General features: G+C 69.0%; 52 protein-coding genes (1 of these 52 cut by a window edge). 29 read left to right on the plus strand and 23 right to left on the minus strand.

What is annotated here, in order from left to right:
- Nucleotides 1–409: 409 nt before the first annotated feature.
- Nucleotides 410–955 carry a hypothetical protein gene (locus ACIHAO_RS08565; protein ID WP_396555838.1) on the minus strand — a complete coding sequence of 182 codons (546 nt, stop codon included), beginning with the start codon at nt 953–955 and terminating at the stop codon, nt 410–412.
- Nucleotides 956–1,006: 51 nt separating this feature from the next.
- Between ACIHAO_RS08565 and ACIHAO_RS08570 the strand changes: the two genes are divergently transcribed.
- Both ACIHAO_RS08570 and ACIHAO_RS08575 read left to right on the plus strand, forming a co-directional pair.
- A complete protein-coding gene (locus tag ACIHAO_RS08570) occupies nt 1,007–1,561 on the plus strand; it encodes a TetR/AcrR family transcriptional regulator (protein ID WP_396555840.1) in 555 nt (184 codons plus the stop codon).
- Between the two features lie 77 nt (nt 1,562–1,638).
- The gene (locus tag ACIHAO_RS08575) at nt 1,639–2,841 is read left to right on the plus strand and encodes a cytochrome P450 (protein WP_396555842.1); all 1,203 of its coding nucleotides are present in this window, start codon (nt 1,639–1,641) and stop codon (nt 2,839–2,841) included.
- Here the strand turns inward: ACIHAO_RS08575 and ACIHAO_RS08580 are convergent.
- Nucleotides 2,822–3,736 carry a phosphotransferase family protein gene (locus tag ACIHAO_RS08580; RefSeq protein WP_396555844.1) on the minus strand — a complete coding sequence of 305 codons (915 nt, stop codon included), beginning with the start codon at nt 3,734–3,736 and terminating at the stop codon, nt 2,822–2,824. The two genes, ACIHAO_RS08575 and ACIHAO_RS08580, sit on opposite strands and share 20 nt — an antisense overlap.
- A 41-nt stretch (nt 3,737–3,777) precedes the next feature.
- Nucleotides 3,778–4,344, minus strand: a complete 567-nt coding sequence (locus tag ACIHAO_RS08585; RefSeq protein ID WP_396555846.1) for a TetR family transcriptional regulator — start codon at nt 4,342–4,344, stop codon at nt 3,778–3,780.
- A gap of 114 nt (nt 4,345–4,458) precedes the next feature.
- On the opposite strand from ACIHAO_RS08585, the gene ACIHAO_RS08590 reads away from it, so the two are divergent.
- From ACIHAO_RS08590 to ACIHAO_RS08605, 4 genes are all read left to right on the plus strand, one after another.
- The gene (locus tag ACIHAO_RS08590) at nt 4,459–5,649 is read left to right on the plus strand and encodes a cytochrome P450 (protein ID WP_396555848.1); all 1,191 of its coding nucleotides are present in this window, start codon (nt 4,459–4,461) and stop codon (nt 5,647–5,649) included.
- 2 nt (nt 5,650–5,651) lie between these two features.
- Nucleotides 5,652–5,867, plus strand: a complete 216-nt coding sequence (locus tag ACIHAO_RS08595; protein ID WP_125785759.1) for a ferredoxin — start codon at nt 5,652–5,654, stop codon at nt 5,865–5,867.
- A gap of 53 nt (nt 5,868–5,920) precedes the next feature.
- Nucleotides 5,921–7,141: a GNAT family N-acetyltransferase gene (locus ACIHAO_RS08600; protein WP_396555850.1), complete on the plus strand. Its 1,221-nt coding sequence runs from the start codon at nt 5,921–5,923 to the stop codon at nt 7,139–7,141.
- Between the two features lie 84 nt (nt 7,142–7,225).
- The gene (locus ACIHAO_RS08605; protein WP_396555852.1) at nt 7,226–8,113 is read left to right on the plus strand and encodes a nuclear transport factor 2 family protein; all 888 of its coding nucleotides are present in this window, start codon (nt 7,226–7,228) and stop codon (nt 8,111–8,113) included.
- On the opposite strand, the gene mtnA is transcribed toward ACIHAO_RS08605, so the two are convergent.
- Complete coding sequence (mtnA, locus tag ACIHAO_RS08610; protein ID WP_396555854.1) at nt 8,085–9,050, minus strand: S-methyl-5-thioribose-1-phosphate isomerase; 966 nt, start codon at nt 9,048–9,050, stop codon at nt 8,085–8,087. The two genes, ACIHAO_RS08605 and mtnA, sit on opposite strands and share 29 nt — an antisense overlap.
- 48 nt (nt 9,051–9,098) lie before the next feature.
- On the opposite strand from mtnA, the gene ACIHAO_RS08615 reads away from it, so the two are divergent.
- Nucleotides 9,099–9,506: a RidA family protein gene (locus ACIHAO_RS08615; protein WP_396555856.1), complete on the plus strand. Its 408-nt coding sequence runs from the start codon at nt 9,099–9,101 to the stop codon at nt 9,504–9,506.
- 348 nt (nt 9,507–9,854) lie between these two features.
- On the opposite strand, the gene ACIHAO_RS08620 is transcribed toward ACIHAO_RS08615, so the two are convergent.
- The 4 genes from ACIHAO_RS08620 to ACIHAO_RS08635 form a co-directional block, all read right to left on the minus strand.
- The gene (locus ACIHAO_RS08620; RefSeq protein ID WP_396555858.1) at nt 9,855–10,319 is read right to left on the minus strand and encodes a YfbM family protein; all 465 of its coding nucleotides are present in this window, start codon (nt 10,317–10,319) and stop codon (nt 9,855–9,857) included.
- A gap of 3 nt (nt 10,320–10,322) precedes the next feature.
- Nucleotides 10,323–11,117, minus strand: coding sequence for a PIG-L family deacetylase (locus tag ACIHAO_RS08625; protein ID WP_396555860.1), 795 nt, complete (start codon nt 11,115–11,117; stop codon nt 10,323–10,325).
- A gap of 716 nt (nt 11,118–11,833) precedes the next feature.
- Nucleotides 11,834–12,523, minus strand: coding sequence for a dienelactone hydrolase family protein (locus ACIHAO_RS08630; protein ID WP_396555862.1), 690 nt, complete (start codon nt 12,521–12,523; stop codon nt 11,834–11,836).
- Nucleotides 12,520–13,404, minus strand: a complete 885-nt coding sequence (locus ACIHAO_RS08635) for an arginase family protein (RefSeq protein ID WP_396555864.1) — start codon at nt 13,402–13,404, stop codon at nt 12,520–12,522. Before ACIHAO_RS08635 ends, ACIHAO_RS08630 begins: the two co-directional genes overlap by 4 nt.
- 76 nt (nt 13,405–13,480) lie before the next feature.
- Between ACIHAO_RS08635 and ACIHAO_RS08640 the strand changes: the two genes are divergently transcribed.
- Nucleotides 13,481–14,833 (plus strand): TrpB-like pyridoxal phosphate-dependent enzyme, encoded by a 1,353-nt coding sequence (locus ACIHAO_RS08640; protein WP_396555866.1) that lies wholly within the window; start codon nt 13,481–13,483, stop codon nt 14,831–14,833.
- Between the two features lie 249 nt (nt 14,834–15,082).
- On the opposite strand, the gene ACIHAO_RS08645 is transcribed toward ACIHAO_RS08640, so the two are convergent.
- The 4 genes from ACIHAO_RS08645 to araD all read right to left on the minus strand — a co-directional run bounded on the left by ACIHAO_RS08645 (nt 15,083) and on the right by araD (nt 21,456).
- Nucleotides 15,083–16,297, minus strand: a complete 1,215-nt coding sequence (locus ACIHAO_RS08645; protein WP_396555868.1) for a GGDEF domain-containing protein — start codon at nt 16,295–16,297, stop codon at nt 15,083–15,085.
- A gap of 140 nt (nt 16,298–16,437) precedes the next feature.
- A complete protein-coding gene (locus ACIHAO_RS08650) occupies nt 16,438–17,649 on the minus strand; it encodes an MFS transporter (RefSeq protein ID WP_396555870.1) in 1,212 nt (403 codons plus the stop codon).
- Nucleotides 17,650–17,783: 134 nt separating this feature from the next.
- Entirely contained in the window at nt 17,784–19,637 is a 1,854-nt protein-coding gene (locus ACIHAO_RS08655) for a VanW family protein (protein WP_396555872.1), read from the minus strand.
- 100 nt (nt 19,638–19,737) lie between these two features.
- Complete coding sequence (gene araD, locus ACIHAO_RS08660; protein WP_396555874.1) at nt 19,738–21,456, minus strand: L-arabinonate dehydratase; 1,719 nt, start codon at nt 21,454–21,456, stop codon at nt 19,738–19,740.
- A 34-nt stretch (nt 21,457–21,490) separates the two neighbouring features.
- Here araD and ACIHAO_RS08665 point away from each other — a divergent pair, with 34 nt between their 5' ends.
- From ACIHAO_RS08665 to ACIHAO_RS08675, 3 genes are read left to right on the plus strand one after another with little or no spacing between them, the layout of a single operon-like run.
- On the plus strand, nt 21,491–22,150 hold the full coding sequence (locus tag ACIHAO_RS08665; protein ID WP_396555876.1) for a GntR family transcriptional regulator: 660 nt from the start codon (nt 21,491–21,493) through the stop codon (nt 22,148–22,150).
- Nucleotides 22,150–22,653 carry a metallophosphoesterase family protein gene (locus tag ACIHAO_RS08670; RefSeq protein WP_396555878.1) on the plus strand — a complete coding sequence of 168 codons (504 nt, stop codon included), beginning with the start codon at nt 22,150–22,152 and terminating at the stop codon, nt 22,651–22,653. The genes ACIHAO_RS08665 and ACIHAO_RS08670 overlap by 1 nt, the downstream gene beginning before the upstream one ends.
- Nucleotides 22,654–22,671: 18 nt before the next feature.
- On the plus strand, nt 22,672–23,664 hold the full coding sequence (locus ACIHAO_RS08675; RefSeq protein ID WP_396555883.1) for a PHP domain-containing protein: 993 nt from the start codon (nt 22,672–22,674) through the stop codon (nt 23,662–23,664).
- Between the two features lie 92 nt (nt 23,665–23,756).
- Here ACIHAO_RS08675 and ACIHAO_RS08680 read toward each other — a convergent pair whose 3' ends face one another.
- Both ACIHAO_RS08680 and ACIHAO_RS08685 read right to left on the minus strand, forming a co-directional pair.
- Nucleotides 23,757–24,608 (minus strand): chitosanase, encoded by an 852-nt coding sequence (locus tag ACIHAO_RS08680; RefSeq protein WP_396555885.1) that lies wholly within the window; start codon nt 24,606–24,608, stop codon nt 23,757–23,759.
- A gap of 106 nt (nt 24,609–24,714) precedes the next feature.
- Nucleotides 24,715–25,662 carry an ArsR/SmtB family transcription factor gene (locus ACIHAO_RS08685; RefSeq protein ID WP_396555887.1) on the minus strand — a complete coding sequence of 316 codons (948 nt, stop codon included), beginning with the start codon at nt 25,660–25,662 and terminating at the stop codon, nt 24,715–24,717.
- Nucleotides 25,663–25,816: 154 nt separating this feature from the next.
- Between ACIHAO_RS08685 and ACIHAO_RS08690 the strand changes: the two genes are divergently transcribed.
- A complete protein-coding gene (locus tag ACIHAO_RS08690; protein WP_396555889.1) occupies nt 25,817–26,221 on the plus strand; it encodes a hypothetical protein in 405 nt (134 codons plus the stop codon).
- On the opposite strand, the gene ACIHAO_RS08695 is transcribed toward ACIHAO_RS08690, so the two are convergent.
- Both ACIHAO_RS08695 and ACIHAO_RS08700 read right to left on the minus strand, forming a co-directional pair.
- Complete coding sequence (locus ACIHAO_RS08695) at nt 26,218–27,405, minus strand: saccharopine dehydrogenase family protein (RefSeq protein ID WP_396555891.1); 1,188 nt, start codon at nt 27,403–27,405, stop codon at nt 26,218–26,220. The two genes, ACIHAO_RS08690 and ACIHAO_RS08695, sit on opposite strands and share 4 nt — an antisense overlap.
- Before the next feature lie 19 nt (nt 27,406–27,424).
- Nucleotides 27,425–28,066, minus strand: a complete 642-nt coding sequence (locus ACIHAO_RS08700) for a GPP34 family phosphoprotein (protein WP_396555893.1) — start codon at nt 28,064–28,066, stop codon at nt 27,425–27,427.
- Between the two features lie 189 nt (nt 28,067–28,255).
- Here ACIHAO_RS08700 and ACIHAO_RS08705 point away from each other — a divergent pair, with 189 nt between their 5' ends.
- From ACIHAO_RS08705 to hrpA, 6 genes are all read left to right on the plus strand, one after another.
- Entirely contained in the window at nt 28,256–29,731 is a 1,476-nt protein-coding gene (locus ACIHAO_RS08705; protein ID WP_396555895.1) for an APC family permease, read from the plus strand.
- The gene (locus ACIHAO_RS08710; protein WP_396555897.1) at nt 29,728–30,288 is read left to right on the plus strand and encodes a GNAT family N-acetyltransferase; all 561 of its coding nucleotides are present in this window, start codon (nt 29,728–29,730) and stop codon (nt 30,286–30,288) included. Before ACIHAO_RS08705 ends, ACIHAO_RS08710 begins: the two co-directional genes overlap by 4 nt.
- A 49-nt stretch (nt 30,289–30,337) precedes the next feature.
- Nucleotides 30,338–30,649: a hypothetical protein gene (locus tag ACIHAO_RS08715; protein WP_396555899.1), complete on the plus strand. Its 312-nt coding sequence runs from the start codon at nt 30,338–30,340 to the stop codon at nt 30,647–30,649.
- Between the two features lie 43 nt (nt 30,650–30,692).
- Nucleotides 30,693–31,901, plus strand: coding sequence for a cation:proton antiporter (locus ACIHAO_RS08720; protein ID WP_396555901.1), 1,209 nt, complete (start codon nt 30,693–30,695; stop codon nt 31,899–31,901).
- A gap of 13 nt (nt 31,902–31,914) precedes the next feature.
- Nucleotides 31,915–33,078: a lactate 2-monooxygenase gene (locus ACIHAO_RS08725; RefSeq protein WP_396555903.1), complete on the plus strand. Its 1,164-nt coding sequence runs from the start codon at nt 31,915–31,917 to the stop codon at nt 33,076–33,078.
- 193 nt (nt 33,079–33,271) lie between these two features.
- Nucleotides 33,272–37,099 carry an ATP-dependent RNA helicase HrpA gene (gene hrpA / locus ACIHAO_RS08730; protein ID WP_396556062.1) on the plus strand — a complete coding sequence of 1,276 codons (3,828 nt, stop codon included), beginning with the start codon at nt 33,272–33,274 and terminating at the stop codon, nt 37,097–37,099.
- A 254-nt stretch (nt 37,100–37,353) separates the two neighbouring features.
- Here hrpA and ACIHAO_RS08735 read toward each other — a convergent pair whose 3' ends face one another.
- Nucleotides 37,354–39,060: a bifunctional 3'-5' exonuclease/DNA polymerase gene (locus tag ACIHAO_RS08735; RefSeq protein ID WP_396555905.1), complete on the minus strand. Its 1,707-nt coding sequence runs from the start codon at nt 39,058–39,060 to the stop codon at nt 37,354–37,356.
- Between the two features lie 150 nt (nt 39,061–39,210).
- On the opposite strand from ACIHAO_RS08735, the gene ACIHAO_RS08740 reads away from it, so the two are divergent.
- Nucleotides 39,211–40,848, plus strand: a complete 1,638-nt coding sequence (locus tag ACIHAO_RS08740) for an acyl-CoA synthetase (RefSeq protein ID WP_396555907.1) — start codon at nt 39,211–39,213, stop codon at nt 40,846–40,848.
- A 120-nt stretch (nt 40,849–40,968) separates the two neighbouring features.
- Here ACIHAO_RS08740 and ACIHAO_RS08745 read toward each other — a convergent pair whose 3' ends face one another.
- The gene (locus ACIHAO_RS08745; protein WP_396555909.1) at nt 40,969–41,919 is read right to left on the minus strand and encodes a hypothetical protein; all 951 of its coding nucleotides are present in this window, start codon (nt 41,917–41,919) and stop codon (nt 40,969–40,971) included.
- Between the two features lie 261 nt (nt 41,920–42,180).
- On the opposite strand from ACIHAO_RS08745, the gene ACIHAO_RS08750 reads away from it, so the two are divergent.
- From ACIHAO_RS08750 to ACIHAO_RS08770, 5 genes are all read left to right on the plus strand, one after another.
- Nucleotides 42,181–43,431, plus strand: a complete 1,251-nt coding sequence (locus ACIHAO_RS08750; RefSeq protein WP_396555911.1) for a S8 family peptidase — start codon at nt 42,181–42,183, stop codon at nt 43,429–43,431.
- A 100-nt stretch (nt 43,432–43,531) separates the two neighbouring features.
- Nucleotides 43,532–44,284 carry an SDR family oxidoreductase gene (locus tag ACIHAO_RS08755; protein WP_396555913.1) on the plus strand — a complete coding sequence of 251 codons (753 nt, stop codon included), beginning with the start codon at nt 43,532–43,534 and terminating at the stop codon, nt 44,282–44,284.
- Nucleotides 44,281–45,345, plus strand: coding sequence for a phosphotransferase family protein (locus tag ACIHAO_RS08760; protein WP_396555915.1), 1,065 nt, complete (start codon nt 44,281–44,283; stop codon nt 45,343–45,345). Before ACIHAO_RS08755 ends, ACIHAO_RS08760 begins: the two co-directional genes overlap by 4 nt.
- Nucleotides 45,346–46,002 (plus strand): histidine phosphatase family protein, encoded by a 657-nt coding sequence (locus ACIHAO_RS08765; RefSeq protein ID WP_396555917.1) that lies wholly within the window; start codon nt 45,346–45,348, stop codon nt 46,000–46,002.
- 173 nt (nt 46,003–46,175) lie between these two features.
- Nucleotides 46,176–47,093, plus strand: coding sequence for an SMP-30/gluconolactonase/LRE family protein (locus ACIHAO_RS08770; RefSeq protein ID WP_396555919.1), 918 nt, complete (start codon nt 46,176–46,178; stop codon nt 47,091–47,093).
- Here ACIHAO_RS08770 and ACIHAO_RS08775 read toward each other — a convergent pair.
- Nucleotides 47,085–47,555 (minus strand): VOC family protein, encoded by a 471-nt coding sequence (locus ACIHAO_RS08775; protein WP_396555921.1) that lies wholly within the window; start codon nt 47,553–47,555, stop codon nt 47,085–47,087. The genes ACIHAO_RS08770 and ACIHAO_RS08775 overlap by 9 nt on opposite strands.
- A gap of 62 nt (nt 47,556–47,617) precedes the next feature.
- On the opposite strand from ACIHAO_RS08775, the gene ACIHAO_RS08780 reads away from it, so the two are divergent.
- Nucleotides 47,618–48,574 carry a helix-turn-helix transcriptional regulator gene (locus tag ACIHAO_RS08780; protein WP_396555923.1) on the plus strand — a complete coding sequence of 319 codons (957 nt, stop codon included), beginning with the start codon at nt 47,618–47,620 and terminating at the stop codon, nt 48,572–48,574.
- 131 nt (nt 48,575–48,705) lie between these two features.
- On the opposite strand, the gene ACIHAO_RS08785 is transcribed toward ACIHAO_RS08780, so the two are convergent.
- From ACIHAO_RS08785 to ACIHAO_RS08800, 4 genes are read right to left on the minus strand one after another with little or no spacing between them, the layout of a single operon-like run.
- The gene (locus ACIHAO_RS08785) at nt 48,706–49,533 is read right to left on the minus strand and encodes an enoyl-CoA hydratase family protein (protein ID WP_396555925.1); all 828 of its coding nucleotides are present in this window, start codon (nt 49,531–49,533) and stop codon (nt 48,706–48,708) included.
- Nucleotides 49,530–50,222: an SDR family NAD(P)-dependent oxidoreductase gene (locus ACIHAO_RS08790; protein WP_396555927.1), complete on the minus strand. Its 693-nt coding sequence runs from the start codon at nt 50,220–50,222 to the stop codon at nt 49,530–49,532. The genes ACIHAO_RS08785 and ACIHAO_RS08790 overlap by 4 nt, the downstream gene beginning before the upstream one ends.
- Nucleotides 50,219–51,721 carry a benzoate-CoA ligase family protein gene (locus ACIHAO_RS08795; protein WP_396555929.1) on the minus strand — a complete coding sequence of 501 codons (1,503 nt, stop codon included), beginning with the start codon at nt 51,719–51,721 and terminating at the stop codon, nt 50,219–50,221. Before ACIHAO_RS08795 ends, ACIHAO_RS08790 begins: the two co-directional genes overlap by 4 nt.
- Complete coding sequence (locus ACIHAO_RS08800) at nt 51,718–52,443, minus strand: creatininase family protein (RefSeq protein ID WP_396555931.1); 726 nt, start codon at nt 52,441–52,443, stop codon at nt 51,718–51,720. Before ACIHAO_RS08800 ends, ACIHAO_RS08795 begins: the two co-directional genes overlap by 4 nt.
- A 48-nt stretch (nt 52,444–52,491) precedes the next feature.
- Between ACIHAO_RS08800 and ACIHAO_RS08805 the strand changes: the two genes are divergently transcribed.
- The 4 genes from ACIHAO_RS08805 to ACIHAO_RS08820 all read left to right on the plus strand — a co-directional run.
- Nucleotides 52,492–53,313 (plus strand): PaaX family transcriptional regulator C-terminal domain-containing protein, encoded by an 822-nt coding sequence (locus ACIHAO_RS08805; protein WP_396555933.1) that lies wholly within the window; start codon nt 52,492–52,494, stop codon nt 53,311–53,313.
- A 169-nt stretch (nt 53,314–53,482) separates the two neighbouring features.
- On the plus strand, nt 53,483–54,268 hold the full coding sequence (locus ACIHAO_RS08810) for a tryptophan 2,3-dioxygenase (protein ID WP_396555935.1): 786 nt from the start codon (nt 53,483–53,485) through the stop codon (nt 54,266–54,268).
- On the plus strand, nt 54,265–55,458 hold the full coding sequence (locus ACIHAO_RS08815) for a kynureninase (RefSeq protein ID WP_396555937.1): 1,194 nt from the start codon (nt 54,265–54,267) through the stop codon (nt 55,456–55,458). The genes ACIHAO_RS08810 and ACIHAO_RS08815 overlap by 4 nt, the downstream gene beginning before the upstream one ends.
- A gap of 159 nt (nt 55,459–55,617) precedes the next feature.
- Nucleotides 55,618–56,106, plus strand: partial view of a Glu/Leu/Phe/Val dehydrogenase gene (locus ACIHAO_RS08820; protein WP_396555939.1) — the start only. Its footprint extends 582 nt past the window's final position; the window shows 489 of its 1,071 coding nt (coding positions 1–489); it begins with the start codon at nt 55,618–55,620; the stop codon falls past the right edge of the window.

A 56,106-nucleotide genomic window follows, 5' to 3' on the forward strand; every position in this document is an offset into this window, starting at 1 on the left:
GGCGCCCCCGCCCCGCAAACCCTTGAGCCGCCACCCGGCCCGGCCCTACCGTGAGTCCCCCGACGCACCTCATGCCCCCCCGGGTCAGGCGCGAGACGGCTGGCTATCGATACGGATTTACGGCGCGAACTTCCGGTGCAGGACACTAGGTACAGGAAGGGGGCCTTCATGTACTTCGGGAAGGGGGCCTTCACGCGCTGTCGCTGTAGTGCCGAGCCTCAAGGTGGCGTTACTGCCCGCCAGCAGCAGCGGTTCTACCTCACGCCGGGCCGAGCTCAGCCCAGCATGCCGTGAAGGGCTCCTTCCCTACCCTCAGAGTAGGGAAGGAGCCCTTCACGGACCTGCGATCCCGGCCCGCCGCCCGCCGTAGGTACCTAAAACACGGGTTCGCTCCAACCCGAATCGCCACTCACGATCCCTGACCGAGGCGTGCGTCCCGTTCGGCGTGCTTCTTCAACGTCAGCAGCTGTTTCCGCATCATGATCAGGTCGCCCCAGCCGAGCAGGAACTCCTTGAGGCGTCCGCGGAACCCCTGCGAGGTCACGACGATGCGGCACAGCATCCGGCACGACCGCTCGTCGATCGGTTCGACCGAGTACGTCGCGGCCACCGGGCCGAACAGGTTCTCCGACTTGGCGAAGGTGCGGCCGGTGAGATGGCGTCCTCGTTCGACTTCGGTCAGCTCGAACACGATCAGCGTGTCGCCGGGCGCGAGTTCGTCGGCGCCGGGGGTGAGTGTGCCGGGGCTGCGGCGTCCCAGGTTGTCGAGCAGGTCGTAACTGTAGGGCGCGACCGAGATCTGGCAGAGCCAGCGGTAGGCGAGCGCGGCGGGCGCGTGCACGGTGACCGCGCGGTCGAAGCGGGCGACGGGGCCGTCGAGCAGGGTGTCCGCCGGCTGTGCGCGGCGGCGTTCTTCCGGGGTCGCGCCCCAGTTCGCGGGTGAACCGAAAGACATGGCCGCCTCCGTACGGTGCCGTATGGTTTTCCGTACGGTAGCGTACGTGGCGTGAAACGGAAGCTCGCACGTGAGGATTGGGCGGACGCGGCGCTCGAAGCGCTGTGCGAAGGCGGGGTCGCCGCGATCGCCGTCGAGCCCCTCGCGGCGAAGCTCGGGACGACGAAAGGCAGCTTCTACTGGCATTTCGCGAATCGGGACGCGCTGGTCGAGACCGCCGTGCGCCGGTGGGCCGAGCAGGACACCGAGGCGCTGATCACGTTGCTGGACGGCATCGCGGATCCGGAACGGAGGCTGCGTGAGCTGTTCGAACTCGTCTTCGGGGGCAAGGACGACGAGCGGGCCGAGCTGGCGCTGCTCGCGCACGCCGGCGATCCGGTGATCGGTCCGCTGCTCGCCGACGTCACCGCGCGGCGCGTCGACTTCATCGTCCGCTGCTTTCTGGAGATGGGCTGCCCGGAAACCGAGGCCCGGCATCGGGGTTTGCTGGCGTACACGGCTTTCATCGGCTTGATCCAGGCACAGCGGGCGAGCGGCGGGACACTGCTGTCCGCGGCCGAGCGGCCAGGCTATCTGGAGTTCCTGCGCGGGATTATCACCGGATGAGAGGGATCTTCCGCTCTTCGGGCGGGTGAGCCGCCGGAGCCTTCCAGCGGCGCTTCACGCCACTCATCATCGGCTCCATGACAGCCACGTATCCCGCGGCGAAGGACGATGCCGCGACCCCGATGGGCGCGGTCTACGCCGAGTATCCGCCGATGTCCCGGGTCGTCTTCCCCAGTGGTTGCGAAGGCTGGCTCGTGACCCGGTACGAAGACGTCCGCCTGATCTTCTCGGACACCCGGTTCTCCCGGAACCTGCTCGCGCCGGACGCGCCGTGCCTCATCGAACCGGGTGACTTCTCCACGGGCGAGCACAGCATCCTGAACATGGACCCGCCGGATCACACGCGGTTGCGGAAGCTGACGGCGCAGGCCTTCACCGTCCGCCGGATCGCCGCGCTGCGGCCGCGGATCCAGGAGATCGCCGACACGCTGCTGCGGGAGCTGGTCGAGCACGGTCCGCCGGTGGATCTGGTGGAGATGTTCGCCTGTCCGCTGCCCACGGCGGTCATGTGCGAGATCCTCGGCGTCCCTTTCGAAGGCAGGGAACGGTTCCGCCAGTGGTCGCGGGTGATCGTCACGCCGATGGCGTACACCCCGGCGGAAGTGGCGCGGGCCCGGCGTGACGGGGCGGAAGACATGGCGGCACTCGTGGCCGTCAAGCGGGCGAAGCCGGGAGATGACCTGCTCAGTGTCCTCGTGCATGCCCACGACGAGGACGGTGACCGGCTCACCGAGGCCGAGCTGATCGATCTGGCCACGCAGCTCCTGCTCGCCGGGCACGAGACCACGGTCAGCCTGATCGCGACCGGGATCGTCCTGTTGGCGGGGAATCCGGATCAGCTCGCGGCGGTGCGCTCGGATCCCGGGCTGACTGCGGGAGCCATCGAGGAGATCATGCGCTACGACGGACCGGCCGACGCGTCACTGCTCCGGGTCGCGCTGGAAGACGTCGAACTGAGCGGCGGCCTGGTCCGGCGCGGTGAGGCCGTGCTGGCCCACACCGGCGCGGCGAACCGTGACGAAGCCGCTTTCCCCGGCGCGTCGCGGTTCGACATCCGGCGCCGCAACGCGCCGCAGCTCGGCTTCGGGCACGGCATCCACTTCTGCCTCGGCGCGGCGCTCGCCCGGCTCGAAGGGGAGATCGCGTTCCGGGCCCTGCTCGACGGCCTGCCGGGACTGGATCTCGCCGTCCCGGCGTCGGACATCGTCTGGCGTCCGCCGCTTTCGATCCGCGGCCCCGAAGCGGTGCCGGTGACGTGGGCTACCACCAAGCGCGGCTGAGGCTTTCCAGCGTCGGTTCTTCCGGTGCGGGAAGAACCTTGAAGTACCAGGTGAAATTGCTGTAGACGTGCAACAGCGCGTACGCCAGGCAACGCCGGGAGAACTCCTCGTCCGGCTCGGCCCCGTATCCGGCCAGCAACCGCCGCAGGAAGTCCTTGTCCCCGCCCGAAACGAACAGGCCGACGGCGACGAAGTCGTACTCGGCCGCGCCTCGCATCGCCGGTTCGAAGTCGAAGAGCCCGGTCAGCCGCGGCCGTCCGCCGTCGTGGACGACCATGAGGTGGTCGCGCATGAACTCGGTGTGCAGCGGGACGACGGGCGGCGTGCCGAGGTCGACGGAGTCGAGGAACGCCGGGATTCGCGCGATCCAGCTCTCGTCGAGGCCGGTCCGGCGGTGATGCTCGACGACCTTCTCACGCTGCCCGGCGACGAACGTGGCCCAGTCCGCCGGATCCAGGACGCCGAGACGCGGGTCGTGCAGCGAATGCAGGGCGGCGAGCGCCTCGCCGAGTTCGGGAGCGAGCCGATGTTTGTCCTCTGTGGACAGTTTCGGCCAGGTGTCCTTCAGTGTTTCGCCGCGCAGGCGTTCCATGAGCACGTAACCCCAGCCGTCCCGCTCGCCGACGCCGTGCACGGCGGGGGTCGGGATCGGGAGTTTCCCGTGCAGGACCTCGAGCATCGTCCGCTCGGTGGGGAGTTCGCCGAGATGGACCGGCGGGAACAGCTTGAGCACCAGATCGTCGCCGACGGCGTAGACCGGCAGCGAGCCCTCGGTGAACGGGACGACTTCGCCGAGACCGAGCGAACCGGTCAGCGAAGTTACCGCCGGAAGCAGGTCTTGCCTGGTCAACGCGTCGAACTCGGCTTCGGTGCCGGCGGGCGGGAACGAGATCACGGAGCCGACCGTAGAGCAGTGGAGCGCGGGCGGCGACGCATTTACCCGCTGCGTTCCAGGAGCGTCCGTGCCGCGCCGAGCACCAGGCGGCAGACGTCGTCGGGATCCGCGCTGGCCAGCGGTTCCTTGCCGGTGATGTCGCGGACCAGGCCGATCCCGAGCAGCCAGGCGAGGATGAGGTCGGCCCGCAGGTCCGCGTCGTCGGCGTCGGTCAGCGTGGCGAGCACCTGCGCGTACTCCTCGCCGAGCTGCCGCCGGACCGCGGCCGCGGCGCTGTCGTGGCCGGTCGAGCGCAGGTAGGCGTCGAGTGTGCGGTCGCGGCCGGTGTCGGCCTTCAGCATGCTGCGCAACGCCGTCCCGAGCAGTTCGTCCGGTGGCGTGGTGGCGAGCTGCTCGCGCCCGCCGCGTGCCAGGACTTCCTCGAAGAGGGCGTCTTTCGAGCCGAAGTAGCGGAACAGCAGCGCCTGGTTGACCCCGGCGCGTTTCGCGATGTCCCGCACGGTCGTCCGGTCGAAGCCGCGCTCGGCGAAGAGCGCCGCCGCCGCGTCGAGCAGGGAGGCCCGGGTCGCGGCCGCGTCACGCTTGCGGACCTGCGGTTCTTCCGTCATCGGGCAAAGGCTAGCCGGACGTCGCACGGTAGGCGCATTGACGCTCACCGTGGTCGTGATTAGCGTTGTAAGCAGTTGCTTACAAACCGCCGAGCCGGGGGGTTTCCGGACAAAATGACCACCAACGACACCGAATTCATCGCCTATCCCTTCAACGAAGACGCCGGTCTCGAGCTCAACGAGGCGTACGCGGCGGCCCGCGCCACCCAGGGCATGCTCCGCGTCCGGCTCCCGCACGGTGAGCCGGCCTGGCTCGCGACCCGATACGCCGACGCGCGCTTCGTACTGGGCGACAGGCGGTTCTCGCGGGCGATGGCCGCGGAGAAGGACGAGCCGCGGATGGCGCCGGGCAGGCGGCCGGGCGGGATCCTGAGCATGGATCCGCCCGATCACACCCGGCTGCGCACGCTGGTCGCGAAGGCGTTCACCATGCGCCGCGTCGAACTGCTGCGACCGCGCGTCGCCGAGCTGGCGGCAGGGCTGATCGAGGACATGAAGGCCAAGGGACAGCCCGCAGACCTGGTCGAGGACTACGCGCTGCCGATCCCGGTCGCGGTGATCTGCGAACTGCTCGGCGTCCCCGTCGAGGACCGGCCGAAGTTCCGTGTGTGGAGCGACGCCGCGCTGTCGACCAGCCCGCTGACCACCGAAGAGATGATGGCCAACCAGGACGAGCTGCGGGCGTACATGCACGTGCTCGTCGAGCAGCACCGCGCCCAGCCGCAGGACGACCTGATGACCGCGCTGATCGAAGCGCGCGACGTCCGCGACAGGCTGAGCGAGCTGGAACTGGTCGACATGTGCATCGGTATCCTGATCGCCGGGCACGAGACCACCGCCAGCCAGATCCCCAACTTCGTCTACGCCCTGCTCGAACAGCCGGACCAGCTCGCCCGCCTCCGCGCGGACCTCGACCTGATCCCGGCCGCGGTCGAGGAACTGCTGCGGTTCATCCCGCTGGGTGCCGGAGCCGGATTCGCCCGCTACGCCACCGAAGACATCCACGTGGGTGACGTGCTGGTGAAGGAGGGGGAGCCGGTGATGGTCGCCATCGGTGCCGCCAACCGGGACGCGCTCCAGTTCAGGTCGGCGGAAACCCTCGAATTCGGCAGGGAGAGCAATCCCCACCTCGGTTTCGGGCACGGCGTGCACCACTGTCTCGGTGCCCCGCTGGCCAGGCTGGAACTGCAGGAGGCCATGCGGGCGTTGCTGCGAGATCTCCCCGGACTGCACCTCGACGGCGATATCGTGTGGAAGACACAGATGCTGGTTCGGGGGCCCCGTTCCATGCCGATCGGATGGTGAGCATGAGCTGGAAAGTCGACGTCGATGGCGACACGTGCATCGGCTCGGGGATGTGTGCCGCGCTGAAGCCGGAGGTCTTCGAACTCGAAGGCGCCACGGCGACGGTGGTCAAGGGGGAGGTGGATCCGGACGAGACGGTGCTGGACGCGGCGGATTCATGCCCCGCGATGGCCATCGAAGTGACGGAAAAGGGCGAGGTGATCGGGCCGCGGCCCTGATGACCGCTCGTTAATGCGTGGCGGTCGTCGGTGAAGAGGCGTAGGACCACAGGGTGAGCGACGACGGCTTGACCCTCCGCACCTTGACCACCGACGACCTGCCCGCACTTTCGGACATGCTCGCGCGAGCGTTCCTCTCCGACCCCTCGGAGGGGTTCCAGCACCGCGAGGGGCTGGTGTTCGAACCCGACCGTTCGCACGGCGTCTTCGACGGCGACGAGCTGATCGGGATGGGGGAGATCCTCAGCCGGAAGATCACCGTCCCCGGGGCAGGCCCGACGCCGTTCGCGGGGATCACGTCGGTCGGCGTCGCTCCGGGACATCGGCGGCGGGGCGCGCTCACCCGCGTCATGCGGGCGCAACTGCACGGCCTGCACGACGACGGCGCCGAGCCGTTCGCCGCGCTGTGGGCGTCCGAATCGGTCATCTACCCCCGCTTCGGGTACGGCCTCGCGGCGCAGTTCTTCCGCGCGAAGATCCAGGCGAAGGCGGCGTACCGGCCCGGTGTCGAACTGGAGGCCGAACGTGTGCGCGAAGTCGGCCGCGAGCAGGCGATTCCGCTGATCAAAGCGCTCTATGACAAGGAAGCACCACAGCGGGTCGGCGCGCTGGACCGGCCGGGCGCGACGTGGGAGTTCAACCTCGACGATCCGGAGCGGCGGCGCGAGGGCGCGACCGCGCTGAAGTTCGCCGTCCTGCCGGACGGTTACGCGATCTACCGGGTGAAGAGCGACTGGCACGAAGAAGGCCCGCGAGGGACGTTGATCGTGCAGGAACTGGTCGCGACCACCCCGGAGGCGTACGCGACGTTGTTCCGCTTCCTGCTCGACTACGACCTGGTCGGCACGGTGGAGACCTTCGCCGCCCTCGACGAACCGCTCATCCACCTCCTCGCCGATCCCCGCAAGATCAGCCGGTCCGCCGGTGACTCCCTGTGGGTCCGGCTCGTCGACGTCGATCGCGCGCTGAAGACGCGCCGCTACGGCATTCCGGCGGATCTGGTGTTCGGCGTGCGCGACGACTTCTGCCCGTGGAACACCGGGAACTGGCGGCTCGTCACCGACGAAGGCGGGAACGCCGAGGTGACCAGGGTGGAGGCCGCGCCGGACCTCGAACTGGACGTGATCGACCTCGGCGCGATCTTCCTCGGCGGCACCCGGCCGAGCACACTGGCCGCGGCCGGGCGGATCAAGGAACGGACGGCAGGCGCGGTTTCGCGGGCGACGGCGGCCTTCGCCTCCGACCGTGAGCCGTCCTGTCTCGAATCGTTCTAGGCCGCATTACCTGGCGGGTAATCGACTTCGCACGGTCTCCCTTGCCAAGGTGAACAGGTGCGAAAAATCAAGAGATTCCTTGGTGTGGCGGCGGTTCTGGTCAGTGCGACGGTGCTGGGAGGCGGACCGGCGGTGGCGGAGACGAACGAGGGTTGCCCGATTGTGGAGCAGTTGGGTGACTTGGTCGAAGGTGCGGTGTCCCCGAGTGCCTGCGCCTTCATCACGAAACAGACCGAGTTCGGGGCGATGCGTTCGGACACGCCCGAAGCACGGGAAGCCCGCGTTCGGTTGTACGGCACCGTTTTCGCCGCTGACGGGACGCTCGCCGAATCGGGCAGCGCCGCGCCCGTGCGCGGCAGGGCCGACATCGAGAACAACCTTCGGACCCTGCTGGGAGCCTTCCCCACCTTCCGGTTCACCCCGGTGAAGATCGTCGTGAACGGCGACGCCGTCTTCTACGAGGCGGCCAACGAAGCCGTGATCAACGGGCAGATGGTGCGCTACCCGGCCGTCTACCGGGTGGTGCTCAAGGACGGTGAGGTCACCGAGGGGCGTCGCTACCACGATCGGACGGAATGGTTCCGCCCCATCGAGAAGGACGCGCTTCGGCAACTGTTCGCCGGTGTCGCCGACAACTGTCCTCGGCGAGGGCCTGCCTTCACCGGACCGGGGCTGACGGCACCGGTGACCGACCCGCAGTGTCATCTCGCCTACCTCGGCAGGCTTTCGGGCGCGATGACCGACGTCCGGCTGGCGCCGGATCAGGCGGCCGCGGGTCCGCGTACGAAGTTCCAGGAGTACCGCGGGACCGTCCGCGCGAAAGGGCGGACGATCGACTTCGGGGTGATCGTGGGCACCGAGCACGGCATGGTCCGCTACTACTTCGACACGCTCCCGTTGAATTACGGCGACGCGGAGATGGGTGCCCTGTTCACCAAGCTGCTCACGGGTTCAGCACCCCCTGCTCGGTGACCACCGCGGTGACCAGGTCGAACGGTGTGACGTCGAAGGCAGGGTTGAACACCTCCGCGCCTTCGGGCGCGACCTTCGCACCGCCGAAGCTCAGGACCTCGCCGGGATCGCGTTCCTCGATCACGATCCCGGCGCCATCCGGCATCGCGGTGTCCACAGTGGACGACGGGGCGACGACCACGAACGGGACTCCGTGGTGCTTCGCCGCGATCGCCAGGCCGTAGGTGCCGATCTTGTTGGCGACGTCGCCGTTGGCGGCGATCCGGTCGGCGCCGACGAGCACGCAGTCCACCAGGCCGCGGCCCATCGCCGCGGCGGCCGCGCCGTCGGGCTGGATCCGGTACGGGACACCGGCCTGTGCCAGTTCCCAGGCGGTCAGGCGGGCACCCTGCAACAGCGGGCGGGTCTCGTCGACCAGCACGGATTCGACCAGGCCACGGGCTTGCAGATGCCAAACGACACCGAGCGCGCTGCCCCAGCCGACCGTCGCGAGATGGCCCGCGTTGCAGTGGCTGAGCAGCCGCAACGGCCGCCGCTCGCAGTGTTCGAGCACCACTTCGGTCGCCAGCCGGGAGGCTTCGTGGTTGATCCGCTCGTCCTCGTCGAGGATCGCCAGCGCTTCGGCGAGGACCGCTTCCGGCCCCTCCGGGAGCTTCGCGAGCGCGCGGGAGACACCCCAGCTCAGGTTGACCGCAGTCGGCCGGGCCTGCGCGACCCGGCGCGCCTCGGCCTCGACGTCACCTTTCGCGCGGGTCGCGAGCACCACGCCGAGCGCTCCCGCCGCGCCGAGCGCCGGTGCCCCGCGGACCGCGAGCCGCTGGACGGCGCCGACGAGTTCGCCGACCGTGCGCAGTTCGAGCACGCGATACTCGGCGGGCAGGACGGTCTGGTCGATGATCGTGACCGCGTCGCCGGTCCAGTCGATCGTCCTGCGCATGGCTCTCCCGTGAAATCCGGTTGTCCCGTCGCGGCCGCCTCGGTCAGGATGCGACTCGTGACCATTCAACGCCACCATCCGCCCGGTCTGCACTCCACGCCCGTCTACCACCACGTGACCATCGTCGAAGGACGACGGGACGTCCACCTCGCCGGCCAATGCCCGCTCGCCGAAGACGGCAAGGTCGTCGACGGTGACGTCCTCGCCCAGGTCGACCAGGTCGTCGCGAACACCGCCGCCGCGCTCGCCTTCGCCAAGGCGACCCCGGCCGACGTCGTCCGCACGGTGATCTACGTGGTGACGCCGGACGCCGAGGTGCTTTCAGCCGTCTGGGACCGGTTCGTGGAATCGGAGATCGGGGAGGCCTTCACGACCGCGAGCACGCTGCTCGGCGTCGCGCAGCTCGGCTACCCCGGGCAGCTCGTCGAGCTCGACGTCACCGCCGCCACGGCCTGATTTCTCGCTCGCCGAGTCTGGCGAAGTTCCGTGAAGGCCTCCTTGAGGGACCCAGAGTCCCTCAAGGAGGCCTTCACGGACATCCGGCGAGCGGGCCCGCCGGTACCGAGTGGCTCGGGTTCGCACGCGAAGCATGCTGCGCTCCTGCGGGGCACCTTGTCTCGTGAGCGGTGACTTCGGGTGAGGGGTGTATGGAAACAGGGACGTTGAATGTCCCTCTTTCCACACACCCCTCCGGTGCTCACAGGGACTGTCACGCGGGACTGTGTGGATTTCTGGTCATCCAACGCACCAAAATCCACACAGTGCGGAACGCGGCCCGGCACCGCGCCCGAACACGATCCCCCGTCAGGTGATGATCGTGACGACCGGCTCCTCGGCCTTCGCGGCCCCCGCGAAGAAGGTCACCAGCTCGTCGTAATACCCGCGCACGTAGTCCAGCGCGTCGGGCTCGTCCCAGATCGACGGGTAGATCCCCTCGGCGTCGAGCTCCGAGAGCTCGAGGCCTTGCGAGAGCTGATCGAACCCGGTCCGCGTCATCTCCGCCGAGATCGTCCGCACCTCGTCCGCGGTGAACCACCGCGGCGGCCCGTCACTGTCGGCTTCCCCCAGCAGTGCCCCGCCCAGCACGAAGTCGACCTCGAACCCGGCACGCCCCACCAGGAACCACAGCGCGTGCCACGCCTTGTCGATGTCCACCGCCCGTTCGGTGCCGGCGGCCTTCTCGGCGTACTCCCAGTACCGCTCGGGTTTCTCGCTCAGTTCACGCAGTTCCCCGGACGTGACCCGCAGATACGCGCCGCACATGCCCATCGGTCAGAGCCCGGCCATGAGGTCGGTCTCCGTGATGCCAGGACCCTGCCCGGCACGGATGAACCACTCGACGCCGAACGCCCCCGCGAAAGCCTCGTCCGGCATCGCGAGGAAGAAGGAGTCCTCACTGATCTGACTGGCGTGCGCACGCATCGCCGCCCGCTTGTAGGGCAGGTACGCGGTGACGTCGACCCGCGCGGTCAGGATCGCTTCCGGCTTGCCGAACTCGGAACCGTCTTCGAAATCGGGCAGGTCCTCGGCCTTCATCTGCCCCGTCCGCACCGCCTCCTCCATGCCGCGGCGCATCTCGTCACTGTTGCTCGTCGCCTCGTAGACCCGCGGCGTGCCGGCCAGTTCGGCCGCGCGCATGCCGACGCGATGCACCTGGATGTGGTCCGGATGCCCGTAGCCGCCGTTGTCGTCGTAGACGGTCAGGACGTCGGCCTGCTCTTCGCGCAGGATCTCGGCCAGCCGCTGCGCGGCCTCCTCGACGTCGGCCTGCCAGAACGTGCCGGGCACGTCGTTGCGCGGCTCGCCCATCATGCCGGAATCGGTGTACCCCAGGAACTCCACCCGCTTGGCCCCCAGGACCTCGGCGGAAGCGTGCGTCTCCTGCACGCGGCGCTGCCACAACTCCTCTCCGTCGTCGAGGAACCCGTCCGGCACCTCGCCGACCTCCCCCCTGGTCGCGACGACGAGCACGACACGGTGGCCTTCCTCGAAGGCCTTGCGCATGACGCCCCCCGCGACGATGCACTCGTCGTCGGGGTGGGCGTGAAAACTCACCAATGTGGCCATGGTGGGGAAACTACCGGGAGGCACCGACATATTCCGGTGGCGCGGGATGACTGACGGCGATCTGTGTTGCGAATTCGGCCGTCGGCGCGACTCAAGACACACGAACGACCGCAGGTAGAAGGGTGGCCGGCTGTGGTGGGGATCGACGATTGGTACCTGGATCGTGCGGGCCGGTGTGAGGTGGGGCCGGAGTACAGCCCGGATGACGATATCCCGGATCCGTATGTCTTCGGGGAATCGTCAGCTCAGGGGTGGACGATCCAGGAATCCGGACAACGGCCTGGTCCCAGGAAGCGAGGTCCGGCGCCCGAATCGCCACGCACTCTGCCCCCTGCTACCTCCGGAGGCACCTGGCAGTCGGCTGCTCGGAAGTGGCTGTCCGGCTTTCCGCAGGGAACGAATCGTGAATGCTTGCGCGCCTTGCGCCTGGCCGGGCACAAGAACGCGACCACGCAGTTGATCGAGCGGTTGAGGGCCGATTCGCCTGCGGCGGTCGGGTCACCGGGAGCCAAGGCCACGGTCAGCGGCGGCCCGCCGGCGCGAGTCAAGGAGCAATCCCGCCGAAACAAGGCAAAGCCGGGTCGCCGAACGGGCAATCGTCCAACGCCGCGCCCGGCCAAGGTCGACTACTGCGACGGCTGCGGTATCGCGGTCCGAGACGATGGTCTTTGTCGCTGCTGATCGAGAGCCGACGGTTCGCCCCGGCACCGGGCCACTCACGCCGGAAAGACCCGCCCGAGAAACTCCAGCGTCAGCGCCCAAGCCGCCGCGGCGGGCTCGGGCTGGTGGAACATCGGCGCCACGTGGTTGTGGAACGCGTGCCCCGCGCCTTCGTGGATGTGGATCTCCGCGCCGTCGTGGGAAGCCACCGCGTCGGCCAGCTTCCCCACGCCTTCGATGGGGATGTACGGGTCCGCGCCGCCGAACTGGAACTGGATCGGGCAGGTGATCTTGTCCAGCAACGGAAGTTGCTCGGGCACCCGGGAGCCGTAGTACGAGACCGCGACGTCCGGGTCGCCTTCGGCGGCGGCCGCGTAAGCCATCGAGCCGCCGAGGCAGAAGCCGAAGACGCCGGCGCGGCCGTCGGTTTCGGGGAGCGCGCGCAGGGTCGCCAGGGTCGCGAGGACGTCGGTGACGGCGCGTGCCGGGTCGAGTTTGCCGGAGACCTCCATCGACGCCGAGACGCCGGCTTCGTCGTGCGTGGCCGACCAGCCGGGGGCGATCCGCCAGAACAGTTCGGGCACGGCGACGACGTAGCCGAGGGCGGCCAGGTCGGCGGCGACCGATTTGAGGTAGTCGTCGAGGCCGAAGATCTCCTGGATCAGCACCAAACCCGGGCCGGAGCCGGATTCGGGCAGCCAGAGCGGGGCGTCGAACGAGCCGTCGGCGACGGTCACCTTGGTCATCGGGTTCCTTCCAGCGCGTGCACGAGACAGTCCGCCACGAGGGCGGCCTGCGTGCCGTCGGGGTCGAGGTCGGGATCGAAGATGGTCAGCTCCAGTCCGGCTGCGCCGGGGATCGCGAGCAGCCCTCGGAGCAGTTCGACGAGCTTGTCCGGGCTGAGCCCACCGGGATCGGGACTGTCCACAGCGGACACGAACTCCGGGTCGAGGGTGTCGATGTCGATGTGGATCCAGAAACCGTCCAGCGGCGCGAAGATCTCCCGGGCGGCGGCGAGCGCCCCGTCGGTGCCGGACGCCATGATCTCCTGGCTGGTCACGACACGAAGCCCGGCTTCCCGCGCCTCGGCGGACTCCTCCGCGCGAACACCGAGCACGAGGACGTCTTCGTCGCGGACGTACGGGCGCAGACCGTCCACATCGGCCAGTTCCGGCTGACCGCGGCCGGTCACGACGGCTAGCGCTTCGCCGCCGACAGCGGCGACGTGGTCGGAGTTACCCAGGTGCCGGAAGTCGTCGTGCCCGTCGAAGTAGACGACGCCGAAGCGTCCTTCGCGACGCAGGGTCAGCATCGCGGCGAGCGCGATCGAGCAGTCGCCGCCGAGCACGACCGGAAAGCCGCCGTCGGCGCGGATCTTCGCGAGCCGTCCGGCGAGTGTCTCCGTGTAGGCCGCGATCCCGGCCGCGTTGCGCACGCCACCGCCGGGCGACCAGGCGGGCAGATACCGCGGCGGGGTGACGACACCGCCGTCCCTCGCGCCTAGACGGGTGAGCAGGCCGTGGTCACGCAGCGCGCCCGGTGCCTTGTAACAACCCGGGACCACACCTTCGGCGGGCGGGCGCAGTCCGAGATTGGACGGTGCGTCGAGCAGTACGAAATTCCCCATGCCCCCACCGTAGTAGTGACGCCTGGTGTCGCGCCGTCCGTCCCTTTAGGTTGATGGGACGGACAGAGGAGGCTCAATGGCGGAGCGGACGAAATACATCCTCGACGAACAGGACATGCCGACGAGGTGGTACAACGTCGTCCCGGATCTGCCGGAGCCGCCACCGCCGCCACTGCATCCGGGCACCCGCGAGCCGATCGGCCCGGACGATCTCGCGCCGCTGTTCCCGCAGGCGCTCATCGCCCAAGAGGTCACCACGGAACGGTACGTCGACATCCCGGAAGAGGTTCTCGACGTCTACCGGCTCTGGCGACCGTCGCCGCTGTACCGCGCGAGGCGGCTGGAGAAGGCGCTCGGCACTCCCGCCCGCATCTACTACAAGTACGAGGGCGTCAGCCCGGTCGGCTCGCACAAACCCAACACCGCCGTGCCGCAGGCTTTCTACAACGCCGCGGAGGGTGTCACCAGGCTGACCACGGAGACCGGCGCCGGACAGTGGGGGAGCGCGCTCGCGTTCGCCTGCGCCACCTTCGGGCTCGAATGCGAGGTGTGGCAGGTCCGCGCCTCCTACGACCAGAAGCCGTATCGCAAGCTGATGATGGAGACGTTCGGCGCCACGGTGCACCCGAGCCCGTCCGAGCTGACCGAATCCGGCCGCGCGATCCTGGCCGCCGACCCGGACTCGACCGGGAGCCTCGGCATCGCGATCAGCGAGGCGGTCGAGCAGGCGGCGCAGGCGGAGAACACCCGTTACGCGCTCGGCAGCGTGCTCAACCATGTGCTGCTGCACCAGACGATCATCGGTGAAGAGGCGCTCAAGCAGTTCGAACTGGCCGGGGACACCCCGGACGTGCTCGTCGGCTGCACCGGCGGCGGCTCCAACTTCGGTGGGCTCGCCTTCCCGTTCCTGCGCGAGAAACTCGCCGGGCGGATGGACCCGGTGATCCGCGCGGTCGAACCGGCCGCCTGCCCGACCCTCACCCGCGGGAAGTACGCGTACGACTTCGGGGACACCGCCGGGCTGACGCCGTTGCTGAAGATGCACACGCTCGGTCACGACTTCATCCCCGACCCGATCCACGCCGGCGGCCTGCGCTACCACGGGATGTCGCCGTTGATCTCGCACATCTACGAACTCGGGCTGATCGACGCGATCGCTGTCGGGCAGGAGGACTGCTTCGCCGCGGGTGTGCGATTCGCCCGCGCGGAGGGCATCATCCCCGCGCCGGAGCCGACCCACGCGCTCGCCGCGTGCATCGAGGAAGCGTTGCGGTGCAAGGAAACAGGTGAGGAGAAGGTAATTCTGACCGCGCTGTGCGGGCACGCGCACCTCGACCTTCCCGCATACGGCGCGTACCTGGCGGGCGACATCTCCGACCACGCGCTGTCCGACGAGGTCCTCGCGAAGTCCCTCGCCGGCCTCCCCTGATCGCATTTCGTCACCTACTTGCGGTGGTTCGCATCGCCAACTACCGCAAGCAGGTGACGAATTGCGGGCCTGAGGCGGTGCGTGGCGCGCCGCGGCCGTGACTGTGTGGATTTCTGGTCATCCAACGTCCCAAAATCCACACGGTGCCCGCACCACCGGTCCGGTCACGCTCGAGGCGCAATTCGTCACCTACTTGCGGTGGTTCGTATCCCGAACTACCGCAAGTAGGTGACGAATTGCGGGGTCGGGTCAGCCGGTCACCTGGTAGCCCGACGTCCGGTTCCGCCCGGTGTTCTTGGCCTCGTACAGCGCCCGGTCCGCGGCGGCGAGAACGGCGTCCAGGTCGGCGACGCCCGGCCGGTCGGCGAGCCCGATCGACACGGTGACGTGTTCGGGCAGGTCGCCGGCGCGGGAAGCCACGCTCGACCGGATCCGTTCCGCGATCGCGTGGGCGTGCACGGCGGACGTGCCGGGCAGCAGGACGACGAACTCCTCCCCGCCGAACCGCCCGACCAGATCCGTGCCGCGCACCTCGGTGCGCAGGGTTTCCGCGATCGCCGCCAGGTACCGGTCGCCGACCAGGTGCCCGTGGCGGTCGTTGATCAGCTTGAACCGGTCGACGTCGACCATCAGCAGGCTGGTGTGCCGCCCCGCGCGCCGCGCGCGGTCGAGTTCGTCGGCCGCGGCTTCGCGCCACGCCTTGGCGTTGAGCAGCCCGGTCTTGGCGTCACTGCGTGCCTGCCGTTTCAGTTGCCGCAGCAGCACGCCGCGGTGCAGCACCAGCGTGATCCCGACGACGAGCAGCAGTACCACCGGCCAGTCCCGCAGGGCCCACGCCACGATGATCCCGAGCGCGATCGTCGCCGCTTCGAGCGCGTACTCGAACGGCTGCGCCAGCGCGTCGCGCAGCCGCTCGTGCGGGGTGCCGTAGTGCACCGCGACCGTCATCAACGCGGTGTTGACCAGCAGGAACACGCCGCCCGCCGCGACCACCGAGCCAAGGGAGGACGCGTCGCGGGGTAGGACGTCGAACGGGGCCGCGTACCGGGAGAGGAAGGCGGCGGCCGCGAAGCCCGCGAGCACGGTCGCCGAGGCGGAGAACGCGCGCCGGAACAACGGGTTCGGCTGCCCGCGGAACCAGCGGTAGAAGAACGACACGGCGATGACCAGCGCGGCGAGTGCCGGGTGCACCAGCAGTACGGCGGCGAAGGTCCAGACGCTGTCGAGCGAGATGTGCGGGGTGCCCGCGAACCGTTCCCGCACCCGCTCCACGGGGCGTGACAACTCCGTGTACAGCACGGCGCTGGTGATCAGGATCGCGAAGGGGATCGCGTCGCCGTGGGTGAACGGGACGCGGGCAAGTGACCAGGCGGATCCGGTGATCGCCGCGACGTCCACCAGGAGGACGAAGCCGATCAAACCGCGGTGGGGTAGCCGCCACAGCGCCCAATTCGTTAGCGCCACGGTGACGAACGTAATCGGTTGGATACTAGGTGTCACTACGCTGTATGGGTAGGCGTGGGTGCACCACGCGTGACCGGCATCGGGGAAGTGGAGGGGGTGAGCTCCATGCGCGGGCAGAACTGGTGAATACCCGGTTCCGGTCAAAGGGGGTGAAGCGGGGCCACGTGGCGCCAAGCCCGGGTGGCCGGAACAGCCACTACGACACCGGCGAGTGCGATGACCGAGACCGTCGTCGCGGGTGAACCGAGTACGCCGACGAGCAGGCCGCCGGCGATCAGCCCGATTCCCTGCACGGCGATGAGCCCCGACCCGGCGAGGCCGAAAGCCTGGCCTCGTTCGGTGTCGGGCACCAACCGCATGAACGTGGTGCTCGCGGTGACCTGGTAGGCCGCGCACATCCCGGACAGCACGAGCAGTCCGGCGGCGTAGGGGAGCGAGGGCCGGAACCAGAACGCCGCGAGCGGCACGATCGCGCCGAGCGCCAGCCGTCCGACCATGCGCAACCGGACTTCGGGCCGCACCAGGCGGCCCAGCACGAACACCCCGAGCACGATCCCCGCGGGATGCGCCGCGAGCAGCAGTCCCGCCGTCACCGCCCCGCCGCCGATCTCCGCGGCGTACGGCACGGCGAGCCCTTCCGGCACGATCACGAAACCGGCCAGCCACGCGAGACCGACCAGCGCGCGCAGCCGTCGGTCGTGCCAAATCGTGCGGGCGCCCGCACGAAGCCGCCGCAGGGTCGACGTCGCGGGGCCGTGCGCATCCGTCGCGGGGCGGGCACGGACACCGAGGCGCAGGACGAGCGCCGAAACCCCGAACGTGACCGCGTCGAGAGCGAGGCCCCTGCCGGTCCCGATCGCGGCGATCACCACGCCGCCGAGGGCGAACCCGGCGAGCTGGCCGATCTGGTTGGTGATCTTCAGCAGTGACTGGCCGAGGACGTACTGGTCCCCGCTGAGCACCGACGGCAGCACCGCGGCCTGCGCGGCGGTGAACGGCGCGTTGGCCAGTTGCACCACCACCAGCACGACGGCGAGCACGGGTAACGGGATCCCGGGGATCGCGAGCACCGCGACCAGGACGGCCCGGACGACGTCTGAGCAGACCATCACCGCGCGGCGCGGGAACCGGTCGGCCAGTCCGCCGAGCAACGGCCCGCCGACCAGGTCCGGCAGGTACGTGAGCGCGTAGGTCAGCGCGGGCCACGTCGCCGAACCGGTCCGCTCGAACACCAGCACCGACAGGGCGACCCTGGCCACCTGGTCCCCGAGGATCGACTGGAGTTCCGCGAACCAGATCGCCCGCAGTTCACCGACCGCGAGGATCTGCCGGAAGGTCGCCTGGGAACGCACGAGGTGACCACCCCCGTCGGTCGGGTGAGTCACTCAGCGTACCGCCCCGGACGCGCGTGGTGAAGCCTCGGAAAGCGCGTGAAGGCCCCTTCCCATGGCTCAGCCGAGGGAAGGGGCCTTCACGCGCTAGGGGACTACTGCTCCGTGCCGCAGGTGATCTTCGGCTGCGGGTTGTAGTGCACGTTCCGGGTGTGGCGCCGGACCTCGCGGCCGCTCGCGGCGTCCTTGATGACCCGCGTGTCCGACGTGGTGAAGCCGGGGGCGCCGTTGCTGGGCTTGCAGTTCTCGGCGGGGCCGGGCTTCGTCGGCGGCTCGGACGGGTTGCTGCGGCCGCCGGGGATCGACTCGACGGTGTACTTCTTGGTGCCCCACAGCCGGATCGTGATGTCCGACGGCGACCAGATGGTCTGGATCGCGACCCCGGTGTCACCGTCGTTGGTGAACTTGAGGTCGATCACGCTGCCGCCGTTGTGGTTCTGGAACACGGTCGCCTCACGCGCGGCGGGGTAGCGGCTGATGTAGTAGCTGTGTTCCTTGTGCTCGGTGTCCTTCATGCCGGCGAAGTACGAGGCGTTGTACAGCGTGGTCGCGAACTGCGAGATACCGCCGCCGACCTCACGGCCGGGCGCGCCGTCCTTGATGACGCCGGCCTCGACGTAGCCCTGCGCCGCGCCGCGCGGTCCGGTGAACCCGTTGAGGCTGAACGTCTCGCCCGGCTTCACGATGGCGCCGTTGACCTTCTGTGCCACGACCCGGATGTTCGTCCCCGAGTCCGGCGCGAACCCGCCGGTCTTGAACTCGCTGACGACCTCCTTGATGCCGAGCTGGTTCGCCTGCTCGGTGGTCACCTTGGCCGGGGTCTTCTTGTAGGTCACCGGCAGCTCACGGGGCGCCGCGCGCTTGAGCACGTCGAGCACCGGCTTGAGGCTGGGCTCCCAGTCGACGACGTTGGCGTCCTCGGAGGGCTGGACGGTCGGCTTGCCGCCTTCGAAGACGATCTGCGCGTCCTTGCCCTCCTTTTCGGTGGACTTCAGCTGCGGTCCCGCGGCCTCGATGATCTTGTTGTTGTCCACCTTCGGGTTCAGCACGCCGCCGTCGGCGGGTTCGAAGGTCAGCGCGCCCGCGATGTCCGCGGGTTTGACGACCGCGTCCTTGCCCTCGCCCTTGATGACCATCGGTGCCGCCACGGCGGGCTTGGCGACCTGTTCGAGGGCGGCGTGGACGGCTTCCGGCGACACTTTGACGGGGGTCTGGGTGACCGCGAGCGTCAGCGGCTCACCGCCTGCCCAGCGGTCGAGGATCGTGCGCTTGGCGGCCTCGACGTCGAGTTTCTGCCCGGTCTTGGGTTCGACGGCGACCGGCTTGGCCTCTTCGAAGCGAACGGTGCCCTCGATGGGGTCGCGGTCGACGTTGCCGCGCAGGTTCTCCAGCGCGGCGGTGAGCTTGGCGTCGTCGGTCTGCGTGACGACGCCGACCTCGGTGGTCGAGAAGAACGACGCGATCCGCGTGAACGGGTTCAGCGGCTGATCGCCCGCCTGGTCCAGGGTGGCGGGCCAGTCGAGGCGGAGTCCCGCGTTGTTCGGCGCCAGTGACTCCTCGGCGTCACCCGCGACGATCTTCACCGGCCGGGTCAGCCGCGGCTCGATGCCACCGCGGAGCTCCTTCTCGGCCGCCGCGCGGTCCATCCCGCCGACGTCGACCCCGGCGACGGTGACGCCGCGGGGGACGCTGCCCTGGGAGACCAGCACATCGAGGGCGTACGCGACGACCAGCAGGCCGAACACGCCGCCGCCGATGAAGGCGGCCTTGCGGTAGCTGCGACGGCGCTTCGGTGGCGCGGGCTCCTCGGGCGTGGCAGACTCCGCGAACCCGGGCGTGACGACCGGGAGAATGTCCGTCTGCTCGGCATGGGACTCGGGCCAGCGCGGTTCCTGCGGCAACTCTCCACCCTCCACGGTCCGGCGAGGCCGGGCGTCGTGATCGAACATCCGGGCCTTCCACATGTCCGGACGTAGGTTCAAGATACGGGGCGCGTTTTGTGGTCGTGCAACTCGCCCGGTTGGGTGAGCGGGTCACTCCGTCGGGTGGTCACTGGGCGTCAGGTTCCGGATTTTCGCCCACTCTGGCGAGAAAGTCGAAGTCACAGCCCTCGTCGGCTTGCGTGATGTGTTCGGAATACAACGCGCCGTAACCCCGTTCGAAGCGTGGGGGCGGTGGGGTCCACCGTTCCCGGCGGTGTTGCAATTCCGCATCATCGACGTCGAGGCTCAGCCGTCGCGACGGGACGTCCAAGGTGATCGGATCGCCGTCGCGGACCAGCGCGAGCGGTCCGCCCACATGGGACTCCGGCGCGACGTGCAGCACGCACGCGCCGTAACTGGTGCCGCTCATCCGGGCGTCGGACACGCGCACCATGTCCCGGACCCCCTTGGCCAGCAGGTGATCGGGCAGCGGCAGCATCCCGTATTCGGGCATGCCGGGGCCGCCGAGCGGACCGGACCCGCGCAGCACCAGAACGGATTCCTCGGTGATGCCGAGAGCGGGATCGTTGATGCGGTTCTTCAAGTCCCGGTAGTCGTCGAAGACCACCGCGGGTCCAGTGTGGACGAGCAGCCGGGGATCGGCGGCGAGATGTTTGATCACCGCGCCCGACGGAGCGAGATTGCCACGCAGCACCGCGACTCCGCCTTCGGTGGCGACAGGGTTTTCGCGGGTGCGGATGACGTCGTCGTTGTGCACCCGCGCCGTTTTCAGGTTCTCGCCGAGGGTGCGGCCGGTGACGGTGACACGATCGGTGTGCAGCAGATCGGTCAGCCGCGAGAGCAGGCCGGGAAGCCCGCCCGCGTAGTAGAAATCCTCCATGAGCCAGTCGCCGCCCGGGCGGACGTTCGCCAGCACGGGGACCCGGCGCGCGATCGCGTCGAAATCGTCGACGGACAACGGGATCCGCCCGCGACCGGCCATCGCGATCAGGTGGATGACGGCGTTGGTGGAGCCGCCCAGCGCCAGCACGGTGGTGATCGCGTCGGCGTACGCGCGTTCGCCGAGGATCTTCGTGATGGTGAGGTCCTCCCACACCATGTCCACCACACGCGCGCCGCTCGCCGCGGCCATCCGGTGGTGCGCCGAGTCGACGGCGGGGATCGACGCCGCGCCGGGCAAGGTCAGCCCGAGCACTTCGGCGACCGACATCATCGTGGACGCGGTCCCCATCGTCATACAGGTTCCGGGAGAACGTGCCAGCCCACGCTCCAATTCGGACAGTTCCTCGTCGCCGATCAGCCCGGCCCGCTTGTCGTCCCAGTACTTCCACATGTCGGTGCCGCTGCCGAGCACCTCGTTCCGCCAGTGCCCGCGCAACATCGGCCCCGCGGGAACGAAGATGGCGGGCAGGCCCGCGCTCGCCGCGCCCATCAGCAACGCCGGTGTCGTCTTGTCGCAGCCGCCCATCAGGACCGCGCCGTCGATCGGGTAGGACCGCAGGATTTCCTCGGTCTCCAGCGAAAGCAGGTTGCGGTAGAGCATCGGTGTCGGCTTCTGGAAGGTCTCCGACAGGGTCGCGACCGGGAACTCCAGCGGGAAGCCGCCCGCCTGCCACACCCCGCGTTTGACCTGTTCCGCGCGTTCGCGCAGATGCATATGGCAGGGGTTGATGTCGCTCCAGGTGTTGAGGATCGCGATGACGGGTTTCCCGAGGTGCTCCTCCGGGTTGTAACCCAGTTGCCTGCTCCGGGCCCGGTGGCTGAAGCCGCGCAGTTCGCCGCCGCCGAACCAGCGGTGACTGCGGAGTTCCTCGGGGTTCCTCATGCCACGAGTATGACATCTCATATATGATCCGCTCATGTCGTCGACCTTCAGCCTGCCCGCCTCCCGCACCGAAGTGGTGCTCGAGGAGATCCGCCGCGGCATCCTCACCCGGGAGTTGAAGCCGGGCCAGCCGTTGGTCGAAGCCGAACTCGCGGCGCGGCTCGGCGTGTCGAAGACGCCGGTCCGCGAGGCGCTCAAAGTGCTGTCGAACACGGGACTCGTGCTGTTCAGCCCGTACAAGGGTGCTTCGGTGTGCGTGGTGGACGCGGAGCTGGCGAAGTTCGTTTACGACGTCCGCATGGTGCTGGAGCCCGAAGCGGTGCGCCGGTCGGTGGAACGGCGCTCGCCGGACTTGCTCGAAGACGCTGCGGAGGCGTTGAAGGAGGCGTCGGCGGCGATCGCGGGCAAGGATCAGGCCGCGCTCAGCCTGCTCAACCGCCGGTTCCACCGCGCGCTCTACAGCGGCTGCGGCAATCCGCTGATGGTCTCGATGCTGGACGACCTCAGGGATCGCGCCGCGCTGATCTCCGTGGTCGGCTGGGAGACGAATCCCAGTTGGCGCAAGGAATGGACCGAGCACAAAGCGGTACTGGCGGCGGCCAAGAAAGGTGACGCCGAGGGTGCGGCGGGGCTGCTGCGCGCGCACATCGGAGACTTCCTGGACCGGATCGTCGGAGCGATCGGAGACGAATGATGCGCCTGCTGCTCATCGCCGACACCCACCTGCCGTTGCGCGCGAAGGCGCTGCCGGATCAGGTCTGGCGCGAGGTCGAAGCGGCGGATGTCGTCGTCCACGCCGGCGACTGGGTCGAGGTCGCCCTGCTGGACGAACTCGAGGCCCGGAGCAAGCGGCTCATCGGGGTCTACGGCAACAACGACGGCGCGGACCTGCGGGCGAGGCTCCCCGAGATCGCGCGGGCGGACCTCGGCGGCGTCCGTCTCGCGGTCATCCACGAAACCGGCGGTAAGCAGGGGCGCGAGCGTCGCTGCGACGAACAGTTCCCGGACACCGACGTCCTCGTGTTCGGGCACAGCCACATCCCGTGGGACACGGTCACGCCGAACGGGCTGCGGCTGCTGAACCCCGGCTCGCCCACGGACCGGCGGCGGCAGCCGTTCTGCACGTACCAGACCGCCGAGATCCGCGACGGCGAGTTGCGCGACGTCGTTCTGCATGAGCTGCCTCTTCGCCGCTGACGGGGTAGACAGGTAGCCATGGAACCGGCGCAGGCGTTGAGGGAGATCGCGTTCCGGCTGGAGCGCGCGGGCGAGCCGACCTACCGGGTGCGGGCCTTCCGGCAGGCGGCCTCGGTGATCGCCAAGGTCAAGCCTGATGACCTGCGCAAACGTGCCGAGGCAGGCACGCTGACCGCGTTGCCGAACATCGGCAAGGCGACGGCGGCCGTCGTCGAAGACGTCCTCGCCGGACGCCGGCCCGCGTACTTCGAGAAGATCGGCGAGCCGAAGCTGCCCGACGGCGGTCCGATGCGGGCGGCGTTGCGCGGCGACTGCCACACCCATTCGGACTGGTCCGACGGCGGGAGCCCGATCGAGGAGATGGCCGAGGCCGCCCGCGCGCTCGGCCACGAATGGATGGTGCTGACCGACCACTCGCCGCGCCTCACCGTCGCCAACGGCCTCTCGCCCGAGCGGCTGCGGCGGCAGATGGACGTCGTCGCGGAACTGAACGAGACCATGGCGCCGTTCCGGATCCTGCACGGCATCGAGGTCGACATCCACCTCGACGGCACGCTCGACCAGGAGGAAGACCTGCTGGAGCAGCTGGACTTCGTCGTCGCGAGCGTACATTCGAAACTGCGGATGCCCGCGCGGGAGATGACGCCGCGGATGCTCGCCGCCGTCCAGCATCCGCGGGTCCGGGTGCTGGGACACTGCACCGGGCGGCTGGTGATGGGCGGCCGCGGGAAACGGCCCGAATCGGAGTTCGACGCGGAGGCGGTGTTCACCGCTTGCCGGGACAACGGGGTCGCCGTCGAGATCAACTCGCGTCCCGAACGCCGGGACCCGCCGACGCGATTGCTGAACCTGGCCGTGGACCTGGGCTGCGACTTCGCCATCGACAGCGACGCGCACGCGCCGGGCCAGCTGGACTGGCTCGTCTACGGCTGCGCGCGGGCCAACGAACTGGGGATCGAGCCGGACCGGGTGATCAACACACGGACCGCCGAGGACCTGCTGGCGTCGTGAGTGGCAACCCGCGTGTGTCATGAAGGGGTCGTTCAGGACAAAAGATGTCCTGAACGACCCTTTCATGACATCCGGGCCGAGGCGGCGAAGCGCTAGTTGATCTCGTACGGGTCCCCGTACACCGCCCACTTCAGCGGGGTGTGCAGGTCGAGGTTGCCGTCGTTGAGCCACACCAGCTGCGCCGTGTCGATCCGCGACGTGTCCGCGTGCGCCTCCTCCTGCTTCATGACGATGCGCCGCGCGTCGAGGAACGCCTTGAGGTACGCCGTCTCGTCACCGCCCTGCGCGGGCGGCTTCGCCTGTTGGAGCGCGGCCGAGCGGATGCCGCCGAAGCTGGCCTGGCTGGTGCCCGGGCCATGCATCACGATGGCGTCGTAATAGATGAATTGTCCCAGTGCGCCCAGACCGTCCGATTTCGCCTGGTTCACCGCCGGGTCGAAATAGACGCGGTCGCGTTCGCTGTTCTGCGCCGCCTTGAAGTCCTCGCGACCGGCGGCCTCCCGCCACGCGTTTTCGAAACCGCTGCCGAGGCCTTCGTGCGAATCGCTTCCGTCGACCTTGCGCAGTGCCGGGAGGTATTCCGCGAGGGGGTTGTCCGGGGCCGAGTTCGTATAGCGTTCGACGAGTTCGAGCATGTCCCCGGTGCCGGAGCAGAACCCGATGATGCCGGCGGTGTACCCGCGTCCGTCACCGATGTCCTCGATGTACGAGTACTGTGCTTTCCAGTCCAGGGAAGAGTTTTCCGCGCTGGAGACGATCTGCATCGCGATCTCCTTCTTCTCCGGCGAGGCGAGGTCGCCGCCGGAGGCGAAGATCGACGCCGACGCCGGGACGGGCTCGGCGGACGCCAGCGAAGAGAGCGCGACCGGGCCGGAAACGGCGAGAGCGAGAACGGAGACCGCGCCGAGAGCGCGGCGCATCGCGGGCCGCAGGGTGTCACTCATGAAAGGTGTCCCTTTCCACAGAGAATTGTCATCTTCTGTCAGGTGTAACTGCGGCGTGCGCACACGATAACCACGGGTGACAGTTTCCGGCAAGGGGGCAAGACGGTCAAAGATTTTTGCGCAGCAAGGCCGACCCCAGCGGCGTGAGGTGATGGCGCACGGTGTTGCCCTCACGCACACTCAGCACGAGACCCGCTTCACGCAGCACTGTGGCGTGCTGGCTCGCCGAGGACATGGAGATCCCGGCGCGCCGCGCGACATCGCAGGTCCGCCCGCCGTCTTCGATCGTCTCCAGTACGGCGGCACGGGTGTGCCCCAGCAGTGTGGACAGGGCGGAGCCGTGGTCGTGGGGCACGACTTCGGGAAGTTGCTCTTCGATGGGGTAGACGAGCACCGGCACCCGGTCGTTCTCGACCAGGGTCACCCCGGTCCGCCAGCAGAAGAACGACGGGATGAGCAGCAGCCCTCGCCCGTCGAGATGCAGGTCGTGGTGCACCGGGTAGTCGACCTCGAGCACCGGTGCCTCCCACCGCATCGCGGAGGAGAGGCCGCGCAACAGTCCTTCGACGCCGTCCGCGAGCAGAATCCGCGCCTGTCTCACGCGCTGACGGTCGAAGCACGCGAGGATGTCGTTCCAGACCGGCTCGATCGCCGCCTGGTGGTACGACCGGACCGCTCGCGTCAGCGCGCCGAGCGCCGCCGGGTTGGCGTCACCCAGATCCCGCGCCCACGGCGTCGGCCGCCGGGATCGGGCCAAGATCGCCAGATCCCGGCGCAGGGCGCGGCGCTTGGTGCCGCTCACCAGTTCCAGTTGCTCTTCGAGGTCTTCGCCGGACGGCGTGAGGAAGTCGGGGAAGTACCCGCTGGGCGGGACCAGCGTCAGCAACGGCCCGGCGGCCTTCGGGAGACGGCTGCGGACGGCGCCGCGCCACTTCCGTACCGGCAGGCCACCGTCCCCACGCTGCAGCCGATGCAGGCTCAGCGTCGTCTCCCACAACGGATCCGGCCTCGTCGCGACCCTGACCCTGCCGAGATCCTCTCCGGAAAAATGCACGCGCAGCACAGCTTCCCCCTCCCCAGGTCCCCGGAGGAATTAACGCATGAAACGCGCGGCTTGGCGATGTTTCAGCCAGAACTAAAACTGCGCCGGGCGACTCGGGGCGCCTGGGACGGTTCGTGGAGCAGGGTCCACTACCGAGGGGATGAACATGAGCATCAGGAAATTCGGTCTCGCCGCCACGGGTGCGGTGATGGCGTTCGGGTCGCTGTTCGCGGCCACTCCCGCCACTGCGGCGACCAGCGGGGAGGTTTCCGCGGCGACGACCAAGAGCTGGCAGCTGAAGTGCCGGGACTTCCAGTTCAACGAGCCCATCCCCGGCGGGTGGACCGAGTTCTGGGTGAGTTGCAGCGGGAACACCGTCACGATCAAGGGCAAGGTCTACGACAGCGCGGCCGACCACCGCTGCATCGTGCTCAAGGTGTACTGGCCGAGCGAGAACCGCTGGGACACCAGCCGGAAGGCCTGCCCCAAGGACACGAATCAGAAGTTCACCTTCACCGGCCTCAAGGCCGCGAATCCGTGGGCGCACCTGTCCTCGGTCGCGGCGGGCTAGTCCTTGATCACGCGGTGGGGCAGTGTCGCGAACCGCAGGCCCGCTTCACTCAGCCTGTCGATCAGCGCCTGCCCCATCGCGGTCGCCGTGGTGACCTGCCCGGCCGTCGCGGGCAGGTCGTCCAGCGCCAGGCACAGCGCGGACTCGCCGAGCATCTTCGCCGTCTCGCCGTAGCCCGGGTCGCCGCCGGACACCTCGGTCACGACGCGTTCACCGCCGCTTTCGGCGTGGAACCGCACGGAGAACCACGACCGTGCGCGCCGCTGCTCGTCCGGGCCGCCGCCGGGCTTCACCAGCTTCGACAGCGCTCGCCGGGCGGGCGGGATTTGGGCGGCGACGAAGACGAGGCCCATTCCGGCGGCTCCGGCGGCCACCACCGGAAGCCGTTTGACCGCCGCGAAATGCCGGTACGTGAAGTCGGGGCCGTACGCGGGGAGTGCCGCGGCGGACCGCTCGACGATCATCGGGTCGATGGTCGGCAGCGGCACCGCCCAGAAACCGTCGGGGTTGCGATGCGGGGTGCCGAGCGTCGCACGCGCCCGGCGGCCGTCCGGCCGTGGTTCGGCCGCGGCGCGGTCCCGTGCGGCACGGAAACTCGACGGCAGCCGCGAAAACGCCGTCAGCGCCGAAAGGAAAGTGCCGCCCGACGGCATCGCGCCCGCCCGCACGTAGCCGTCGATCCGGATCGGTTTCCCTTGCGGCAGCTGGGAAACAGTGAAGAGGGCGCCGAGGTCGTGCGGGATCGAATCGAATCCGCACGCGTGCACCAGCCGGGCGCCGGTTTCGACGGCGCGGGCATGGTGGGCGACATACATCCTGTCGACGAACTCGGGCTCGCCGCACAAATCGGCGTAGTCGGTCCCGGCTTCGGCGCACGCCGCGACCAGCGGCTCTCCGTAGTGGACGTACGGGCCGACAGTGGTGGCGACGACCTTCGTGGACTCCGCGACCTTCCGCAGCGAGTCCGCATCGGAGACGTCGGCTCGCAACAACGACATCCCGGAAAGCGCCGGGTTGATCGAGAAAAGCTTTTCACGTAATGCTTCCAGTTTGACCGGATCACGGCCGGCCAAGGCGAGGCGCAGACCGGGCGGGGCGGCGCGGGCGAGATATTCCGCCGTCAGGCCACCGGTGAACCCGGTGGCGCCGAACAGGACGACGTCGTGGTCACGATCGGTGGGCATGGCGTCAGGCTACCGCCGGTCATCGCCTGTCGCCGGTGTAGACGACGGCGGCGCTCACCGCGTCCACCCCCGTGATCAGCTCGGCGAGCGCCCTCGGGAGGTCCCGGTGCGTGGACTCGGCCCAGGTCCGCAGGCCGGCGCGGTCTAGTTCGGGTTCGCAGAAGTCGTCGAGACCGATGGTCCAGGCCAGCAGGGCCAGGCAGACCGAATGCGGATCCGGCTGTTCGGTGCCGAGGACGGCCGCCCTCGACTTGCTGCGCGCGGCCGTCGACATCAGCAGATCACGCGGCGGGTACCGGTGATTCTTCCGCATGAGCATCCGATCGGTCTCCCGGTCGATCACGCCCGCGGCGAGCAGATTCTCCGCGACCGTGTCACCCAGCTCGTGACGCAGATGGGAGACCCATTCCCGGACGGTCTGCGGCTCGCGTTCGCGGAGGATTTCGGAAAACACCCGATCCAGCGGTGGATGCGCGAGACCGCGCCGGGTCAGCGGGCGGATTCGCTTGCGTTCCACGGTGATCCGCTCGGCGAGAAGGAGATCACAGAGCGCGGAACCGGCCATTCCGATGCCGAGTCCCGTGCGGCGCAGCGCGGGTTTTCCGGTGAACTCGTCGTGGGCGAGGAAGAACAGGGAATCGACCAAGGTCAGCCGACGCATGAATGGCACGCCCTCCGGCGTTGTGGTGCGGGACGGCCAAGGTAGCGGTAGCGGGTGTACCGCTGCGACCCGAGGTCCGTTTTTAGCCTGAACGGACGTACCTCGCCGGGGTGCCCGGCCCTAGGGTGGGATGGCTCTCGCAAGATCAAGAGCCTTCAGCGCCAAACCGACGTCCGGGGGGACGGGTTCATGGGTACGCAAAGACCGCGGCGCGGTCTCGGCCATCGACGGCTCGGAGCCGCGCAGATCGTCTTCTTCGTGGTGGCCGCGGCGGGTCCGCTCTTCGCCATCGCGGGCGGGGTCCCGACGAACTACGCGGTCACCGGCAGTGTCGGGGTTCCGCTCTCGTTCCTTCTGCTCGCCCCGATCCTGGGGTTGTTCGCGGTCGGCTACTCCGCGATGAGCCGCTACATCACCAACGCGGGCGCGTTCTATCCCTACGTCGCCAACGGCGTCGGCAAATCCACCGGCGCCGGGATCGCGTTCGTCACGCTGTTGTCCTACAACGCCATCCAGATCAGCATCTACGGCCTGTTCGGCTGGTCGGTGTCGACGTGGCTGGGCACCCTCACCGGCTCCCCGCCGCCGTGGTGGCTGTGCGCGCTGGTGATGGTGCTGATCGTCGGCGCGCTCGGTGTCCTGCGGATCGACCTCAACGCCAAGGTGCTCGGGGTGGCGCTGTGCCTCGAGGTCGCCGTCGTCGCGATCGTCGACATCGCGTTGTTCGCGAATCCGGCGGGCGGCAGTGTCTCCTGGGTTCCGCTGGAACCGTCGAGCCTGTTCACGACCGGTGCGGGCGCGGTGTTCGCGTTCTCCGCCGCCGCGTTCATCGGCTTCGAGGGCGCGGCGACCTACGGCGAGGAGACGCGGGAACCCAGCCGCACGGTCGGCCGGGCGACGTTCGCGGCGATCGGTCTCACCGCGGTGCTCTACGTCGTCTCTTCGCTCGCGCTCGCCGTGGGCACCGGGCCGGACGTCATCGTCACCGCCGCGGCCGCCCAGGGCCCGGACCTGTTGTTCAACCTGGCGGGCGAGCATCTCGGTGGCACGTTCTCCGACGTCGCGTACACGCTGTTCGTGACCGGGCAGTGCGCGGCGCTGCTGAGCTTCCACAACGCCGTCGCCCGGTATTTCTTCGCGCTGGGCCGGGAAGGGCTGCTGCCGCGCTCGCTGGCCAAGACCAGCAAACGCACCGGCGCGCCGGTGGCCGGTTCGCTCACGCAGACGGCGCTGGCGCTGGCGGTCGTGTCGCTGTTCGCGATCGCGGACCGCGACCCGGTGACCGAACTGTTCACCTGGCTCGGCACCACGGCGTCCACCGGCGTCGTGGTGATCATGATCGCCGTCTCGCTTTCGGTGATCGGCTTTTTCAAACGGCGCCGTCAAGCCGAAAACGCCTGGCGCCGCTGGATCGCGCCGGGGCTGGCGATCCTCGCGTTGTCGGCCGTCCTCGCGCTGATCCTGGCCAACTTCGATCTGCTGCTCGGACCGGCCGGGACGTTCCTGTTGCGCTGGGGCCTGCCCGGTCTCGTGCTCGTCGCGGCACTGATCGGTTTCCTGCGTGCGGAAGTGTTGCGGACCAAGGATCCCGGCACGTATGCCGCCATCGGCGGTCCACCGGAAGACGAGGGCGCCGAACCCGTCGGGCCGAGGGCGGTCCGATGATCTTCCGCGCCGCCGAACCGTCCGAAATGGACACCGCGGTCGACGTGCTGTCCGAGGCCTTCCACGACGACCCCGTGAGCGTCTGGGCCTTTCCCGGTGACGAGCGCCGCGCGGTGGCGCTGCCGATCTTCCACCGGGCGGTCGTGCTCGGGGCGCTGGCCGCGGGCGGCCACCTCGACGTCGCCGGAGACCTGTCCGCCGCCGTCCTCTGGTCGCCCGGCGGCGAGGAGGGCATGGACGATGACGCGTTCGCCGGGCTCACCGGGGAAGAACTCGGCAGGCTCGCGGCGGTGTTCGAGGTGATGACCGAGCACGCCCCCGGCGGCGAGTACCACCACGCGCAGTTCGTCGGCGTCCGCAAGAGCGCGCAGCGGCAGGGGATCGGCGCACGGCTGCTGAAGCACGGGCTCGACAGGTATGGCGCGGTGCCCGCGTACCTGGAGGCCAGCACTTCGGAAAGCGCGAAACTGTACCGGCGGCTGGGTTTCCGCGATCACGGCCCGGCGTTCGCGGCCGAGGGCGGGCCGCCGATGCTGCCCATGTGGCGGGAGCCGTGACGGATCCCTCGTCGATATGTCTATAAAGGACTGGTAAAGTAGCGGTCAGATGACGACGACCCGTGCCCCCGCACCACGGCACCGTTCCGTCTTCTTTCTCCTGATCTTGCTCGTCTTCGCCTTCGTCACGCCGACCGTTCCCCACGGGCACGGCCGGACGGCGACCGAAGATCCGGTCGCCGTCTTCGCGACCCATCCGCTGCCCGCCTTCCACGGCGGGCAAGACGTTCCCCTCGCCGACGTACCCGCCGAAACGGCGGCCGTCGACCTCCCCGACGCCGGTGAAGCCCCTGAACAGGGCGAACCCGTCGTCGTCACCCGTGCGGTGCCGCAGGCGCCCGCACGGGCGCCTCCGCGCTGAGCGGTTCTCATATCGCCGCATCAGCCATCCATCGGAGGTCTCCATGAGTTCCGGTCATGCCCTGCTGGCCGTCGGCGGGGCGTTCCTCGCCGCCGGTGTCATCGCCAGAGCGGGCGCCCGTATCGGGCTGCCGACCATCCCCCTGTTCATGCTGGCCGGTTTCGTCTTCGGCCCCAACACCCCCGGACTGTCCCTTGTGGACGATCCGGCCGAACTCGGTGTGCTCGCCGGGCTCGGTCTCGTCTTCCTCCTGTTCTACCTCGGCCTCGAATTCTCCCTCGACGACCTGGCCAAGGGCGGGCGCAAACTCGTCTGGTCCGGGCTGATCTACCTGGTCCTCAACATCGGCGGCGGGCTCGGCTTCGGCTTCCTGCTGGGCTGGGGGACCAGGGAAGCGCTGGTCATCGCCGGGGCCATCGGTATCTCGTCGTCGGCGATCGTCACCAAACTCCTGCTCGAATCCCGCCGGATGAACAATCCCGAATCCCGGCTGATCATGGGCATCATCGTGATCGAGGACCTGTTCCTCGCCCTGTACCTGGCGTTGCTGCAGCCGGTGTTGTCCGGTGCCGGGACGTTCGGCTCGGCCGCGGCCGACTTCGGCAAGGCGTTCGCGTTCCTGCTCGTGATGGCCGCGCTCGCCCGCTGGGGCGGCCGCGTGGTGTCGAAGCTGTTCGGTTCGGCCGACGACGAACTGCTGACCGTCTGCTTCGTCGGTGTCGCGGTCATGGGTGCCGCCGTCGCCGAAGAGGTCGGGGTGTCCGACGCCATCGGCGCGTTCATGGTCGGCATGATGCTCGGCGGGTCGAAGGTCGCGCCGCGCATCCACAAACTGGTCCTTCCGCTGCGGGACGCGTTCGGCGCGCTGTTCTTCTTCATCTTCGGGCTCAGCATCGACCCGAACGCGGTCGGTTCGGTGGTCGTGCCGGTGCTGATCGCGGTGGCGCTGACGATCGTGCTGAACCTGGGCGCGGGCGCGCTCGCCGCGCGGCTGAACGGGTTCGATCGCCAGTCCGGGGTGAACATCGGGCTGACCGTGCTCACCCGTGGCGAGTTCTCGCTGGTGCTCGCCGCGATGGCGACCGCCGCCGGACTGGACTCGCGGGTCGCGCCGTTCGTCGCGGGCTACGTCCTGCTGCTGGCCGTGATCGGTCCAGTCGCGGTCATCCGTTCCGAGAAACTCACCTGGTTGCTACCGGCGAGTATTGTCCGAGGCTCGACCCGCCGCGACGAGCCGGCCAGGGCGATGTGACGAGGAGGCCCGGGTGACGGAGCGGTTCGGCGGCTACCAGAACGAGATCTACCTGCAGGGGCTCGGCGGGACCTTCCCGCCGTGCTCCACCGACGCCACGAAGCTGGAGGAGTCCGCGCGGGAGATCCTCGAGCCGGGGCCGTTCTGGTACGTCGCGGGCTCGGCCGGTTCCGGCGCCACGGCCCGCGCCAACCGGGAGGCGTTCGACCGCTGGCGCCTGGTGCCCCGGATGCTCACCGGCGCCACCGAACGCGATCTGTCGACGACGGTGCTGGGGACGCCGGTGCCGGCGCCGGTGCTGATGGCGCCGGTCGGTGTCCAGTCGATCGTGCACGAGGGCGCCGAACCGGCGGCCGCTCGCGCGGCGGCGTCGGTCGGCCTGCCGTACGTCATGTCGACGGCGTCGTCCACGAGCATCGAGGACGTCGCCGAGGCCAATGGCGAGGGGCCGCGCTGGTTCCAGCTGTACTGGCCGACGGACAACGAGGTCTGCGCCAGCATCCTGGCGCGAGCGAAGGCCGCGGGCTTCACCACGCTCGTGGTCACGCTCGACACCTGGACGCTCGCGTGGCGCCCGAACGACCTCGACCACGCGTACCTCCCGTTCATCAAGGGCATCGGGCTCGGCGTCCCGCTGAGCGACCCGGTGTTCCGCGGCCTGCTCGAGAAGTCGCCCGAAGAGGACCCGCCCACCGCGATCCTGCGCTGGATCTCGATGATCACCGGTACGGACAGCACCTGGGATCGGCTGCCGTTCCTGCGCGAGCACTGGGACGGGCCGATCGTGCTCAAGGGCATCCAGCACCCCGACGACGCGCGCCGCGCCGTCGAGGCCGGGATGGACGGGATCGTCGTGTCCAACCACGGCGGCCGCCAGGTCGACGGGGCGATCGCCTCGCTCGACGCGCTCCCGGAGATCGTGGCCGCGGTCGGCGACCGGCTGGAGATCCTGTTCGACTCCGGCATCCGCACCGGCGCCGACATCGCCAAGGCACTCGCGCTCGGGGCGAAGGCCGTGCTGGTGGGGCGGCCGTGGGTGTACGGCCTGGCGCACGCGGGGGAGGACGGCGTCCGGCACGTGCTGCGGAGCCTGCTCGCCGACCTCGACCTGACCATGGGCCTGTCCGGGCACCGGACCCTGGCCGACCTCACCCCCGGCTCCCTCACGCGCTCCTGAACCCTCGCAATTCGGCACCTGTTTGCGGTAGTTCGCCCTGCCAACCACCGCAACCAGGTGCCGAATTGCGAGGGGTGGTGGTGACGTGCGGGATATTCGGAGGCCGGGATCGTGACGCACGGCTATCCTGGTGCCGGTCATGGCTTCTCAACCTTCCCCGCTCGGCGCCCTGCGCGCTCGCCTGCCCGAACTCATGTCGCGCGACGAGCACCGCCTCCGGCGCAGGCTCGACGGTGCCCGGAAAGCGCGCAACGCCGAGTCGCTCGCCGCGCAGATCGAGGCCGACATCGAGGCCGCCGAACTGCGGGTCACGCGCAGGCGCGACAACGTCCCGAAGATCTCGTTCCCCGAAGAGCTGCCCGTCAGCCAGCGCAAGGACGAGATCGCCGAGGCCATCCGCGACCACCAGGTGGTGATCGTCGCGGGGGAGACAGGCTCCGGGAAGACGACCCAGCTGCCGAAGATCTGTCTCGAACTAGGCCGCGGCATCCGCGGCCAGATCGGGCACACACAGCCGAGGCGGCTGGCCGCGCGCACGGTCGCCGACCGCATCGCCTCCGAGCTGAACACCGAACTCGGCGAGGCCGTCGGCTACAAGGTCCGGTTCACCGACCACTCCGGCCAGGACACGCTGGTCAAGCTGATGACGGACGGCATCCTGCTCGCCGAGATCCAGACCGACCGGATGCTGCGCCAGTACGACACGCTGATCATCGACGAGGCACACGAGCGCAGCCTCAACATCGACTTCATCCTCGGCTACGTCAAACAGCTCCTGCCGCGCCGCCCCGACCTCAAGGTGATCATCACCTCGGCGACCATCGATCCGGAGCGGTTCTCCCAGCACTTCGGCGACGCTCCGATCGTGGAGGTCTCCGGCCGGACGTATCCGGTCGAGGTCCGCTACCGGCCGATCATCGACCCCGACGATCCGGACGCCGACCAGGATCGCGACCAGACACAGGCCATCTGCGACGCCGTCGACGAACTCCAGCACGAGGGGCCGGGCGACATCCTGGTGTTCCTCTCCGGCGAGCGGGAGATCCGCGACGCCGCGGACGCCCTGTCCAAACAGGACCTCCGCAACACCGAGATCCTGCCGCTGTACGCCCGGCTTTCGTCGTCGGACCAGCATCGGGTGTTCCAGCGGCACACCGGGCGCCGCGTCGTCCTCGCCACGAACGTCGCCGAGACGTCGCTGACCGTGCCGGGCATCAAGTACGTCGTCGACCCCGGCACCGCGCGCATCTCGCGCTACAGCCATCGCACCAAGGTGCAGCGGCTGCCGATCGAGCCGGTGTCGCAGGCGTCGGCGAACCAGCGCAAGGGCCGCTGCGGCCGGACGTCCGACGGTATCTGCATCCGGCTGTACTCCGAGGACGACTTCGACGCCCGGCCCGAGTTCACCGATCCGGAGATCCTGCGGACGAACCTGGCGTCGGTCATCCTGCAGATGACCTCGCTCGGCCTCGGCGACATCGCGGCGTTCCCCTTCGTGGAGCCGCCGGACCGCCGTCAGGTCACCGACGGTGTCCAGTTGCTGCAGGAACTCGGCGCCTTCGACATGACCGACGGCAAGAAGCTCACCGAGACCGGCCGCAAGCTCGCGCTGCTCCCGGTCGACCCGCGGATGGCGCGGATGGTGCTGGAAGCCTCCCGCAACGGCTGCGTCCGCGAAGTGATGATCATCGCCGCCGCACTGTCCATTCAGGACCCGCGTGAGCGGCCGGCGGAGAAGCAGCAGGCGGCGGACGAGCAGCACGCGCGGTTCGCGGACAAGACGTCGGACTTCCTGGCGTACCTGAACCTGTGGGAGTACGTCACCGAGCAGCAGAAGGCGTTGTCCACCAACCAGTTCCGCCGGATGTGCCGCAACGAGTACCTGAACTACCTGCGCATCCGCGAATGGCAGGACATCTTCAGCCAGCTACGTCAGCTGGCCAAACCGCTCGGCATCACCCTCGGCACGGACGGCCCGGCCGATCCGCAACGGGTGCACACGTCGCTGATCGCCGGGCTGCTGTCGCACGTCGGCCTCAAGGATCCGGCCAAGGGCGACTATCTCGGCGCGCGCGGGGCGCGTTTCTCGGTGTTCCCGGGTTCGGCGCTGTTCAAGAAGCAGCCGCGGTTCGTGATGTCGGCCGAGCTGGTCGAAACCTCACGCCTCTGGGGCCGGGTCAACGCGCGGATCGAGCCGGAATGGGTCGAGCCGCTCGCCGGTCACGTGGTGAAGCGGAACTACTCCGAGCCGCACTGGGAACGCAAACAGGGCGCGGTGATGGCGCTCGAGAAGGTGACCCTGTACGGGGTCCCGCTCGTCGCCGACCGCCGCGTCAACTACGGTCGCATCGACCCCGAGGTGAGCCGCGAGCTGTTCATCCGGCACGCGCTCGTCGAAGGCGACTGGGAGACCAGGCACCACTTCTTCCGCGAGAACCGCGCGCTGCTCGACGAGGTCGAAGACCTGGAGAACCGGGCGCGCCGCCGCGACATCCTGGTCGACGACGAGACGCTGTTCGAGTTCTACGACCAGCGTGTCCCGGCCGACGTCGTCTCCGCGCGGCATTTCGACAGCTGGTGGAAGAAGGCGCGGCACACCGAGCCCGACCTGCTGAGCTTCGAGAAGACGATGCTCATCAACGAGACCGCGGGCGGCATCCGCGAGGCCGACTACCCCGACTTCTGGACCCAAGGCAGCCAGACCTTCAAGCTCACGTACCAGTTCGAGCCGGGCGCGGACGCGGACGGCGTCACCGTGCACATCCCGCTGCCGGTGCTGAACCAGGTCACCCCGGACGGCTTCGACTGGCAGGTCCCTGGCCTGCGCGAAGAACTGGTGACGCAGCTGATCAAGTCGCTGCCCAAGGCGATCCGGCGCAACTTCGTGCCGGCGCCCGACCACGCGAAGCTGGTGCTGTCGCGGGTCGGCCCGGCCGACGGTCCGCTGCTGCACGCGGTCGCCGACGAACTGGAGGCGTTGCGCGGGGTGGTGATCCCCGACGACGCTTGGCAGCTGTCGGCGGTCCCCGAACATCTGAAGATGACCTTCCGCGTGGTGGACGTCCGCGGCAAGAAGGTATCCGAGGGCAAGGACATCGAGGCACTCAAACGAGACTTGAGCGGCCAGGTGCGCGCGACGATCTCGAAGGCCGCCGACAGCATCGAGCGCCAGGGCCTGACGACCCCCGCGTTCGGCGAGCTGCCGAAGGTGTTCGCGAGCAAACAGCGCGGGCACGACGTCAAGGCGTATCCGGCGCTGGTGGACGAGGGCGGCACCGTCGCGGTGCGGCTGCTGGACACGCCGGGGCAGCAGGAACAGTCGATGTGGGCGGGCACGCGGCGGATGCTGCGGCTGAATCTGCCGTCACCGATGAAGTTCATCACCCGCAACCTCGGCAACTCGTCGAAACTCGTGCTGAACCGGAATCCGCACGGCTCCGTGGCGGCACTGCTCGAAGACTGCGTCGACTGCGCCGTCGACAAACTCGTGGCCGACAACGGCGGCCCGCGCTGGGACGAGGCCGGCTTCGCCGTCCTGCTGGAGAAGGTGCGCGCCGGGCTGAACCCCGGAGTGCTCGACGTGCTGGCCAACGTCGAGAAGATCCTGCGCGCGGCCAACGACGTCGAAACGCGGCTGGCCGACACCCGCGGCCCGGCGGATTCGCTCGCCGACATCCGCACGCAGCTGGACGGCTTGGTGCACAAGGGTTTCGTCACCGAAACCGGACAGGACAGGCTGAAGCACGTCGTCCGGTACCTGCGGGGGATCGAACGGCGGCTGGAGAAACTCCCGACCGAGCCCACCCGCGACATCCAGCGCACCGGCGACATCGCCTGGCTCCGCAACGAGTACCAGTCGGCGCTCGACGCGCTGCCGCCCGGCACGTCGTCGCCCGCGCTGCGGGAGATCCGGTGGATGATCGAGGAACTGCGGGTCAGCTTCTTCGCCCAGACACTCGGTACCGCCCACCCCGTCTCCCTGAAGCGGGTCATCAAGGCCCTGGACGACGCCGCCTCCTGACCCCGAGTTCCGCCTCCAATCACGCGAGTTACGCCTTCAATCACGCGAGTTCGCTCTCTGATCACGCGAGTCGTCCGTCTGATCACGCGAGTTCGCCGCCCCATCACACGCGTCCCGTGGCGTGAAAGACGGAACTCGCGTGATTGGCCGGACGACACCCGCCGCCGCCGCAATTAGTCACCTACTTGCGGCCCGGATCAGGCGCGCGAGTGGCTCGACCGGCGCAAGTAGGTGACTAATTGCGGGCGCGGGGGTCACTTCGCGTCGGCGTAGGTGTCCACGGCGGCGATGTGCAGCGGGAACCGGACCGGGCAAGCGGGGCCGAACATCATCCGCGCCGCCTCGGTCATGCTGTCCACAATGGACTGCGAGACCTCGTCGGCGAACTCGGCCGGGGTGTGCACCAGTACCTCGTCGTGCTGGAAGAACACCAGGTGCGCGGGGGAGGGGAGCTTGCTCCGCAGGGTCGCCAGCAGGATCGCGGTCATGTCCGCGGCGCTCGCCTGAACGACGAAGTTGCGGGTGAAGCGGCCCCAGTTGCGGGAAGCCTGCCTGGCCTTGAGCTCGCCGGCCTCGTCCTCCGCGACGCCGCCGGTCAGCGCGCGCCAGGCTTCCGACGGCGCGGGCGACGTGCGGCCCAGCCGGGAGCGGACGCGCTCACCGCGTTCCCCCGCCTGCGCGGCACGCTCCACATAGGACACCGCGTCGGGGAACCTGGTCCGCAGCAACGCCAGCAGCGGCCCCGCCTCGCCGGACGTGCCGCCGTACATCGCCGACAGCATCGCGATCTTCGCGCGGTCCCGGTCGTCCCTGTCGTCCCAAGCCGGCACCGGCACGCGGCGCACTCCGGAGAACATCGCCTCGGCGAGGCTCGCGTACAGATCCGTGGCCGCGGCGACTTCGGCCAGTTTGCGGTCTCCGGACAATGCCGTCAGCACCCGCGGCTCCAGCTGGGCGGCGTCGGCGACCACCAGTTTCCAGCCCGGATCCGCCCGGACGCAGGTCCGCAGGATCTTCGGGATCTGCAGCGCGCCCCCGCCCCGGCTCGCCCAGCGACCGGAAACCACCCCGCCGACGACGTAATGCGGGCGGAACCGGCCGTCGTGCACCCACTCGTCGAGCCACGTCCAGCCGTTGGCCGAATGCAGCCGCGCGAGTTCCTTGTACTCCAGCAGCGGCGGGACGGCGGGATGGTCGATGTCGCGCAGCAGGTACTTCCTGGCCGACGTGACCTCGATGCCCTCCCGTCCGAGGGCCCGGACGACGCTGGCCGGGGCGTCCGGGTTGACCGGCCGCCCGCCGAACGCGTCGCTGATCTTCGCCGCCAGCTCGACCAGCCGCTTCGGCCGGTGCCCGGCCGGAACGCGGGGCCCGAGCTGGTCGGCGAGCAACGCCGAATGCAGGTCGGCCCGCCACGGCAGCCCGTCGGCCGACATCTCCGCCGCCGCCAGCGCGCTCGCCGATTCCGCCGCGAAGAGCAGCCGTAACCGCTCTGGGTGATCGGTGACGGCGACCCGCTTCTCCTGCTCGGCCAGCACCCGGCGCGCCGCGTCGAGCACAGTGACACCGGAGGGCAGCCTCGGGCCGCGTGTCTCGAACAGCGTCGGCTGGTCGTCCTCGGCCCAGAGCGGCGGCTCGTCGGCGGGCGCCTCCTGCCCGTTCGCCCTGGCCAGCGCGGCACGCAGGCTCCGCGACTCCTGCGGACGGCCTTCGTGGGCCAGGAGCAATCCCTCGGTCAGCGCCAGGTCATGACAGCGCCGCACCCGGACGCCCGCCTTGATCAACGCCGGGTACGTCCCTTCGACCGACGGGAACACCCAACGGGGTGAGTGCTCCGCCTCCAGGCGCCGTACCTCGTCGACGAACTCCGGGAGCTTCATACCCCGCCGCGGCGGCTGCCCGGAAAGAGCGATCGCGAAGTCGCCATCCTCCTCTTGACCTGCGATCGCCTGCACACTCACATTGTGGTGGTTCCCCCCGACATTTCTGTCACCAGACGGCTAGTGCGCCTGCGCTATCGGTCGGCTACTGTCGAGTAGCAACCCCATACCGCCGGTACGCGAACCGCCGGCGGCATGGTGTCTCGCCGCAGCAGCAACGGAGGTGCCCGGATGAGAAACCCCACCGGCCTCGCCACCCTGGTGGCGGGCAAGGTGACCGAGACCGTGCGCAGCATCGACGTGATGCGTCAAGCGGGCCTGCTCCCCATCCCGCGGGTCGACGAGGGCCTGCGTTCGCTGGTCATGGTGCGGAAGTGGGGTCCGTTCGCCGGGGCGAACATGATCGCCGCCCGCCGGGACCCGACCGCCACCGGCATCATCGACGAGCTCGGCCCGCTGACCTTCAAACAGCTCGACACGCAGTCGAACGCGCTGGCCAGGGCATGGTCCGAACGCGGCCTCGGCCCGGGTTCGGTGATCGCCGCGCTCTGCCGCGACCACCGCGGTCTCGTGCTGACGATGCTCGCGTCGGGCAAGCTCGGCGCGAAGCTGCTGCTGATGAACACCGGGTTCGCCAAACCGCAGCTCGCGGACGTCGCGAAACGCGAAGGCGTCACGGCGCTCGTGTACGACCAGGAGTTCACCGACCTGCTGGACGCGGTCGAAGGCGACGTCGACCACTACCTCGCGTGGGTCGATTCGGACGCCGAGCTCTCCGGGCACGAGATCCCGATCGTCACCGAACTGGTCGCCAGCACCGACGACCGCCCGTGGCCCGCGCCCGCGAAACCGGGCGGGTTCATCCTGCTGACCAGCGGCACCACCGGGACGCCGAAGGGCGCTCCGCGGCCGCACACTTCCGCGCTCGCCTCCGCGCAGTTCCTCGACCGCATCCCGCTGCGGACCGGCGAGGCGACCTACATGGGCGCGCCGCTGTTCCACGGCACCGGACTGTCGCAGTTCATCCTGTCCTTCGCGCTCGGTTCGAAGGTCGTCATGCGGCGCAAGTTCGTGCCGGAGGAGACGCTGCGCGGCGTCGCGGAGAACCGCTGCACCACGCTGGTCCTCGTGCCGACGATGCTGCAACGGATCGTCGATCTGCCCGAGGAGGTCCGCGCCAAGTACGACACCTCGTGCCTGCGGATCATCTTCGTCGCGGGCTCCGCGTTGTCACCGGATCTGGGGAACCGCGCGACCGCAGCGTTCGGCGACGTCGTGCACAACCTCTACGGCTCCACCGAGGTCGCGGTCGCGACGGTGGCGACCCCGGAGGACTGGCGCAAGGCGCCGGGCACGGTCGGCCGCGCGCCGGTGGGCTGCAAGGTGGCGCTGTACGACGAAAAGGGCGGCAAGATCACCGAACCGCATGTCACCGGCCGGGTGTTCGTCGGCAGCGGGCTGAGCTTCCAGGGTTACACCGACGGGCGTAACAAGGAGATCATCGACGGGCTGCTCTCCAGTGGCGACGTCGGCCACTTCGACGAGGACGGCCTGCTGTTCATCGATGGCCGCGACGACGAAATGATCGTCTCCGGCGGCGAGAACGTCTTCCCGATCGAGGTCGAGAACCTGCTGGTCGAACGTGAAGACGTGATCGAAGCGGCGGTCGTCGGCGTCGCGGATCCCGACTTCGGGCAGCGGCTGAAGGCGTTCGTGGTGCGGGCCGAGAAGTCGGATCTGGACGTCGAGGGGGTGCGGGACTACGTCAAGGCGAACCTCGCCCGGTACAAGGTGCCGCGCGACGTGGAGTTCCTCGACGAGCTACCGCGCAACGCGACAGGGAAGGTGCTGCGGAACAAGCTGCAATGAGCGCCGGTACCGGCCGCGTTGGTGCCAGGCTCGGTCCGTGAAGGCCTCCTTGAGGGACTCTGGGTCCCTCAAGGAGGCCTTCATGTACTCAGGCGGGCAAGGGCACTGGTACCGAGGCGATCAGTACTCCCAGTCGATGCCGAAGACGCCGGGGCCGAAGTCGAGGGCGACGGCGTGGACGCCGTTGCCCTGGTCCGGTTTGAGTTCCTTCCGGTCCAGCGGAGAGGTCCCCTGCCTGGAGTACTGCCAGCATTTCGCCGGGACGGTGCCCGGGTCGAACCGGACCTCCAGCAGGTACTCGCGGACGGGACGCCGGAACTCGCGGTAATGCGTGTTCCGGCATTCCGGGTACGGCGGGCCGGGGTTGGTGAGCGAGTACTCGATCAGATGCGTTTCGCCGCGGTCGATGGGCCGGTCGAAGAGCAGTTCGGCCACCGTGAGCCCGTGTTCGTCGTCGACTTCGGCGCGGCCGACGTGGCAGTTGCGCAGCGTGTTCAGCACCGGCGGCCCGGCCTCCGGGTCACCCTGGGCGTAGACCAGCAGCCAGCGGTCCTGCCCGTCCGCGCCCGCCTGGAACACCGCCCGCGCGGTCACCGCGCGTTGCCCGCCGTCCTCCGCGATCTCGCACAGGTCGTGCAGGCCGACCAGTTTCAGCTGATGGTGTTGTTCGAGCGCGTTGGGCGCGCCGACCTTCTCCAGCAGCGCCTGGAGCGCTTCGAGTGGGAAGGTCAGCGGCTGCTCGGTGGTCGCCCGGCTGCGGCGTGACGACGCCCCGCGCGGTCGCGGCGGCGGCAGCAGGCTGAGCAGCGAACCGGCGGGGATCGCCAAGACCTCTTCGAGGACCCGGACCGCGGACAGCGAACTCTGCCGTTCCGGCTGACGTTTGCCCGATTGCCAGTAACTCAGCGCGGTCACGCTCACCGAAGCGCCGCGCGCGAGCAGCCGGGCTTGGATACGGTCGAGACTCAGGCCGCTGGTGGCGATGGCCGAGCGCAGCGCGGTGGCGAACGCGGTACGCGGCTGTTCTTCATCGTCCGTGGTCACTCGGTCCGCCGCGCTCCCCGCCACCATATGCTGACCGACCGCCCCCGTCTGCCGTTCCCTGACACCGCCCGGTTGATAACAACACGAATAACTTTAACAGTCTGAGGTAACGCTTCAGGGACACCTTCTGCCAGGAGAAAACGACTTTTCGGGTGAGCGTCGTTACGCCGAATGGCCTAGTACTGGTAACTGTGAATCATTGCCCGGCCACCAGCGCACCGGCTTGCATGGCTCTCAGCAACGATCATCCTCCCGGGTGATCCGCACGGCGCGGCAGGAAGGGAACCAGTGAGCAAGTCCCGGAAGAACCTGAAGTCCCGAAAGACCCGTAGTGGCCTGGTGGCGGGAGTCGCCATCGCCGGTGTGACCGCGGCGGTCGCCACGTTCGGCGCGGGTGCCGCCAACGCCGACCAGCAGGGCGAGATCCGCGGCGCGGGTGCGGCCAACGCCGTCGGCGGCAGCTACATCGTCGTCCTCAAGCCCACCGCGGTCGGCCAGGGCGTGGCCGCGGCGAGCGAGGTCACCGCGAACGTCGCCTCGAAGGCGCAGGGCCTCACCGGTCAGTACGGCACCACGCTGTCCCGCACGTTCGGCTCGGCGCTGAACGGCTTCTCGATCAAGGCCGACGAGGCCGCCGCGAAGCGTCTCGCCGCCGACCCGCAGGTCGCGTACGTCGTCCAGAACAAGACGTTCAAGATCAGCGAGACCCAGGACAACCCGCCGTCGTGGGGCCTCGACCGCGTCGACCAGGCCGACCTGCCGCTCGACACCAAGTACACGTACCCGACGAAGGCCGACAACGTCACCGCCTACGTCATCGACACCGGTGTCCGCGGCTCGCACAAGGACTTCGGTGACCGCGCGGCCGGCGGCAAGGACTTCGTCGACAACGACGACACCCCCAACGACGAGCACGGCCACGGCACGCACGTCGCCGGCACCATCGGCGGCACGGACCACGGCCTGGCCAAGGGAGTGAAGATCGTCGGCGTCCGCGTGCTGGACGCCAACGGCAGCGGCACCACCGAGGGTGTCGTCGCCGGTGTCGACTGGGTCGCGGCGAACGCCAAGGGCCCGTCGGTCGCCAACATGAGCCTGGGCGGCGGCGCGGACGACGCCCTGGACGCGGCGGTCAAGGGCGCCATCGACAAGGGCGTGACCTTCGCGCTCGCGGCGGGCAACGAGTCCTCCGACGCCGGCACCACTTCGCCCGCCCGGGTGAAGGAGGCCATCACGGTGGCCGCCAGCGACAAGACCGACAAGCAGGCCAGCTTCTCGAACTACGGTTCGGTCGTGGACCTGTACGCGCCGGGTGTCGACATCACCTCGACGTGGGGCACCGGTGACGACGCCACCAACACCATCAGCGGTACCTCGATGGCCGCGCCGCACGTCGCCGGTGCCGCCGCGCTGTACCTCTCGGCGAACCCCGAGGCCACCCCGGCCCAGGTCGCCGAAGGCCTGGTCGGCGCCGCCGCGGACGGCAAGATCAGCAACCCGACCGGCGGAACGGCGAACAAGCTGCTCCAGGTCAAGTAAGACCCTTTCGGACAGGCTGCCCCCGGCGTACTCCAGGCGCCGGGGGCAGCCCCCTGTCCGAGGGGTACCAGACTTGTTACCAACCGGTAAGCTCCAGTCCATGGTCCTGCGGAAGAACATCCTGATCACCGGGGCGAGCTCCGGACTCGGCGAGGGAATGGCCAGGCAGTACGCCGCCAGAGGCCGCGACCTGGCGTTGGCCGCCCGCCGTGTCGAACGGCTGGAAGCCCTCGCCGCGGAACTCAAGAAGGCCTATCCCGGCATCAGGGTGGTCACCCGGAAGCTGGACGTGAACGACCACGACCAGGTCTTCGCCGTCTTCGAGGAGTTCCGCGAGGAACTCGGCTCCCTCGACCGCGTGATCGTGAACGCGGGACTCGGCAAGGGGCAGCCCATCGGCTCAGGCCGGTTCGACGCCAACCGGCAGACCCTCCAGACGAACTTCCTCGCCGCGGCCGCCCAGATCGAGGCCGCCGTCGGCATCTTCCGCAAGCAGAAGGACGGCCACCTGGTGGTCGTCTCCTCCTTCTCCGCACTTCGCGCTTTCCCAGGCAATCTGACCGCGTACGCCGCTTCGAAGGCGGGCGTCTCGGCGCTGGCCGAGGGCACGCGGATCGAGCTGATGAAGACGCCGATCAAGGTCACCACGCTGCTGCCCGGATTCATCGAATCGGAGATGAACGAGGACATCACGAAGGTGCCCCTCGGGACGAGGGCGGAGGCGGGCGCGCAGGCGCTGGTCAAGGCGATCGAGTCGGAAACCGCGAAGGCGTACGTGCCCTCGTGGCCGTGGGCGGTGCTCGCCAAGGTGTTCCCGTTCGTCCCGGCGTCGGTGTTGAAGAAGTTCGCATGACGCTGGTGCCGGACAAGACCGTCGAGGTACGCGGAGAGGACTCGTTCGACCCGGCCGCGGTGCACGCCTGGCTGGCCGGCCGGATTTCCGGGCTCGGCGACTCGCCGCCCGAGGTCCGGCAGTTTCCCGGCGGTGCCTCGAATCTCACGTACCTGCTGACCTATCCGGACCGCGAGCTGATCCTGCGGCGCCCACCGCTCGGGCACAAGGCCGCGTCCGCGCACGACATGCGCCGCGAGTTCCGGGTTCAGCAAGGATTGCGGCCGGTCTTCCCGTACGTGCCCGAGGTTCTCGCCTTCTGCGACGACGAAACCGTGCTCGGCGGCGACTTCTACGTGATGGAACGCCTTGAAGGCCTGATCCTGCGCGGAGATCTGCCCGCCGGTCTCGAACTGCCGCCGGAGGGCGCGCGCGAGCTGTGCGGCAAGGTCGTCGACCGGCTGGTCGAGCTGCACGCCGTCGACATCGAGGCCGCCGGGCTGGCCGATCTCGGCAAGGGCGCCGGCTACGTCGAGCGTCAGGTGCGCGGCTGGTCGGAGCGGTTCCTCAAGGCACGCACCGAGAACGTCCCGGACTGCGCCGAGGTGATGGCGTGGCTGAAGGAGAACCAGCCGTCCGAGGTCAAGATCTGCTTGATCCACAACGACTACCGGCTCGACAACCTGGTACTCGACGACGATCTCGACATCGTCGGCGTGCTCGACTGGGAGATGGCCACCCTCGGCGATCCGCTGATGGAACTGGGCAGCACCCTGGCGTACTGGGTGCAGGACGACGATGACGACGTCATGAAGCTCAGCCGCCGTCAGCCGACGCACGTACCCGGGATGTACACGCGCGGGGAGTTCGTGCGCCGGTACGCGGAGCGATCCGGGCTCGAAATCGGCGACTGGACCTTTTACGAGGTGTACGGCCTGTTCCGGCTCGCGGTGGTGATCCAGCAAATCTACAACCGGTTCCACAGTGGACAGACGACCAATCCCGCGTTCAAGGATCTGTGGCAGTTCGTCGGCTATCTGGACGGCCGTTGCCGCCGGATCATCGGAGGAGGACAAGCGTAGATGGGTGCGATCTACCTGGTCCGGCACGGACAGGCGTCGTTCGGCGCGGAGAACTACGACCAGCTCTCGCCGCGCGGCTTCGAACAGTCCACCGTGGTCGGTGAAGAACTGCTGCGGCGGGGTGTCGAATTCACCCAGGCGCGAGCGGGTTCCCTTGCCCGCCAACGGGACACGGCCGCGACGGCGTTGAAGGTGCTCGGCTCCGGGATCGCCGTCGTCGAGGACGAACGCTGGAACGAGTACGACCACGTCGACATCGCGAAGTACCACGCCGCCGGCGTCCAGCAGACCGATTCGCGGGCGTATCAGGCCGCTTTGGACGGTGCGCTGAACGCCTGGGTCTCCGCCGGTGAAGACAGCCCGTGCGCCGAAACCTGGCCACGGTTCCTTGAGCGGGTCAAGGGCGCGCTGGCCGACGTCGTGGCGTCACTGGGCAAGGGTGAGCACGCCGTCGTCTTCAGCTCCGGCGGAGTGATCGCGACGGTCTGCGGCGCGCTCATGGGCACGCCCGAGGCAGGGTTGCTGAAACTGAACCGGGTCACCGTGAACGCGGGCATCACCAAACTGGTGTCCGGCCGCGGCGGCGTGACCCTGCTGTCGTTCAACGAACATCCGCATTTCGAGGCGGAAGCCGCGGAACTGCTCACCTACCGCTAGTGTCCCGCACCGGAATGCGGCACATGATTCGGCAGCCCAGCTTCCCGCTGGCGACGTTGCCGGTCCGCCCGAGTACAACCCGGTACGAGGACGAACCGGCAACACCGCCGGCGGAAACCTGGATCCACCGACTCATGCACCGCGTTCCGGTGCGCGACACTAGGAGAAACCCGATGGCGTTCGGCGAGGTCACGGTCATCCCGGTCAACGGGCACGGTCCCGAGGACGTCGTGGTCGACGACCAGGGGCGGATCTACACCGGCGTCGACGACGGGCGGATCCTGCGCCTCACGCCGGACGGCAAGCGGATCGACGTCCTCGGCGACACCGGCGGCCGTCCACTGGGGCTGGAGTTCTACGGCGAGGACCTCCTGATCTGCGACGCCAAGGCCGGTCTGCTCACCATGCCGCTCGCGGGCGGTCCCGTGACCACGCTGGCGACTTCGGCCGCGGGCCTCGATTTCGTGTTCTGCAACAACGCCGCCGTCGCCTCCGACGGCACGGTGTACTTCACCGACTCGTCGCGCCGCTTCGGCATCGAGAACTGGCGCGACGACCTGATCGAGCAGACCGGCGGTGGACGGCTTTTGCGGCGCACGCCGGACGGGAAGATCGAGCAGCTCGCCGACGGTTTCCAGTTCGCCAACGGCGTCGCGCTGCCGCCCGACGAGTCCTATTTGGCCGTCGCCGAGACCGGCGCCTGCCGGGTCTCGCGCGTGTGGCTCACCGGCGACAAGGCGGGTACGCGCGACTACCTCGTCGACGATCTGTGGGGGTACCCCGACAACATCTCGACCGGCAGCGACGGGCTGATCTGGATCACCGTGGCGAGTCCGAAGGTGCCCGCGCTTTCCTTGGTACGGAAGCTCCCCGCGCCGTTGCGGGCCGGTGTCCGGGCGTTGCCGACGGCCCTGCAGCCCGCACCCGCGCGGGAATGCGGGGTGCGCGGCGTGACGCCGGACGGGAAGCTGGTCCACGAACTACGCGGGGAGATCGACGGGTTCCACCTGCTCGTCGGCGTCCGCGAGCGGGCCGGGACCCTCTACTTCGGCTCGCTGGAGGACAACGCGATCGCCGTCACCTCAGTCTAGGCAGAATTCGTTGCCCTCCGGGTCGTTCATCACGATGAAGCCGAGGCTCAACGGCTGCTCGGGTTCGAAGCGCTGAACCCGCTTCGCCCCCAGCGCGACGAGCCTGTCGCACTCGGCTTCGAGCGCCGCCATGCGCTCGTCGCCCACCAGCCCGGGAGCGGCGCGGATGTCGAGGTGGACGCGGTTCTTCGCGATCTTGTCCTCCGGGACCTGCTGGAAGAAGATCTTCGGCCCTTCGCCGTCCGGGTCTTCGAGGGCCGACCTGGTGTTGCGCTGATCCTCGGGCACGCCGACCCGCTCGAGGAACTCGGCCCACGCGTCCAGCGGATCGGTGCCCTCGGGCACCTCGACCCCGGGAGGGCCGGGGTGGACGTAGCCCAGGGCGTCACGCCAGAAGATCGAGAGGGTTTTGGGGTCGAGGGCGTCGAAGCTGACCTGGAATTCGCGGCTCTTGCGGTTCATGGGACCACTCTGACATACCTAGCGGACAGGATCGGTCCGCTATCTCTGGCACAGTGGGTGACATGGAGGACGAGCGCGGCACGACCGAGCGGGTGCTCACCCTGCTCGGCCTGTTGCAGCAGCGCGCGGTGTGGACCGGCCCGGAACTCGGCGAGCGGCTCGGCGTCACGCCGCGCACGATCCGGCGGGACATCGAGCGGCTGCGGGCGATCGGCTATCCGGTGCAGGCCAGCAACGGTGTTGGTGGCGGGTATCAGCTCGGCCCGGGCCACGACATGCCGCCGTTGCTGTTGGACGATGAGGAGGCGATCGCCACCGCGGTCTCGCTGCTCGCCGGCGCGGGCAGTGGTGAAGCCACACTCCGGGCGTTGACGAAGCTCGACCGGGTGCTGCCGACCAGACTGCGGCACGAGGTGAGCGCGCTGTCCGGCTCGGTGGTCGCCTTCGACGGAAGCCGCGCGCCGATCGACCCCGACGTCCTCATGACACTGGCCCGCGCCTGCCGCGACGAGGTCGAGGCGGGCTTCGGGTATCCGTCCTCCTCGGGTCCTACGCCGCGACGGGTCGAGCCGTACCGGCTGGTGGCCTCCGGCCGGCGCTGGTACCTGCTCGCCTACGACCTCGACCGCGACGACTGGCGCACCTTCCGCGTCGACCGGATGACCGAGGTTTCCGCGCGGTCTTGGCGTTTCCGCCCGCGCCCGGCGCCCGACGCGGCGGCCTATGTGCAGGAGAACATCGCCAGCCGGGTCTACCGGCACCAGGCGCGGTTCCTGGTGCACGCGCCCGCCCCGGTCGTGCGGGCGCAGATCCCGGCTTCGGCGGCCGTGGTGCGGGAACGGGGTCCTTCGCGGTGCGAGGTGTTGAGCGGGGCCGGGGATCTCGACTTCCTGCTCATGCATGTGGTGGTGCTGGGGCACGCGTTCGAGGTGCTCGAACCGGCGGAGCTGGGGGAGCGGTGCCGGGTCCTGGCCGAACGTTTACTCGGGGCGGCGGCTCCTGCGCAAGTAGGTGACTAATTGCGGGGGCTCTGGGCGCCTGAAGTACATGAAGGGGGCCTTCATGTACCTAGGCGCAAGGATGGGGTCCTTCATGTACTTGCGTGATCGGACTGCGCAAGTAGGTGACTAGTTGCGGCGGGGGGAAGAGCTCACCGGCCGGTCCACTGGGGCGAACGCCCGGTCGTCCAAGCCGCATAGAACTCCCCGTGGTCCTTCGCCGTCATCAGCAAAGCTTGCGTGATCGCCTCGAGTTCGATCGAACTCGCCAGGTCCATGTCGAGCTCGCGCGTCAACAGCACCTTCGTCGTGCTGTAGGCCAGCGCCGGTCCGTCGGCGAGCCGCCGGGCCAAAGCGGAGGCCTCGGAAGCGAGCTCAGCGTCGGGCACCACCTTCGAGGCGAGGCCGATCGCCTCCGCGCGGGCCGCGTCGATCTTGTCGCCCAGCATCAGCAGTTCCGTCGCGCGGCCCAGGCCGACGAGCCGCGGCAGCAGGTACGCCGAGCCCATGTCGGCGCCGGCCAGGCCGACTTTCGTGAACAGGAAAGCGAATTTCGCCGACGACGCCATCAGCCGGAAGTCGCTCGCCAGCGCGATCACCGAACCCGCGCCCGCCGCGATGCCGTTCACCGCGGCGATCACCGGGATGGGGCACTCCCGCAGCGCTTTCACCACCGCGCCGGTCATGCGCGTGAACTCCAGCAGCTCGGCGGACTCCATTTTCTGCAGTTCGCCGATGATCTCTTCGACGTCGCCGCCGGAGCAGAAGCCGCGCCCCCTGCCGGTGATGACCAGCACCCGGACGTCGCCGCGGTGCGGCAACTCGGCCAGCAGGTCGCGCAGGTCCGCGTAGGCGTCGAAGGTGAGCGCGTTCAGTTTTTCGGGGCGGTCCAAGGTGACCGTGGCGACGCCGTCGTCCACGGTGAACTCGAAGTGCTCCCAGTCCGTCGTGATCGGCGGCGTGGCGCGGAACGGGCTCATGACTGGATCCCACCTCCATCGAGGACGAGTGTCTGTCCGTTGATCGCGGCGGCTTCTGGCGCCGCGAAGAAGGTCACCGCGTGGGCGACCTCGTCGGGTTCGAGCAGGCGGCCGAGCGGGGACGCGGCGGCGAGGGCGGCTTCCGCGCCTGCTTCGTCGCGGCCGGTCCGTTCCTGGATCCGGGCGACCGAGGCGGCGGTCATGTCCGTGCGCACGAAGGCCGGGCAGACGGCGTTCGCGGTGACGCCGGTCCCCGCCAGTTCCGCGGCGGTGGCCCGCATGAGGCCGACGGCGGCGTGCTTCGACGCGGTGTATCCGGCCGTGTAGCGGTAGCCGATATGCGACGCGGTCGAGGCGACGGTGACGATCCGGCCAGTGTCACGCGACCGCATACCGGGCAGAACCGCCCGTGTGCACAGGAAAGCGCCGGTCGCGTTGACCTCGAACTGGCTCCGCCACTGCTCCAGTGACGTCTTCGCCAGCGGGGCGCTCGCCGAGATCCCGGCGTTGTTCACCAGTACGTCCACCGGGCCGAGGTCGTCGAAATACCGGGCGACGGCGGCTTCGTCGGTGACGTCGCAGTCGGCCCGGCCGGGCGCGTGCACCTTGTCCCCGGCGGCCTGGAACCGGGCGGCGATGGCCGCGCCGATCCCGCGTGTCCCGCCGGTGACGACGACGATCCTGCTCACTCTGCCTCCACCCGGCGCAACGCGCGCCGATCGAGTTTTCCGTTGGCCGTGCGGGGGAGTTCGGTCACGAACACCACCTCGCGCGGATACTTGTGCTTCGCCAGGTGCGCCCGCGCGTGGTCCTTCAGTTCGTCGGCGGTCACGGAGGCGCCCTCCGCCAGGACGACGCACGCCCGCGGGACGACCAGGCCGTCGACGCTCATCCCCAGCACCGCGCAGTCGACGACGGCGGGATGACCGATGAGACAGTCTTCGATCTCGCTCGGCGCGACGAACACGCCGGACACCTTCAGCAGGTCGTCGGCGCGGCCGTGGTGGTGGAAGTACCCGTCGGTGTCGCGGCTGAACAGGTCACCGGTGCGCAGGGTGTCGCCGTGGAACGTCCGCGCGGTCTTCTCCGCGTCGCCGTAGTACTCCCGCGCGATGGTCGGGCCGGTCACCTCCAGGGTGCCGATCTCCCCGTCCGGTAAGGGATCGCCGCTCTCGTCGAGAACGCGAGCGGTGTAACCGGGGACCTCGCGGCCGAGGCTGCCGACCCGCTGCGCGCCGGGCACGTTGGACAGGTAGATGTGGTACGCCTCCGACGAGCCGATCCCGTCGATCACCGGGACACCGAACGCGTTGTCCCACTTGCGATGCAGCTCGGATGGCAGCGCCTCGCCCGCTGACGTCGCGAGCCGTAGCGAACTCATGTCCACAGTAGACGCCGCCGGATGGGCGATCATCGCGCTCATCATGGTCGGCACGTTGACGAGGATCGTGGGACGGTAGCGCTCGATCAGCGAGAACAGCAGCTCGGCGGTGCTGCGTTGCGGGAACACGATCCCGGACGCGCCGACGCCGAACGGGAACAACGCGGTCAGATCCCGCGCGTAGCCGAAGAACAGCTTCGGCACGGCCAGGACGCGGTCGTCCTCGCGGAGGCCGAGCACGCCGAGCGCGTATCGGTCGAAGCTCTCCAGTGCGCTGCGCGCCGGATGCACGCACGCTTTGGGTGAACCGGTGCTCCCGGTGGTGAACTTCCAGATCGCGACATCGTCCAAAGTGGTCGGTGCGGCTTCCAGGCCGGGTGAAGCCGACGCGACCAGCGCGTCGAACGAGTGCTCGCCGGGCTCCACCTCGACATCGCCGATGACCAGCAGGTTCCGTGCCCCGGCTTCGCGCAGCGCGGGCAACGTCGAGGCGTCCGCGATGACGACGACGGCCTCGGTGTAGGCCAGGTAGTACGCGTAATCCTTCGGCTGGAGGAAGGAGTAGACCTCGGCGGTGACGGCGCCGATCTTCTGCGCCGCGTACCAGACCGCCACGAACTCGACACTGTCGTTCAGCGCCAGCAGGACCCGCTGTCCACTTCGGACGCCGAGGTCGCGCAGCACGTTCCCGGCGCGGTTCACCAGCGCCGCCAGCTCCGCGTACGTGACCTCCTCGTCGCCGCACAACAACGCCGTCCGCTCGCCGGGGAGGCGGTCCACGAAATGGGTCGCCAGGTTGAAGGTCATGCCAGCTCCCGGATCGCTTCGACCAGGATGTCGGTGAGCACCGAGAAGGTCTTCTCGCCTTCTTCGGCGCTCGCCTGGGCAGGAGTGCCGCAGTAGGCCTCGGTCATCCCGGCCGAGGCGAAGTCCGTGACCCCGCCGCGCGCCAGGTCGACGTGGACCGCGGGCAGTGCGCGCTGGACGGCGGCGTCGACGAGGTCCGGCCGGTCGGCGAGCACCAGCGACGTCTCGTACTGCCCGGCGTGGCACTCGCCCGAGCGGAACTCGTCGGTGAGCCGGGTGGCGTACCGGCGGCGGACCAGGTCGACGAAGCCGGCGCCGCCGGTCTCCGCCACGCGCCGCAGCACGGCCAGCTGTGCCGGTTCGAAATGGTTGTTGACCAGCAGGATCCGGGAAAGTCCCTGCTCGGCGAGCGCCCCGCAGATCTCGGTCAGCAGCGCGTACAGGGTCTCTTCGCCGATCGAGATGCCGCCCGCGAAGCCGGCCGCGAACCGGGTCACGCCGTAGGGCACCTCGGGGAGGATCAGCACGCGGACGCCGGGGTCGCCCGCCAGCCGGGCGGCGGCACGCTCGCACATCCCCCGTGAGATCAGGGGATCGGTGCCCAGCGGCGCGTGCGGCCCGTGTGGTTCGACCGCGCCCACCGGCAGCAGCAGCACGGGGACGCGCGCATCGGACGCGAGCGCGGCCACCTGACGCGAGCTCAACTCCGCGAAGTACGTCACCCGAATCAAGCTACACCGCAGCGGCCTGAGGTGTATAGAGTTGCGCGCATGCCCGAATCGGCCACACCGCACGGCGACCCAGGTCCCCAGGAACTGGTGATGACGCTGCTCGGCACCTACGTGTCGCCGCGCGAGAGCCGTCGTGTCTGGTCCGGCGGCCTGGTCGCCGTGCTCGCCGGGCTCGGCTTCTCCGACGGCGCCGCGCGGATCGCGCTGGCCAGGCTCGTCCGCCGCGACCTGCTCGCGAGACACAAGGCGGGCAGGCTCACCCACTACTCACTGACCCGCCGCACGATCGCGCTCCTGGAGGACGGCGACCGCCGAATCTTCTCCCTCGGCAGGCGCGAACGCGAGGTCGGGGAGTGGACCGTGCTGTGGCAGAGCATCCCCGAAAGCCGCCGCCAAGCCCGGGAACGGCTGGTGCGTCGTCTGCGTTTCCTCGGTTTCGGGCCGGTGCAGGACGGCACCTGGATCGCTCCGCACGACCGGGAGGCCGAGGTACTCGCCCTGCTGGCCGAACTGGACGTCTCCGAGCACGCCGGGCTGATGCTCGGGAAACCGTCGGCGGGCCTCGACGTCCGGCGGTTCGCCGGCCGGGCCTGGAACCTCGACGGCCTCGCCGCGCGGTACGACGCGTTCGTCCGGGATTTCGGCGGGTACCCGGATGACCTGCCCGACGCGGAGGCGTTCGCCGTCCGGACCTGGCTGACGCACACCTTCCGCGCCTTCCCGTCGCTCGATCCGGAACTCCCGGTCGAGCTGGTACCCGCTCCGCCGAGCCGGGCGGCCGCGGTGGAGCTGTTCCACGATCTTTACCAGGCACTGGCCCCGGCCGCGCAACGCCATTTCGATGAGGTGACAGAAAAATGACAGGCGACCCCGAGGGGCTCTTGATCTTTTCGGGGTCGCGCCGTTCTCGGCCGCCAGGCCCCGTGATCGCGATGGCAGGGCGCCATCGCGGGCAAGGCGACCTGACCGCGAAAGGTGCGCCCTGGCGGCGCGATCACGGTCGGCGCGATATCGATGAGGTGACAGAAAAATGACAGGCGACACTCAGGCCGCATTGAGTTACACGTCCTACCTTTCGCTGGACGAATTGCTGGACGCGCAGCATCCCCGCTCCGACGAACACGACGAGTTGCTCTTCATTGTTATCCACCAAGTGTATGAACTTTGGTTCAAACAAGTTCTCCACGAGGCGCTTTACCTGCAGGAGCAGCTCGAGGCGGGTAACACCGCTCACTCCGTCCGCACACTGCGGCGAATCCTGACTATCTTCAAGGTGGTGGTCGCGCAGATAGATGTGCTCGAGACGATGACTCCGAGCCAGTTCACCAGTTTCCGTGCGCGACTCGACGCTTCGAGCGGGTTCCAGTCGGCTCAATTCCGCGTTCTGGAGGCCGTTCTCGGCCGCCGGGACGAGCGGGTGTTCGCGCATTACCCCGAAGGCGGTGAGCAACGCGCCCAGATCTCCGACGCGATGTCACGGCCGTCGCTCTTCGATTCCTTCGTCACCTACCTCGCGGTGAAGGAGTACGACGTCCCGACCGGGCGCGATGTCACCAAGCCACTCGAACCCTCTCCGGCGCTCCAAGAGGTTCTGTTGCGGGTCTACCGCGATGACACCGGGCCGTCCGTCGTGGCGGAGCACCTGGTCGATCTGGACGAAGGGATGCAGGAGTGGCGGTATCGGCACGTGAAGATGGTCGAGCGCACCATCGGAGACAAGACCGGGACGGGGGGTTCGTCGGGCGCGCACTACCTGCGTTCGACGCTTTTCTCCCCGATGTTCCCGGACCTCTGGGCGGTGCGGAGCAGGCTTTGACGAACCTCGACGAACTCCGCCGCGACCCGAACGCGCTCGCGGCGCACTACACGGAATTCGGTGTGGCGGACCGGATCCTGTTGACCGGGCACTCGCATCAGGCCTGGCCCGACGTCGCGCGGGAGGGTCTTCTCGATGCCTTCGCCGACGCGGCCGAAGAGGTCGACACGAAGTGGGAGCGGGCCTTCGCGAAGGCCGACGAGATGCGGGCCGGGTTCCGGGCGCTGCTCGGTGACCCGCACGGCGCCATCGCGCTCGGTGCCAGCACCCACGATCTGGTGATCCGGTTCCTCTCGGCGATGGATCTCCCGAGCCGTCCGCGGCTGGTCACCACCGACGGGGAGTTCCACACGCTGCGCCGTCAGCTGGCACGGCTGGCCGAGGAAGGTGTCGAGGTCGTCCGCGTCCCCTCGACGCCGGTCAACACGCTGGCCGAACGCGTCGCGGCCGAGGTCACCCAAGACACCGCCGCCGTGCTCGTCTCGGCAGTGTTGTTCGAGACCTCCCGGCTCGTGCCGGGCCTCGCGCATCTCGCCGACGTCTGCCTTTCGAAGTCGGTGAACCTCGTCGTCGACGCCTACCACGCGCTCGGCGTCGTCCCGTTCTCGCTGCACGACCTCGGGCTCACCAACGCCTGGGTCCTCGGCGGCGGCTACAAGTACCTCCAGCTCGGTGAGGGCAACTGTTTCCTGCGGATGCCCGCGCACGCGCAGGAACTGCGCCCGGTCGTCACCGGCTGGTACGCCGAGTTCGGCGCGCTCGCGGACGAGCGCCGGCCAGGCCAGGTCGCCTACGCCTACGGATCGGACAGGTTCGCCGGAGCGACCTACGACCCGACGAGCCACTACCGGGGCGCTCGCGTCTTCCGGTTCTTCGCCGAGCAGGGGCTCACGCCCGAGTTCCTGCGGGAAGTCTCGCGGCACCAGGTCGGTTTCCTCGCCGAGGGCTTCGACAAGCTCGGGTTGCCCGAAAAGGTCATCACGCGTGACCGCGAGACACCGCTGGACCGGATCGGCGGTTTCCTGTCACTGAAGTGCGCCGACGCCGGTGCACTTCAGGCCGCCCTCGCCGGCCGCGGCGTCCGGACCGACAGCCGCGGCCCGTACCTGAGGTTCGGACCGGCGCCGTACCTGTCCGATCGTCAGCTCGACTCCGCGCTCCACGTCCTCCAAGAGGTCGTCAACGGCTGAGACGGCTCTGCCCCGGTTTGGCGAACGGACCGGGGCGATCTAGGTTTGCGATGTGGCACCGTCGCCGCCGGACGACCTTCGTCGGGGACTGTGCCTTGTTGCAGGAACTTCGCACGTGAGCCACAAGCAGCGTGCACTCCAGGACAAGGAGTCACCACAGTGACCGAAGTGTTCGGCCAGGGTACCGGCCATGAACAGGTCGTCTTCTGCCAAGACCAGGCCACCGGCCTGAAGGCCATCATCGGGATCTACTCGACGGCGCTGGGTCCGTCGCTCGGCGGAACCCGGTTCTACCCCTACGAATCCGAGGAAGCCGCGCTCGCGGACGTCCTCGCGCTGTCGAAGGGAATGGCCTACAAGAACGCGCTCGCCGGGCTCGACCTCGGCGGCGGCAAGGCCGTCATCATCGGCGACCCCCAGAAACACAAGACCGAAGCGCTGCTTCGCGCCTTCGGCCGGTTCGTCCAGTCGCTGGGCGGCCGCTACATCACCGCCTGCGACGTCGGCACCTACGTGCAGGACATGGACATCGTCGCCCGCGAATCGGAGTTCGTCACGGGCCGCTCGCCGGAGAACGGCGGCGCCGGCGACTCCTCGGTGCTCACCGCCTTCGGCACCTACCAGGGCATGCGTGCCTCCGCGGACGCC

The sequence above is a fragment of the Amycolatopsis sp. NPDC052450 genome (assembly GCF_044547565.1).
Lineage (GTDB): Bacteria > Actinomycetota > Actinomycetes > Mycobacteriales > Pseudonocardiaceae > Amycolatopsis.

What these genes read in the sequence shown, in the direction of transcription:
- ACIHAO_RS08795 (WP_396555929.1), bottom strand. Translation starts at nt 51,721, where the DNA reads ATGACCTTCAACCTGGCGACCCATTTCGTGGACCGCCTCCCCGGCGAG.
- araD (WP_396555874.1), bottom strand. Translation starts at nt 21,456, where the DNA reads ATGAGGAACCCCGAGGAACTCCGCAGTCACCGCTGGTTCGGCGGCGGC.
- ACIHAO_RS08665 (WP_396555876.1), top strand. Translation starts at nt 21,491, where the DNA reads ATGTCGTCGACCTTCAGCCTGCCCGCCTCCCGCACCGAAGTGGTGCTC.
- ACIHAO_RS08715 (WP_396555899.1), top strand. Translation starts at nt 30,338, where the DNA reads ATGACGACGACCCGTGCCCCCGCACCACGGCACCGTTCCGTCTTCTTT.
- ACIHAO_RS08635 (WP_396555864.1), bottom strand. Translation starts at nt 13,404, where the DNA reads ATGGGGAATTTCGTACTGCTCGACGCACCGTCCAATCTCGGACTGCGC.
- ACIHAO_RS08615 (WP_396555856.1), top strand. Translation starts at nt 9,099, where the DNA reads ATGCGACTCGTGACCATTCAACGCCACCATCCGCCCGGTCTGCACTCC.
- ACIHAO_RS08585 (WP_396555846.1), bottom strand. Translation starts at nt 4,344, where the DNA reads ATGACGGAAGAACCGCAGGTCCGCAAGCGTGACGCGGCCGCGACCCGG.
- mtnA (WP_396555854.1), bottom strand. Translation starts at nt 9,050, where the DNA reads ATGCGCAGGACGATCGACTGGACCGGCGACGCGGTCACGATCATCGAC.
- ACIHAO_RS08655 (WP_396555872.1), bottom strand. Translation starts at nt 19,637, where the DNA reads ATGTTCGATCACGACGCCCGGCCTCGCCGGACCGTGGAGGGTGGAGAG.
- ACIHAO_RS08680 (WP_396555885.1), bottom strand. Translation starts at nt 24,608, where the DNA reads ATGAGTGACACCCTGCGGCCCGCGATGCGCCGCGCTCTCGGCGCGGTC.
- hrpA (WP_396556062.1), top strand. Translation starts at nt 33,272, where the DNA reads ATGTCGCGCGACGAGCACCGCCTCCGGCGCAGGCTCGACGGTGCCCGG.
- ACIHAO_RS08705 (WP_396555895.1), top strand. Translation starts at nt 28,256, where the DNA reads ATGGGTACGCAAAGACCGCGGCGCGGTCTCGGCCATCGACGGCTCGGA.
- ACIHAO_RS08805 (WP_396555933.1), top strand. Translation starts at nt 52,492, where the DNA reads ATGCCCGAATCGGCCACACCGCACGGCGACCCAGGTCCCCAGGAACTG.
- ACIHAO_RS08625 (WP_396555860.1), bottom strand. Translation starts at nt 11,117, where the DNA reads ATGGCCACATTGGTGAGTTTTCACGCCCACCCCGACGACGAGTGCATC.
- ACIHAO_RS08620 (WP_396555858.1), bottom strand. Translation starts at nt 10,319, where the DNA reads ATGGGCATGTGCGGCGCGTATCTGCGGGTCACGTCCGGGGAACTGCGT.
- ACIHAO_RS08810 (WP_396555935.1), top strand. Translation starts at nt 53,483, where the DNA reads ATGACAGGCGACACTCAGGCCGCATTGAGTTACACGTCCTACCTTTCG.
- ACIHAO_RS08710 (WP_396555897.1), top strand. Translation starts at nt 29,728, where the DNA reads ATGATCTTCCGCGCCGCCGAACCGTCCGAAATGGACACCGCGGTCGAC.
- ACIHAO_RS08670 (WP_396555878.1), top strand. Translation starts at nt 22,150, where the DNA reads ATGCGCCTGCTGCTCATCGCCGACACCCACCTGCCGTTGCGCGCGAAG.
- ACIHAO_RS08775 (WP_396555921.1), bottom strand. Translation starts at nt 47,555, where the DNA reads ATGAACCGCAAGAGCCGCGAATTCCAGGTCAGCTTCGACGCCCTCGAC.
- ACIHAO_RS08765 (WP_396555917.1), top strand. Translation starts at nt 45,346, where the DNA reads ATGGGTGCGATCTACCTGGTCCGGCACGGACAGGCGTCGTTCGGCGCG.
- ACIHAO_RS08770 (WP_396555919.1), top strand. Translation starts at nt 46,176, where the DNA reads ATGGCGTTCGGCGAGGTCACGGTCATCCCGGTCAACGGGCACGGTCCC.
- ACIHAO_RS08785 (WP_396555925.1), bottom strand. Translation starts at nt 49,533, where the DNA reads ATGAGCCCGTTCCGCGCCACGCCGCCGATCACGACGGACTGGGAGCAC.
- ACIHAO_RS08760 (WP_396555915.1), top strand. Translation starts at nt 44,281, where the DNA reads ATGACGCTGGTGCCGGACAAGACCGTCGAGGTACGCGGAGAGGACTCG.
- ACIHAO_RS08590 (WP_396555848.1), top strand. Translation starts at nt 4,459, where the DNA reads ATGACCACCAACGACACCGAATTCATCGCCTATCCCTTCAACGAAGAC.
- ACIHAO_RS08745 (WP_396555909.1), bottom strand. Translation starts at nt 41,919, where the DNA reads ATGGTGGCGGGGAGCGCGGCGGACCGAGTGACCACGGACGATGAAGAA.
- ACIHAO_RS08640 (WP_396555866.1), top strand. Translation starts at nt 13,481, where the DNA reads ATGGCGGAGCGGACGAAATACATCCTCGACGAACAGGACATGCCGACG.
- ACIHAO_RS08695 (WP_396555891.1), bottom strand. Translation starts at nt 27,405, where the DNA reads ATGCCCACCGATCGTGACCACGACGTCGTCCTGTTCGGCGCCACCGGG.
- ACIHAO_RS08675 (WP_396555883.1), top strand. Translation starts at nt 22,672, where the DNA reads ATGGAACCGGCGCAGGCGTTGAGGGAGATCGCGTTCCGGCTGGAGCGC.
- ACIHAO_RS08575 (WP_396555842.1), top strand. Translation starts at nt 1,639, where the DNA reads ATGACAGCCACGTATCCCGCGGCGAAGGACGATGCCGCGACCCCGATG.
- ACIHAO_RS08755 (WP_396555913.1), top strand. Translation starts at nt 43,532, where the DNA reads ATGGTCCTGCGGAAGAACATCCTGATCACCGGGGCGAGCTCCGGACTC.
- ACIHAO_RS08720 (WP_396555901.1), top strand. Translation starts at nt 30,693, where the DNA reads ATGAGTTCCGGTCATGCCCTGCTGGCCGTCGGCGGGGCGTTCCTCGCC.
- ACIHAO_RS08700 (WP_396555893.1), bottom strand. Translation starts at nt 28,066, where the DNA reads ATGCGTCGGCTGACCTTGGTCGATTCCCTGTTCTTCCTCGCCCACGAC.
- ACIHAO_RS08780 (WP_396555923.1), top strand. Translation starts at nt 47,618, where the DNA reads ATGGAGGACGAGCGCGGCACGACCGAGCGGGTGCTCACCCTGCTCGGC.
- ACIHAO_RS08690 (WP_396555889.1), top strand. Translation starts at nt 25,817, where the DNA reads ATGAGCATCAGGAAATTCGGTCTCGCCGCCACGGGTGCGGTGATGGCG.
- ACIHAO_RS08740 (WP_396555907.1), top strand. Translation starts at nt 39,211, where the DNA reads ATGAGAAACCCCACCGGCCTCGCCACCCTGGTGGCGGGCAAGGTGACC.
- ACIHAO_RS08595 (WP_125785759.1), top strand. Translation starts at nt 5,652, where the DNA reads ATGAGCTGGAAAGTCGACGTCGATGGCGACACGTGCATCGGCTCGGGG.
- ACIHAO_RS08630 (WP_396555862.1), bottom strand. Translation starts at nt 12,523, where the DNA reads ATGACCAAGGTGACCGTCGCCGACGGCTCGTTCGACGCCCCGCTCTGG.
- ACIHAO_RS08565 (WP_396555838.1), bottom strand. Translation starts at nt 955, where the DNA reads ATGTCTTTCGGTTCACCCGCGAACTGGGGCGCGACCCCGGAAGAACGC.